General features: G+C 64.9%; 58 protein-coding genes (1 of these 58 only partly in view). 48 read left to right on the plus strand and 10 right to left on the minus strand.

Translation table 11 applies throughout. The features are described from left to right. The 26 genes from AC1D02_RS09690 to AC1D02_RS09815 all read left to right on the plus strand — a co-directional run. Window positions 1-559: the 3' portion of an ATP-binding protein gene (locus tag AC1D02_RS09690; RefSeq protein WP_477316143.1), read on the plus strand. 1,601 nt of this gene lie to the left of the window's left edge; only the last 559 of its 2,160 coding nucleotides appear in the window; its start codon lies off the left edge, out of view; the stop codon is at window positions 557-559. Between the two features lie 332 nt (window positions 560-891). Then, window positions 892-1,695 (plus strand): ABC transporter ATP-binding protein, encoded by an 804-nt coding sequence (locus tag AC1D02_RS09695; RefSeq protein WP_477316145.1) that lies wholly within the window; start codon window positions 892-894, stop codon window positions 1,693-1,695. Then, entirely contained in the window at window positions 1,692-2,474 is a 783-nt protein-coding gene (mlaE, locus tag AC1D02_RS09700) for a lipid asymmetry maintenance ABC transporter permease subunit MlaE (RefSeq protein WP_477316147.1), read from the plus strand. The genes AC1D02_RS09695 and mlaE overlap by 4 nt, the downstream gene beginning before the upstream one ends. A gap of 50 nt (window positions 2,475-2,524) precedes the next feature. After that, window positions 2,525-2,998, plus strand: a complete 474-nt coding sequence (mlaD, locus tag AC1D02_RS09705; protein WP_477316149.1) for an outer membrane lipid asymmetry maintenance protein MlaD — start codon at window positions 2,525-2,527, stop codon at window positions 2,996-2,998. Further along, window positions 2,995-3,942 (plus strand): MlaA family lipoprotein, encoded by a 948-nt coding sequence (locus AC1D02_RS09710; RefSeq protein ID WP_477316151.1) that lies wholly within the window; start codon window positions 2,995-2,997, stop codon window positions 3,940-3,942. Before mlaD ends, AC1D02_RS09710 begins: the two co-directional genes overlap by 4 nt. Before the next feature lie 70 nt (window positions 3,943-4,012). After that, window positions 4,013-4,648, plus strand: a complete 636-nt coding sequence (locus AC1D02_RS09715) for an MlaC/ttg2D family ABC transporter substrate-binding protein (RefSeq protein WP_477316153.1) — start codon at window positions 4,013-4,015, stop codon at window positions 4,646-4,648. A 1-nt stretch (window position 4,649) separates the two neighbouring features. Further along, complete coding sequence (locus AC1D02_RS09720) at window positions 4,650-4,946, plus strand: STAS domain-containing protein (protein ID WP_477316155.1); 297 nt, start codon at window positions 4,650-4,652, stop codon at window positions 4,944-4,946. A gap of 117 nt (window positions 4,947-5,063) precedes the next feature. Continuing rightward, window positions 5,064-5,978, plus strand: coding sequence for an ABC transporter ATP-binding protein (locus AC1D02_RS09725; RefSeq protein WP_477316157.1), 915 nt, complete (start codon window positions 5,064-5,066; stop codon window positions 5,976-5,978). Next, a complete protein-coding gene (locus AC1D02_RS09730; protein ID WP_477316159.1) occupies window positions 5,975-6,748 on the plus strand; it encodes an ABC transporter permease in 774 nt (257 codons plus the stop codon). The genes AC1D02_RS09725 and AC1D02_RS09730 overlap by 4 nt, the downstream gene beginning before the upstream one ends. Window positions 6,749-6,759: 11 nt before the next feature. After that, window positions 6,760-6,996 carry a BolA family protein gene (locus tag AC1D02_RS09735; protein ID WP_477316161.1) on the plus strand — a complete coding sequence of 79 codons (237 nt, stop codon included), beginning with the start codon at window positions 6,760-6,762 and terminating at the stop codon, window positions 6,994-6,996. Between the two features lie 4 nt (window positions 6,997-7,000). Then, a complete protein-coding gene (gene murA, locus AC1D02_RS09740) occupies window positions 7,001-8,251 on the plus strand; it encodes a UDP-N-acetylglucosamine 1-carboxyvinyltransferase (protein WP_477316163.1) in 1,251 nt (416 codons plus the stop codon). Between the two features lie 2 nt (window positions 8,252-8,253). After that, window positions 8,254-8,928 carry an ATP phosphoribosyltransferase gene (gene hisG, locus AC1D02_RS09745; RefSeq protein ID WP_477316165.1) on the plus strand — a complete coding sequence of 225 codons (675 nt, stop codon included), beginning with the start codon at window positions 8,254-8,256 and terminating at the stop codon, window positions 8,926-8,928. Window positions 8,929-8,934: 6 nt separating this feature from the next. Then, window positions 8,935-10,245, plus strand: coding sequence for a histidinol dehydrogenase (gene hisD, locus AC1D02_RS09750; protein ID WP_477316167.1), 1,311 nt, complete (start codon window positions 8,935-8,937; stop codon window positions 10,243-10,245). Then, window positions 10,242-11,057, plus strand: a complete 816-nt coding sequence (locus AC1D02_RS09755) for a DNA-methyltransferase (protein WP_477316169.1) — start codon at window positions 10,242-10,244, stop codon at window positions 11,055-11,057. The genes hisD and AC1D02_RS09755 overlap by 4 nt, the downstream gene beginning before the upstream one ends. Before the next feature lie 7 nt (window positions 11,058-11,064). Beyond that, window positions 11,065-12,156: a histidinol-phosphate transaminase gene (hisC, locus tag AC1D02_RS09760; protein ID WP_477316171.1), complete on the plus strand. Its 1,092-nt coding sequence runs from the start codon at window positions 11,065-11,067 to the stop codon at window positions 12,154-12,156. An 11-nt stretch (window positions 12,157-12,167) separates the two neighbouring features. Beyond that, window positions 12,168-12,758 carry an imidazoleglycerol-phosphate dehydratase HisB gene (gene hisB, locus AC1D02_RS09765; RefSeq protein ID WP_477316173.1) on the plus strand — a complete coding sequence of 197 codons (591 nt, stop codon included), beginning with the start codon at window positions 12,168-12,170 and terminating at the stop codon, window positions 12,756-12,758. A 7-nt stretch (window positions 12,759-12,765) separates the two neighbouring features. Continuing rightward, window positions 12,766-13,404 carry an imidazole glycerol phosphate synthase subunit HisH gene (hisH, locus tag AC1D02_RS09770; RefSeq protein WP_477316175.1) on the plus strand — a complete coding sequence of 213 codons (639 nt, stop codon included), beginning with the start codon at window positions 12,766-12,768 and terminating at the stop codon, window positions 13,402-13,404. A 38-nt stretch (window positions 13,405-13,442) separates the two neighbouring features. Further along, entirely contained in the window at window positions 13,443-14,219 is a 777-nt protein-coding gene (gene hisA, locus AC1D02_RS09775) for a 1-(5-phosphoribosyl)-5-[(5-phosphoribosylamino)methylideneamino]imidazole-4-carboxamide isomerase (RefSeq protein ID WP_477316177.1), read from the plus strand. A gap of 4 nt (window positions 14,220-14,223) precedes the next feature. Next, a complete protein-coding gene (gene hisF / locus AC1D02_RS09780) occupies window positions 14,224-14,985 on the plus strand; it encodes an imidazole glycerol phosphate synthase subunit HisF (RefSeq protein ID WP_477316179.1) in 762 nt (253 codons plus the stop codon). 10 nt (window positions 14,986-14,995) lie between these two features. Beyond that, window positions 14,996-15,436, plus strand: a complete 441-nt coding sequence (hisI, locus tag AC1D02_RS09785; protein ID WP_477316181.1) for a phosphoribosyl-AMP cyclohydrolase — start codon at window positions 14,996-14,998, stop codon at window positions 15,434-15,436. Then, window positions 15,433-15,780, plus strand: coding sequence for a phosphoribosyl-ATP diphosphatase (locus AC1D02_RS09790; RefSeq protein WP_477316183.1), 348 nt, complete (start codon window positions 15,433-15,435; stop codon window positions 15,778-15,780). The genes hisI and AC1D02_RS09790 overlap by 4 nt, the downstream gene beginning before the upstream one ends. A gap of 14 nt (window positions 15,781-15,794) precedes the next feature. Continuing rightward, on the plus strand, window positions 15,795-16,163 hold the full coding sequence (locus AC1D02_RS09795) for a histidine triad nucleotide-binding protein (RefSeq protein ID WP_477316185.1): 369 nt from the start codon (window positions 15,795-15,797) through the stop codon (window positions 16,161-16,163). An 87-nt stretch (window positions 16,164-16,250) separates the two neighbouring features. Beyond that, window positions 16,251-16,478 (plus strand): Sec-independent protein translocase subunit TatA, encoded by a 228-nt coding sequence (gene tatA / locus AC1D02_RS09800; protein ID WP_477316187.1) that lies wholly within the window; start codon window positions 16,251-16,253, stop codon window positions 16,476-16,478. 36 nt (window positions 16,479-16,514) lie between these two features. After that, the gene (gene tatB / locus AC1D02_RS09805; RefSeq protein ID WP_477316189.1) at window positions 16,515-17,003 is read left to right on the plus strand and encodes a Sec-independent protein translocase protein TatB; all 489 of its coding nucleotides are present in this window, start codon (window positions 16,515-16,517) and stop codon (window positions 17,001-17,003) included. Further along, window positions 17,003-17,758 (plus strand): twin-arginine translocase subunit TatC, encoded by a 756-nt coding sequence (gene tatC, locus AC1D02_RS09810; protein ID WP_477316191.1) that lies wholly within the window; start codon window positions 17,003-17,005, stop codon window positions 17,756-17,758. Before tatB ends, tatC begins: the two co-directional genes overlap by 1 nt. Window positions 17,759-18,056: 298 nt before the next feature. Beyond that, on the plus strand, window positions 18,057-18,608 hold the full coding sequence (locus tag AC1D02_RS09815; protein WP_477316193.1) for a fasciclin domain-containing protein: 552 nt from the start codon (window positions 18,057-18,059) through the stop codon (window positions 18,606-18,608). A gap of 3 nt (window positions 18,609-18,611) precedes the next feature. Here AC1D02_RS09815 and AC1D02_RS09820 read toward each other — a convergent pair whose 3' ends face one another. Continuing rightward, the gene (locus AC1D02_RS09820; RefSeq protein WP_477316195.1) at window positions 18,612-19,889 is read right to left on the minus strand and encodes an MFS transporter; all 1,278 of its coding nucleotides are present in this window, start codon (window positions 19,887-19,889) and stop codon (window positions 18,612-18,614) included. A gap of 177 nt (window positions 19,890-20,066) precedes the next feature. Here AC1D02_RS09820 and AC1D02_RS09825 point away from each other — a divergent pair, with 177 nt between their 5' ends. Together AC1D02_RS09825 and AC1D02_RS09830 are read left to right on the plus strand one after the other, a co-directional pair. After that, window positions 20,067-20,477, plus strand: a complete 411-nt coding sequence (locus AC1D02_RS09825; RefSeq protein ID WP_477316197.1) for a type II toxin-antitoxin system RelE/ParE family toxin — start codon at window positions 20,067-20,069, stop codon at window positions 20,475-20,477. Further along, window positions 20,461-20,853, plus strand: a complete 393-nt coding sequence (locus tag AC1D02_RS09830) for a helix-turn-helix domain-containing protein (RefSeq protein WP_477316199.1) — start codon at window positions 20,461-20,463, stop codon at window positions 20,851-20,853. The genes AC1D02_RS09825 and AC1D02_RS09830 overlap by 17 nt, the downstream gene beginning before the upstream one ends. A gap of 66 nt (window positions 20,854-20,919) precedes the next feature. On the opposite strand, the gene AC1D02_RS09835 is transcribed toward AC1D02_RS09830, so the two are convergent. The 5 genes from AC1D02_RS09835 to AC1D02_RS09855 are packed head-to-tail and all read right to left on the minus strand — an operon-like array spanning window position 20,920 to window position 29,869. Continuing rightward, window positions 20,920-22,818 (minus strand): DUF885 domain-containing protein, encoded by a 1,899-nt coding sequence (locus tag AC1D02_RS09835; RefSeq protein WP_477316201.1) that lies wholly within the window; start codon window positions 22,816-22,818, stop codon window positions 20,920-20,922. Window positions 22,819-22,864: 46 nt separating this feature from the next. Further along, entirely contained in the window at window positions 22,865-23,320 is a 456-nt protein-coding gene (locus AC1D02_RS09840; RefSeq protein ID WP_477316203.1) for a hypothetical protein, read from the minus strand. Further along, window positions 23,320-23,808, minus strand: a complete 489-nt coding sequence (locus tag AC1D02_RS09845; RefSeq protein WP_477316205.1) for a hypothetical protein — start codon at window positions 23,806-23,808, stop codon at window positions 23,320-23,322. Before AC1D02_RS09845 ends, AC1D02_RS09840 begins: the two co-directional genes overlap by 1 nt. Then, the gene (locus AC1D02_RS09850) at window positions 23,805-27,929 is read right to left on the minus strand and encodes a DEAD/DEAH box helicase (RefSeq protein ID WP_477316207.1); all 4,125 of its coding nucleotides are present in this window, start codon (window positions 27,927-27,929) and stop codon (window positions 23,805-23,807) included. The genes AC1D02_RS09845 and AC1D02_RS09850 overlap by 4 nt, the downstream gene beginning before the upstream one ends. After that, the gene (locus AC1D02_RS09855) at window positions 27,926-29,869 is read right to left on the minus strand and encodes a dipeptidyl-peptidase 5 (RefSeq protein WP_477316209.1); all 1,944 of its coding nucleotides are present in this window, start codon (window positions 29,867-29,869) and stop codon (window positions 27,926-27,928) included. Before AC1D02_RS09855 ends, AC1D02_RS09850 begins: the two co-directional genes overlap by 4 nt. 132 nt (window positions 29,870-30,001) lie before the next feature. On the opposite strand from AC1D02_RS09855, the gene hemE reads away from it, so the two are divergent. From hemE to AC1D02_RS09875, 4 genes are all read left to right on the plus strand, one after another. Then, window positions 30,002-31,084, plus strand: a complete 1,083-nt coding sequence (hemE, locus tag AC1D02_RS09860) for a uroporphyrinogen decarboxylase (RefSeq protein ID WP_477316211.1) — start codon at window positions 30,002-30,004, stop codon at window positions 31,082-31,084. A 729-nt stretch (window positions 31,085-31,813) separates the two neighbouring features. After that, a complete protein-coding gene (locus tag AC1D02_RS09865) occupies window positions 31,814-33,835 on the plus strand; it encodes a primosomal protein N' (RefSeq protein WP_477316213.1) in 2,022 nt (673 codons plus the stop codon). 78 nt (window positions 33,836-33,913) lie between these two features. Next, the gene (locus tag AC1D02_RS09870; protein WP_477316215.1) at window positions 33,914-34,735 is read left to right on the plus strand and encodes a hypothetical protein; all 822 of its coding nucleotides are present in this window, start codon (window positions 33,914-33,916) and stop codon (window positions 34,733-34,735) included. A gap of 160 nt (window positions 34,736-34,895) precedes the next feature. Beyond that, window positions 34,896-36,335, plus strand: coding sequence for a dihydrolipoyl dehydrogenase (locus AC1D02_RS09875; protein ID WP_477316217.1), 1,440 nt, complete (start codon window positions 34,896-34,898; stop codon window positions 36,333-36,335). Here the strand turns inward: AC1D02_RS09875 and AC1D02_RS09880 are convergent. Next, complete coding sequence (locus tag AC1D02_RS09880) at window positions 36,332-36,817, minus strand: AtaL-like protein (RefSeq protein ID WP_477316219.1); 486 nt, start codon at window positions 36,815-36,817, stop codon at window positions 36,332-36,334. The two genes, AC1D02_RS09875 and AC1D02_RS09880, sit on opposite strands and share 4 nt — an antisense overlap. 137 nt (window positions 36,818-36,954) lie before the next feature. Between AC1D02_RS09880 and AC1D02_RS09885 the strand changes: the two genes are divergently transcribed. Further along, entirely contained in the window at window positions 36,955-37,503 is a 549-nt protein-coding gene (locus AC1D02_RS09885; protein WP_477316221.1) for a DUF1003 domain-containing protein, read from the plus strand. Window positions 37,504-37,589: 86 nt separating this feature from the next. Beyond that, the gene (locus tag AC1D02_RS09890; protein ID WP_477316223.1) at window positions 37,590-39,650 is read left to right on the plus strand and encodes a UvrD-helicase domain-containing protein; all 2,061 of its coding nucleotides are present in this window, start codon (window positions 37,590-37,592) and stop codon (window positions 39,648-39,650) included. Between the two features lie 154 nt (window positions 39,651-39,804). On the opposite strand, the gene AC1D02_RS09895 is transcribed toward AC1D02_RS09890, so the two are convergent. Then, entirely contained in the window at window positions 39,805-40,056 is a 252-nt protein-coding gene (locus AC1D02_RS09895; RefSeq protein ID WP_477316225.1) for a hypothetical protein, read from the minus strand. A 95-nt stretch (window positions 40,057-40,151) separates the two neighbouring features. On the opposite strand from AC1D02_RS09895, the gene AC1D02_RS09900 reads away from it, so the two are divergent. Together AC1D02_RS09900 and AC1D02_RS09905 are read left to right on the plus strand one after the other, a co-directional pair. Beyond that, window positions 40,152-40,358 (plus strand): SlyX family protein, encoded by a 207-nt coding sequence (locus AC1D02_RS09900; RefSeq protein ID WP_477316227.1) that lies wholly within the window; start codon window positions 40,152-40,154, stop codon window positions 40,356-40,358. Continuing rightward, a complete protein-coding gene (locus tag AC1D02_RS09905; protein ID WP_477316229.1) occupies window positions 40,358-41,266 on the plus strand; it encodes a polysaccharide deacetylase family protein in 909 nt (302 codons plus the stop codon). The genes AC1D02_RS09900 and AC1D02_RS09905 overlap by 1 nt, the downstream gene beginning before the upstream one ends. Window positions 41,267-41,285: 19 nt before the next feature. Here AC1D02_RS09905 and AC1D02_RS09910 read toward each other — a convergent pair whose 3' ends face one another. Continuing rightward, entirely contained in the window at window positions 41,286-41,783 is a 498-nt protein-coding gene (locus AC1D02_RS09910) for a hypothetical protein (protein ID WP_477316231.1), read from the minus strand. Between the two features lie 132 nt (window positions 41,784-41,915). Here AC1D02_RS09910 and AC1D02_RS09915 point away from each other — a divergent pair, with 132 nt between their 5' ends. The 9 genes from AC1D02_RS09915 (at window position 41,916) to AC1D02_RS09955 (ending at window position 48,201) form a co-directional block, all read left to right on the plus strand. Then, on the plus strand, window positions 41,916-42,134 hold the full coding sequence (locus AC1D02_RS09915; protein ID WP_477316233.1) for a hypothetical protein: 219 nt from the start codon (window positions 41,916-41,918) through the stop codon (window positions 42,132-42,134). A gap of 130 nt (window positions 42,135-42,264) precedes the next feature. Next, on the plus strand, window positions 42,265-44,775 hold the full coding sequence (locus tag AC1D02_RS09920; RefSeq protein WP_477316235.1) for a putative bifunctional diguanylate cyclase/phosphodiesterase: 2,511 nt from the start codon (window positions 42,265-42,267) through the stop codon (window positions 44,773-44,775). Window positions 44,776-44,847: 72 nt separating this feature from the next. Then, the gene (locus AC1D02_RS09925) at window positions 44,848-45,054 is read left to right on the plus strand and encodes a DUF7661 family protein (RefSeq protein WP_477316237.1); all 207 of its coding nucleotides are present in this window, start codon (window positions 44,848-44,850) and stop codon (window positions 45,052-45,054) included. Between the two features lie 16 nt (window positions 45,055-45,070). After that, window positions 45,071-45,463: a VOC family protein gene (locus AC1D02_RS09930; protein ID WP_477316239.1), complete on the plus strand. Its 393-nt coding sequence runs from the start codon at window positions 45,071-45,073 to the stop codon at window positions 45,461-45,463. A gap of 73 nt (window positions 45,464-45,536) precedes the next feature. Then, window positions 45,537-46,136 carry a DUF7010 family protein gene (locus AC1D02_RS09935; RefSeq protein ID WP_477316267.1) on the plus strand — a complete coding sequence of 200 codons (600 nt, stop codon included), beginning with the start codon at window positions 45,537-45,539 and terminating at the stop codon, window positions 46,134-46,136. A gap of 278 nt (window positions 46,137-46,414) precedes the next feature. Further along, window positions 46,415-46,651, plus strand: a complete 237-nt coding sequence (locus AC1D02_RS09940; protein ID WP_477316241.1) for a type II toxin-antitoxin system Phd/YefM family antitoxin — start codon at window positions 46,415-46,417, stop codon at window positions 46,649-46,651. 27 nt (window positions 46,652-46,678) lie between these two features. Beyond that, window positions 46,679-47,095: a type II toxin-antitoxin system VapC family toxin gene (locus AC1D02_RS09945; protein WP_477316243.1), complete on the plus strand. Its 417-nt coding sequence runs from the start codon at window positions 46,679-46,681 to the stop codon at window positions 47,093-47,095. Window positions 47,096-47,224: 129 nt separating this feature from the next. Beyond that, window positions 47,225-47,629: a hypothetical protein gene (locus AC1D02_RS09950; RefSeq protein WP_477316245.1), complete on the plus strand. Its 405-nt coding sequence runs from the start codon at window positions 47,225-47,227 to the stop codon at window positions 47,627-47,629. Then, window positions 47,629-48,201 carry a TMEM175 family protein gene (locus AC1D02_RS09955; protein ID WP_477316247.1) on the plus strand — a complete coding sequence of 191 codons (573 nt, stop codon included), beginning with the start codon at window positions 47,629-47,631 and terminating at the stop codon, window positions 48,199-48,201. Before AC1D02_RS09950 ends, AC1D02_RS09955 begins: the two co-directional genes overlap by 1 nt. Window positions 48,202-48,314: 113 nt before the next feature. On the opposite strand, the gene AC1D02_RS09960 is transcribed toward AC1D02_RS09955, so the two are convergent. Beyond that, window positions 48,315-48,503: a hypothetical protein gene (locus AC1D02_RS09960; RefSeq protein WP_477316249.1), complete on the minus strand. Its 189-nt coding sequence runs from the start codon at window positions 48,501-48,503 to the stop codon at window positions 48,315-48,317. Between the two features lie 287 nt (window positions 48,504-48,790). On the opposite strand from AC1D02_RS09960, the gene AC1D02_RS09965 reads away from it, so the two are divergent. The 3 genes from AC1D02_RS09965 to AC1D02_RS09975 form a co-directional block, all read left to right on the plus strand. Continuing rightward, window positions 48,791-50,920: a M3 family metallopeptidase gene (locus tag AC1D02_RS09965; protein WP_477316251.1), complete on the plus strand. Its 2,130-nt coding sequence runs from the start codon at window positions 48,791-48,793 to the stop codon at window positions 50,918-50,920. Window positions 50,921-50,981: 61 nt separating this feature from the next. Beyond that, window positions 50,982-53,105 (plus strand): M3 family metallopeptidase, encoded by a 2,124-nt coding sequence (locus AC1D02_RS09970; protein ID WP_477316253.1) that lies wholly within the window; start codon window positions 50,982-50,984, stop codon window positions 53,103-53,105. An 83-nt stretch (window positions 53,106-53,188) separates the two neighbouring features. Next, the coding region (locus AC1D02_RS09975) for a transposase (protein ID WP_477316255.1) at window positions 53,189-53,412 on the plus strand (224 nt) is incomplete at its 3' end.

Below are 53,412 nucleotides of genomic sequence, written 5' to 3' on the forward strand. Positions count from 1 at the left end.
GCAAACCATCGGCCGGCGCATCCAGTCGTCCAGCAACCGCATGCAGCGCCTGATCGGGCACGTGCTCGACATGAGCCGCATCAACGGCGGCATCGGCCTGGGCATGCAGCTGGCGCAGACCGATCTGCGCGCGATGCTGGCCGACCTGGTCGAGGAGCTCGGCGCCGCCCACCCCGGCGCCAGTTTCAGGCTCGAGGCACCGGCGCCGGTCAGCGCGATGGTCGATCCCGACCGCCTGGTGCAGGTGATGACCAACTTGCTGTCGAATGCGCGCCATCACGGCGAGGCGGGCAAACCGGTCACGATTTCCTTGCGGGCTGAGGGCGCCGAGGCGGTGATCGGCGTGCGTAATTACGGCGCGCCGATTCCGGATGCGGTGGCCGACAAGCTGTTCGACCCGTTCAAGCATACGTCGCTGAACAATCCGCGCAACCGCAAGGGCGTCGGACTGGGGCTGTACATCGCGCACCAGATCGCGCGCGGGCACGGCGGCACCTTGGCCTACCACTACGACGAGCCGGAGATTGTCTTCACGCTGCGACTGCCGCTGGGGCATTGAGCAAAAATGGGTTCAGGTCCGCAGGACCAGACCCCGATGCTGCATGCCGGCGCGGGCATCAGCCGGGGACTGGTCCTGAGCGACCTGGCCCCATCTTCGCGTCACTCTGGTGCAATTTACATACACGTATGTATTTTAAATTTCTGGCTTGCATGCTGCGCTGCGGAAATAAATATGTGCGTAAAAACAGACACTTACGAACGCAATTATCTGACCCGTCGTTCATTAGTGTTGTATTCTAGGCCACATCGCGCGCGCCAGATCGGCCGTCCGCCAGCAGAGATTGACCTTTCTGCACTACAATACGGCATTCCCAAATACTGACTAAGCCTGTGTCCAATCTTGTCGAAATCCGCGATCTGCAGTTTGCATATGGAGAGCGCGTCATCCTGTCCAACCTGCGCATGGACTTCCCGCGCGGGAAGGTCATCGCCGTCATGGGCGGCTCCGGCTGCGGCAAGACCACGGTCCTGCGCCTTATCGGCGGCCAGATCCGCCCGCAAAAAGGCGAAGTCAAGGTCGGCGGCGAAGTGGTGCACCAGCTCGACACCGACGGCCTGTACCGCCTGCGCCGCAAGATGGGCATGCTGTTCCAGTTCGGCGCGCTGTTCACCGACCTGTCCGTGTTCGACAACGTCGCCTTCCCGCTGCGCGAGCACACCGACCTGCCGGAAGAGCTGATCCGCGACCTGGTGCTGCTCAAGCTCAACGCGGTCGGCCTGCGCAACGCGCACAAACTGAAGCCGTCCGAGATCTCGGGCGGCATGGCGCGCCGCGTCGCCGTCGCGCGCGCCATCGCGCTCGACCCGGAACTGATCATGTACGACGAGCCGTTCGCCGGCCTCGACCCGATCTCGATGGGCGTCACCGCCAACCTGATCCGCAAACTGAACGACGCGCTCGGCTCGACCTCGATCCTGGTCTCGCACGACGTGCACGAATGCTTCGCCATCGCCGACTACGTCTACTTCATGTCGGCCGGCAAGATCGTCGCGCAGGGGACGCCGGCCGACATGCGCGTGTCCGACGACCCGTACGTCAAACAGTTCGTCAACGCCGAAGCGGACGGCCCGGTGCCGTTCGACTATCCTGGCAGGGCGCTGGCCGACGACCTCGGCCTGGGAGTGGCGGCATGATCGGCACCCTGCTGGCCGGGATCGGCCGCCCGATTCGCGAAAGCCTGGCCCACGTCGGCTTCGCCACCCGCTCCTTCTTCGGCCTGATGGGCGTGACGCCAGGCGCGCTGCGCCGCCCCGCCCTGATTTCCGAGCAGATCCACTTCATCGGCAACTACTCGCTGGTGATCATCGTCGTCTCCGGCCTGTTCGTCGGCATGGTGCTCGGCCTGCAGGGCTACATCACCTTGACGCCCTACGGCGCGGAACAAAAGCTCGGCCAGGTTGTCGCACTGGCACTGGTGCGCGAATTGGGCCCGGTCGTGACCGCGCTGCTGTTCGCCGGGCGCGCCGGCACGTCGCTGACCGCGCAGATCGGCCTGATGAAGGCCGGCGAGCAATTGTCGGCAATGGAAATGATGGCGATCAACCCGATCCAGCGCGTGCTGGCGCCCCGCTTCTGGGCCGGCGTGATCGCAATGCCGATCCTGGCGACGATTTTCAGCGCCGTCGGCATCCTCGGCGGCTACCTGGTCGGCGTGCAGCTGATCGGCGTCGACGAGGGCGCGTTCTGGTCGCAGATGCAAGCCAACGTCGACGTGCGCGCCGACGTGCTGAACGGCGTGATCAAGAGCGTGGTGTTCGGCATCGCCGTCACGTTCACCGCGCTGTTCCAGGGCTACCATGCCGAGCCGACGCCGGAAGACGTCTCGCGCGCCACCACGCGCACCGTGGTGATCGCCTCGCTGATGGTGTGGGGCCTCGATTTCGTGCTGACCGCACTGATGTTTAACAAGTAATTGAATCCGGCAGCGTTGCCGAAGCGAATAACAAGTTTAGGAAATAAATTATGCACCGCAAAACGATCGACGTCTGGGTTGGCCTGTTTGTCCTGCTGGGCCTGGCCGCCCTGCTGTTCCTGGCCCTGAAGGCCGGCAACATGAGCACCCTGTCGTTCAGCAAGACCTACGCCGTCACCGGCAAGTTCGACAACATCGGCGGCCTCAAGCCGCAGGCGCCCGTCAAGAGCGCCGGCGTGGTGGTGGGCCGGGTCGGCGACATTCGCTTCGACGACAAGACTTACCAGGCAATGGTCACGCTGGACATGGACGCGGGCCACAAGTTCCCGAAAGACAGCTCGCTGAAGATCCTGACCGCCGGCCTGCTGGGCGAGCAGTACATCGGCATCGTGCCGGGCGGCGACACCGTCAACCTGGCGGCGGGCGACCGCATCAACAGTACCCAATCGGCCGCCGTGCTGGAAGACCTGATCAATCAGTTCATCTACAGCAAGGCCGCGGACGGAAAGGACAGCGCAAAATGATCAATTACCGATTCCGCTCGGCCGTGCTGGCGCTGGCCGCCTGCTCGACCCTGGCCGGCTGCGCGACGGGCCCCAACCCGCGCGACCCGTACGAGAAATTCAACCGCAAGATGTTCGCCTTCAACGACGCGGTCGACCGCGTGGCGCTGAAGCCGGCCGCCACCGCCTACAAGCAGGTGCTGCCGTCGTTCGTGCAGACCGGCGTGTCCAACTTCTTCGGCAACCTGTCCGACCTGTGGACCGGCGCCAACAACCTGATGCAGGGCAAGGGCGCCGACGGCTTCTCCGACTTGTCCCGCTTCGCGCTCAACTCGACCTTCGGCCTGTTCGGCCTGATCGACATCGGCTCGGAAGGCGGCTTGCAGAAGCACAACGAAGACTTCGGCCAGACCCTGGGCGCCTGGGGCGTGCCGTCCGGTCCCTACCTGATGCTGCCGCTGCTGGGCCCGTCGACGGTGCGCGACACCGCCGGCATCCCGCTCGACGTCGCCGCCGATCCGTGGGCCTACGTCTATCCGGTGCACACGCGCAACGTCGGCACCGCCGTGCGCGCCGTCGACCAGCGCGCCCAGGTACTCGACGCGTCGAACCTGATGGAAGAAGCCGCGCTCGACCGCTACGAATTCATCCGCGACGGCTTCCTGCAGCGCCGCGAAAGCCGCATCAAAGACGGCGGCGGCAAGGAAAAGCTGAAGCAGCTGCTGCAGAAAAACGATAAAAAGGACGACCAGCCGGCCGACGCCAAGAGCATCAAGGCCGCCTATCCGGACGATCCGGGCCCGACCGGCGGCGCGGCGCCTGCGCCAGCCCCGGCGCCGAAGTCGGACAAGCCGTCGTCCGAATCGAAGTCGATCAAGGACGCGTATCCTGACGATCCGGGCCCGACGCCGGAACCCGCCGAACAGAAAAAGCCGCCTGTGTCATCCAAACCGCCGGTCAAGTAGTTAACCCGTATTCCGTACCGCCATGTGAGCGGTATGCACCTGCAGTACCCGCAAACTTGAAAGAGGGCATATGAAACTGATCAAACAACTCATCGCATTAAGCGCCATCGCCATTTCGGCGTTCGCCACCGCCGCGCCAGGCGAAGCGCCGGACGCGCTCGTCAAGCGCATCAGCAACGACGTGATCGAAACCGCCAAGGCCGACAAGGACATTCAGAACGGCAACGTCAACAAGGTCACCGCGCTGGTCGACTCGAAGATCCTGCCGTACGTCGACTTCCAGCGCATGACCGCGCTGGCGGCCGGCCGTTACTGGCGCGAAGCCACCCCGGAGCAGAAGACCGCGCTGTCGAACGAGTTCCGCACCTTGCTGATCCACACCTACTCGGGCGCGCTGTCGCAGATCAAGAACGAAACCGTCGAATTCAAGCCGATGCGCGCCGATCCGGCCGATACCGAAGTCGAAGTGCGTTCGGTGGTCAACGTCGCCCGCGGCGAGCCGATCCAGCTGAACTACCGCCTGGCCAAGAGCCCGTCGGGCTGGAAGATTTTCGACATCAACGTGCTGGGCGCGTGGCTGGTGGAAACCTACCGCGGCACCTTCTCGACCGAGATCAGCAAGGGCGGCATCGACGGCCTGATCAAGAAGCTGGCCGAGCGCAACAAGGAACTGGCCAACAAGCCGATGAAGACCGTCAAGAAGTAACATGACCGAATCGACCTCTTCCGCGCCGCTCGAGTACCTGACGTTCGCCACCGCGCGCGCGGCGCTCGAGCGCGGCCTGGCCGCACTGCGCGCCGGTCAGACCGAGTTCGACCTGGCCATGCTCAAGTCGTCCGATTCGTCCGGCGTGGCGGTGCTGCTGGAGATGCAGCGCCAGGCCCGCAAGGCCGGCGTCACGCTGTCGTTCCGCAACCTGCCGGTCAGCCTGCAGAGCCTGCTGACCCTGTACGGCGTCGACTCCCTCCTGGCCGAATCGCCGGCCAACCTGCAGCACCATTGACCTTCCCTCCGGGGGCTGGCCGTTCCGGCCGGCCTTCATCCTGGGCCGCCCCGCGGCTCATCGGCAATTTCCCCTATAATTGACCGTTCCCCCCGCGAAATTCTTCAAAAGCAACGAATGACAGCAGCAATCCAGATCAACAACGTCGAGAAAAGCTACAAGTCGCTGAAAGCCTTGGGCGGCGTCTCCCTGACCATCGAGCAGGGCGAATTCTTCGGCCTGCTGGGCCCGAACGGCGCCGGCAAGACCACCCTGATTTCGACCATCGCCGGCCTGATCCGCCCCGACGCCGGCAGCGTCTCCATCCACGGCCACGACGTGGTCACCGATTTCCGCGCCGCGCGCAAGAACCTCGGCGTGGTGCCGCAGGAGCTGGTGTTCGACCCCTTCTTCACGGTGCGCGAGACCTTGCGCCTGCAGTCGGGCTACTTCGGCCTGAAGAACAACGACAAGTGGATCGACGAGGTGATGGAGAACCTCGACCTGACCGCCAAGGCCGACGTCAACATGCGCGCGCTGTCGGGCGGCATGAAGCGCCGCGTGCTGGTGGCGCAGGCGCTGGTGCACAAGCCGCCCGTGATCGTGCTCGACGAGCCGACCGCCGGCGTCGACGTCGAGCTGCGCCAGGGCCTGTGGAAGTTCATCTCGCGCCTGAACCGCGAAGGCCACACCGTCGTGCTGACCACCCACTACCTGGAAGAAGCGCAGGCGATGTGCCAGCGCGTGGCGATGCTGCGCGCCGGTAAAGTGGTCGCGCTCGACACGATGAAGTCGCTGATCCGCCGCATCTCCGGATCGCAGCTGATCGTGCACGTCGCCAGCGGCACCTTCCCCGAAGACCTGCGCCATCTGGTCTCGCACGACGAGAACAACCACGGCAAAAAATACAGCCTGCGCGTGAACGAATACGCCGAAGTCGAGCAGATTCTCGCGCGCCTGCGCGAAGCCGGCGTGGTGATCGACGAAATGCAGTTGCAACAAGCCGACCTGGAAGATATCTTCTTGCAGATCATGGATGGAGGTTCGCTGTGAACGTGTTTTCCGTAGGATTCCAGACCCTGCTCTACAAGGAGACGCTGCGCTTCTGGAAGGTTGCTACGCAAACCGTAGCAGCGCCGATCCTGACCGCCATGCTGTACCTGCTGATCTTCGGCCATGTGCTCGACGGCCGCATCGAGGTCTATCCCGGCTCCGGCGTGTCGTACACCGCCTTCCTGATCCCGGGCCTGGTGATGATGAGCGTGCTGCAGAACGCCTTCGCCAACTCCTCGTCCTCGCTGATCCAGTCCAAGATCACCGGCAACCTGGTGTTCATCCTGCTGCCGCCGCTGTCGCACTGGGAGATCATTTCTGCCTACGTGCTGGCGTCCGTGGTGCGCGGCCTGGTGGTCGGCACCGGCGTGTTCGTCATCACCGCCTGGTTCGCCCACCTGTCCTTCGTCGCGCCGCTGTGGATCATCGTGTTCGCGCTGCTGGGCGCCGCGATCCTCGGCACGATGGGCGTGATCGCTGGCGTCTGGGCCGAGAAATTCGACCAGCTGGCCGCATTCCAGAACTTCCTGATCATGCCGCTGACCTTCCTTGCCGGCGTGTTCTACTCGATCAAGTCGCTGCCGCCGTTCTGGCTCGCGGTGTCGCACTTCAATCCGTTTTTCTACATGATCGACGGCTTCCGTTACGGCTTCTTCGGCCAGTCCGACATCTCGCCGTGGACCAGCCTCGCCATCGTCAGCGCCTTCTTCGTGGTGCTCGCGTCGATCGCCGTCAATTTGCTCAAGCGCGGCTACAATCTGCGCCATTAAAAGGAACCACCATGGCTACTACTCCAGAAGCGATCCACAGCTACATCAGCAACGGCATGGAATGCACCCACCTCGAAGTCGAGGGCGACGGCCAGCACTTCACCGCGCTGATCGTCTCGCCGCAATTCGCCGGCAAGCGCCCGATCCAGCGCCACCAGCTGGTGTACGCCGCGCTGGGCGACCGCATGCGCGAAGAAATCCACGCGCTGTCGATGAAGACCCTCACCCCTGACGAATACCAAGGATAAGACCATGGACAAGCTCCAGATTGTCGGCGGCAAGCGCCTCAACGGCGACATCACCATTTCGGGCGCCAAGAATGCCGCTTTGCCGATCCTGTGCGCCGGCCTGCTCACCGCGGGCGACCTCGAACTGACGAACGTGCCGCGCCTGCACGACGTCAAGACCATGCTCACGCTGCTCGAGCAGACCGGCCTGTCCGTCCAGCGCGACGACGAAAGCGTCACGCTGAACGGCAGCGCGATCGACAAGCTCGAAGCGCCGTACGAACTGGTGAAAACCATGCGCGCGTCGATCCTGGTGCTCGGTCCCCTGCTGGCGCGCTTCGGTTCGGCCAAGGTGTCGCTGCCGGGCGGCTGCGCGATCGGCTCGCGCCCGGTCGACCAGCACATCAAGGGCCTGGAAGCGCTGGGCGCCGAGATCACCATCGAAGGCGGCTACATTTACGCCAAGTGCGCCAAGCTGAAAGGCGCCAGCATCCGCACCGAGATGATCACCGTGACCGGCACCGAGAACCTGCTGATGGCGGCGACCCTGGCCGAAGGCGAGACCATCCTCGAGAACGCGGCGCAGGAACCGGAAGTGACCGACCTGGCCAACCTCTTGGTGAAGATGGGCGCGAAGATCGAAGGCATCGGCACCGGCCGCCTGGTGATCCAGGGCGTGCCGTCGCTGCACGGCGCGAAGCATGCCGTGATCTCCGATCGCATCGAAGCGGTGACCTTCCTGTGCGCCGTCGCGGCCACCGGCGGCGACATCGTCATCAAGAACACCCGCACCGACATCATGGACGCCGCGCTCGACAAGCTGCGCGAGCTTGGCCTGGTGATGGACATCGGCGCCGACTCGATCCGCGCGCGCATGGATGCGCGTCCGCTGCCGGTGAGTTTCGTGACCACCGAGTACCCGGGCTTCCCGACCGACATGCAGGCCCAGTTCATGGCGGTCAACACGATCGCCGACGGCGCCAGCCAGGTCACCGAGACCATCTTCGAGAACCGCTTCATGCACGTGCAGGAGATGAACCGCCTGGGCGCGTCGATCCGCACCGACGGCAACGTGGCCAACATCAGCGGCGTGTTCCGGCTGCGCGGCGCGCCGGTGATGGCGACCGACCTGCGCGCTTCGGCCTCGCTGGTGATCGCCGGCATGGCCGCCGAAGGCACCACCCTGGTCGACCGCATCTACCACCTCGACCGCGGCTACGACAGGATGGAAGTCAAACTGTCCGCCGTCGGCGCCGACATCGTGCGGATCAGGTAACCATGAATCCATTCGCGCCACAGGCGAGCGGCCAGCTGATCCTCGCGCTGTCGAAAGGCCGCATCTTCGACGACACGCTGCCGCTGCTGGCGGCGGCCGGCATCGAGGTGACCGAGAATCCGGAAACCTCGCGCAAGCTGATCCTCGCCACCAACGACCCGAACGTGCGCGTCATCATCGTGCGCGCGTCCGACGTGCCGACCTACGTGCAGTACGGCGCGGCCGATTTCGGCGTGGCCGGCAAGGACGTGCTCAACGAGCATGGCGGCGAGGGCCTGTACCAGCCGATCGACCTGAAGATCGCGGCTTGCCGCATGTCGGTCGCGGTCAATGCCGGCTTCGACTACGAGACCGCGGTGCGCCAGGGCGCGCGCCTGCGCGTGGCCACCAAGTTCGTCCAGACCGCGCGCGAACACTTCGCCGCCAAGGGCGTGCACGTCGACCTGATCAAGCTGTACGGCTCGATGGAGCTGGCGCCGCTGGTCGGCCTGTCCGATGCCATCGTCGACGTCGTTTCCACCGGCAGCACGCTGCGCGCCAACAACCTGGTCGAAGTCGAGACCATCATGGAGATCTCGTCGCGCCTGGTGGTCAACCAGGCCGCACTGAAGCTCAAGCGCGCGCGGCTCCAACCCATTCTCGACGCGTTCGAACGCGCATCCAAGTTGCAAGGCTGATTTCCCATGACGATCCAGATCCGCAAACTCGATTCCACTGAAGCGGGCTTCCGCAAGAAGCTCGACACGCTGCTCGCGTTCGAGGAATCGGCCGACGACGCGATCGAGTCCGCAGTGGCGAAGATCCTGGCCGACGTCAAGGCCCGCGGCGACGACGCGGTGCTGGAATACACCAACCGCTTCGACCGCATCAGCGCCGCTTCGATGGCGGAATTCGACATCGGCCAGGCCGAACTGGACGCGGCGCTGGCATCGCTGCCGGAAGCCCAGCGCGCCGCGCTGCAGACGGCGGCCGACCGCATCCGCGTATTCCACGAGCGCCAGAAGCAGGAACTGCAAGACTTCAGCTACACCGAGCCTGACGGCACGGTGCTGGGCCAGCGCATCACGCCGCTGGACCGGGTCGGCATCTACGTCCCGGGCGGCAAGGCCGCATATCCGTCGTCGGTGCTGATGAACGCGATTCCCGCCAAGGTGGCCGGCGTGGCGGAGATCATCATGGTGGTGCCGACTCCGGACGGCGTGAAGAACCAGATGGTGCTGGCCGCCGCGGCGATCGCCGGCGTCACGCGCGTGATCACCATCGGCGGCGCGCAGGCGGTCGGCGCGCTGGCTTACGGCACCGCGACCATTCAACCCGTCGACAAGATCGTCGGCCCTGGCAACGCCTACGTGGCGTCGGCCAAGCGCCGCGTGTTCGGCACGGTCGGCATCGACATGATCGCCGGCCCGTCGGAGATCCTGGTCCTGTGCGACGGTACGACCGATCCGGACTGGGTGGCGATGGACCTGTTCTCGCAAGCCGAGCACGACGAGCTGGCGCAAGCCATCATGCTGTGCCCGGACGCCGGCTACATTGCCCGCGTCGAGGCCAGCATCCACAAGCTGCTGCCGACCATGCCGCGCCAGGACACGATCCGCACGTCGATGACCGATCGCGGCGCGCTGGTCAAGGTGCGCGACATGGACGAGGCGTGCGAGATCGCCAACGCCATCGCCGCCGAGCACCTCGAGATTTCCGCCGAAGACCCGCAGCAGTGGGCCGACAAGATCCGCCACGCCGGCGCGATGTTCCTGGGCCGCTTCTCGTCCGAGTCGCTGGGCGACTACTGCTGCGGCCCGAACCACGTGCTGCCGACCTCGCGCACGGCGCGCTTCTCGTCGCCGCTGGGCGTGTACGACTTCCAGAAGCGCTCGTCGATCCTGTTCGTGTCCGAAGCCGGCGCGCAGACGCTCGGCAAGGTCGCGGCCGAACTGGCCTACGGCGAAGGCCTGCAGGCGCACGCCCGCTCCGCCGAACTGCGGCTGAAACCATGAGCGACTGGCTCAACCGGGTCTTCTGCGAAGACGCGCTGGCGGGACTGGCGCGCATCCCCGATGGATCGGTCGACCTGATCCTGACCGACCCGCCCTACAACCTGGGCAAGGACTACGGCAATGCCTCCGACCAGCAAAGCGTGGCCGACTACCTGGCGTGGACCGAGCAGTGGGTCGACGCCGCGCTGCCCAAGCTGAAAGCCAACGGCAGCCTGTACATCTTCCTGACCTGGCGCTTTTCGCCGGAGATCTTCGTCATGCTCAAGAAGCGCATGACGATGATGAACGAGATCATCTGGGACCGCCGCGTGCCGTCGATGGGCGGCAGCGTGCGCAGCTTTACCTCAGTGCACGACACCATCGGTTTTTTCGTCAACCGCAAGGACTACTACTTCGACCTCGACGCAGTGCGCATCGCTTACGACGCCGAAACCAAGAAGGCCCGTTCGCGCTCGATTTTTGTCGGCGCAAAGTGGCTGGAGATCGGCTACAACCCGAAGGACCTGTGGAGCGTGTCGCGCCTGCACAAGGAGCATCCCGAGCGCGCCGACCACCCGACCCAGAAGCCGCTCGAGATCATCGAGCGCATGGTCAAGGCCTCGTGTCCGCCGGGCGGCGTGGTGCTCGACCCGTTCATGGGCAGCGGCACCACCGCGCTGGCGGCCAAGCGCTGCGGGCGCGATTTCGTCGGCTTCGAGCTGAATCAGGATTATTGCGACATCATCGAGGCGCGCCTCGCGGCGCCCGAACCGCAGGCAGCGCCAAAGCGCAAGACCGCAAAGAAACCCATTGCCGCCGAAACGGCCAGCTGAGGAAACCATGTCCTTTATCGACACCCTGATCGCCAACACCATCCGCCCCGACGTGCGCAAGGCGAGCAGCTACAACGTCCCGGATTCGAGCGGCTACATCAAGCTCGACGCGATGGAGAATCCCTACCAGCTGCCGGAAAAGCTGCGCGCGGAACTGGGCAAGCGCCTGGCCGACGCCGCGCTGAACCGCTATCCGGTGCCGTCCTACGCCTCGCTGAAAGACGCCATCTGCGAGAAGCTCGGCGTGCCGGACGGGTATGACGTCATCCTCGGCAACGGCTCGGATGAACTGATCTCGATCATCGCCATGGCGACCGCGCGCCAGGACCGCCGCGCCGTAATCCTCGCGCCGGTGCCGGCCTTCGTCATGTACGAGCGCTCGGCGCAGTTTGCCGGCATGGACTTCGTCGGCGTGCCGCTCAAGCCCGACTTCTCGCTCGACATGCCGGCCCTGCTGGCCGCCATCGCCGAGCACAAGCCGTCGGTGCTGTTCCTGGCCTACCCGAACAACCCGACCGGCAACCTGTACGACGCGGCCGACATGGCCGAACTGATCGACGCACTGGGCGACACCGGCATCGCCGTCGTCGACGAGGCTTACGAGCCGTTCGCGCGCACCAGCTTCATGGGCCACCTCGAAGAATTCGAGAACCTGGTGGTGATGCGCACGCTGTCCAAGCTTGGCCTGGCCGGCATCCGCCTCGGCTACATGTCTGCCGCGCCTGCGCTGCTGGACCAGTTCGAGAAGGTGCGCCCGCCCTACAACGTCAATGTGCTCACCCAGGCCGCCGCCGAATTCGCGCTCGAGCACCTCGACGTGCTGAACCACCAGGCGGCGCTGCTGAACGCCGCGCGCACCAGCCTGGCCGAGGAACTTGCCAGGCTGCCGGGCGTCGAAGTGTTTCCCTCCTCCGCCAACTTCCTGACCATCCGCGTGCCCGATTCCGATGATGCTTGCGCGAAACTCACCGGCGCCAGGGTGCTCGTCAAAAATCTCGGTAAAATGGGCGAACTGCTGGCCAATTGCATCCGCGTGACGGTCAGTACGCCCGAAGAAAACGCCGCATTCCTGACTGCCCTCAAGGCAGCACTGAAATAAAGATCCTGTCCATGACCCGCACCGCCGAAATCATCCGCAACACCAACGAGACGCAGATCCGCGTCGCGATCAACCTTGACGGCACGGGCGTGCAGAAGCTGAATACCGGCGTGCCCTTCCTCGACCACATGCTCGACCAGATCGCGCGCCACGGCCTGATCGACCTCGACATAGAGTGCGTGGGCGACCTGCACATCGACGCCCACCACACGGTCGAAGACACCGGCATCACGCTGGGCATGGCGGTGGCCAAGGCGATCGGCGACAAGAAGGGCATCCGCCGCTACGGCCACGCCTACGTGCCGCTTGACGAGGCCCTGTCGCGCGTGGTGATCGACTTCTCCGGCCGTCCTGGCCTGGAAATGCACGTGCCGTGGAAGCGCGCGATGATCGGCGCCTTCGACGTCGACCTGGCGCACGAATTCTTCCAGGGCTTCGTCAACCACGCGCTGGTGTCGCTGCACATCGATAACCTGCGCGGCGAGAACGCGCACCACCAGTGCGAGACCGTGTTCAAGGCATTCGGCCGCGCGCTGCGCATGGCGTCCGAACTCGACGCGCGTTCGGCCGGCGTGATCCCGTCCACCAAAGGCAGCCTGTAAATCCGCCATGAACAAAATCGTCGTGGTCGATTACGGCATGGGCAACCTCCGCTCGGTGGCGCAGGCGCTGCGCGCGGTGGCGCCCGACGCCAATGTGCTCATTTCCGGCGAAGCCGCGGACATCGACAGCGCCGACCGCATCGTGCTGCCGGGCCAGGGCGCGATGCGCGACTGCATGCTCAGCCTGCGCGAATCGGGCGTCGAGGATGCGCTACTGCGCGCCTCGAAAACCAAGCCGCTGATGGGCGTGTGCGTGGGCGAGCAGATGCTGTTCGACCGCAGCGAGGAAGGCGATACCGCCGGCCTCGGCCTGTTGCCGGGCCGCGTGGTGCGCTTCCGCCTCGACGGCATGATCCAGGCCGACGGCTCGCGCTTCAAGGTGCCGCAGATGGGCTGGAACCGCGTGCGCCAGGTGCGCGCGCATCCGATCTGGGAAGGCATCGGCGACGAAGCTTACTTCTATTTCGTCCACAGCTTCTACGCCCAGCCGGTCGACCCGCGGGACTCGATCGGCGAGTCCGATTACGGCGGCCAGTTCTGCTGCGCGGTCGCGCGCGAGAACATCGTCGCGACCCAGTTCCACCCCGAGAAAAGCGCGGCCGCCGGCCTGCGCCTGTACCAGAATTTCGTTCACTGGAATCCGTGATTCCCCCGTTTTCACCCACCTAACTGACACTGCCCACCATGCTGCTCATTCCTGCCATCGACCTCAAAGACGGTCACTGCGTTCGCCTCAAACAGGGCGATATGGAACTCGCCACCGTGTTTTCCGAAGACCCGGCCGACATGGCGCTGCACTGGCTGACGAAAGGCGCGCGGCGCCTGCACCTGGTCGACCTGAACGGCGCATTCGCCGGCAAGCCGAAGAACGAAGCGGCGGTCAAGGCCATCCTCAAAGTGGTGCAGGAATTCGCGGTCGAAAACGAGATCGACGAGATCCCCGTTCAGCTGGGCGGCGGCATCCGCGACCTCGACACCATCGAGCGCTACCTCGATAACGGCATCACCTACATCATCGTCGGCACCGCCGCGGTGAAGAATCCCGGCTTCCTGCACGACGCCTGCGGCGCCTTCCCGGGCAATATCATCGTCGGCCTGGACGCCAAGGACGGCAAGGTCGCCACCGACGGCTGGAGCAAGATGAGCGGCCACGAAGTGATCGACCTGGCCAAGAAGTTCGAAGCCTACGGCGTCGAATCGATCATCTACACCGACATCGGCCGCGACGGCATGATGGGCGGCGTGAACATCGAAGCGACCGTCAAGCTGGCGCAGTCGGTGCGCATCCCGATCATCGCGTCCGGCGGCGTGCACAACCTGAAGGATGTCGAGGACCTGTGCGCGGTGCAGGACGAGGGCATCGAAGGTGTGATCTGCGGCCGCTCGATCTACGAAGGCACGCTGGACCTGACGTCGGCCCAAGTGCGCGCCGACGAGCTGACGGGAGACGCGCAAGCGTAAGCCCATGCTCGCAAAACGCATCATCCCCTGCCTGGACGTGACCGACGGCCGCGTCGTCAAAGGCGTCAACTTCACCGAGCTGCGCGATGCCGGCGACCCGGTGGAAATCGCGCGCCGCTACGACGGCCAGGGCGCCGATGAAATCACCTTCCTCGACATCACCGCGTCCTCCGACGGGCGCGACCTGATCCTGCACATCATCGAAGCGGTGGCCTCGACCGTGTTCATTCCGCTGACGGTCGGCGGCGGCGTGCGCAAGGTCGAGGACGTGCGCAGGCTGCTGAACGCGGGCGCCGACAAGGTGAGCATGAACACCTCGGCGGTGACCAATCCCGAGCTGGTGTTCGAGGCGTCGCAGAAGCATGGCTCGCAGTGCATCGTGGTGGCGATCGACGCCAAGCAGGTCGCGCCGGGCAAGTGGGAGGTCTTCACCCACGGCGGGCGCAAGGCCACCGGCCTGGACGCGATCGAGTGGGCCCAGAACATGGAGCGCCTCGGCGCCGGCGAGATCCTGCTGACCAGCATGGACCGCGACGGCACCAGGTCGGGCTTCGACCTGGGCCTGACGCGCGGCGTGTCCGACGCGGTGAACATCCCGGTGATCGCCTCGGGCGGCGTCGGCGGCCTGCAGGACTTGGCCGACGGCATCAAGCTCGGTCGCGCCGACGCGGTGCTGGCCGCCAGCATCTTCCACTATGGCCAGCACACGGTCCAGGAAGCCAAGCGCTTCATGGCCGCGCAGGGCATTCCGATGCGCCTGGATTGAGGAACGCCGCATGAGCACCATCGCCATCCCCGCCAACAACGCCAAGTGGCTCAAGAAGGTCCGCTGGGACGAACACGGCCTGGTGCCGGTGATCGCCCAGGAAGCGTCCACCGGCGACGTGCTGATGTTCGCGTGGATGAACCGCGACGCGCTGCACAAGACAGTGGAACTGGGCGAGGCGGTGTACTGGAGCCGCTCGCGCAAGAAGCTGTGGCACAAGGGCGAGGAGTCCGGCCATGTGCAGAAGGTGCTGGAGATCCGCCTCGACTGCGACGAAGACGTGGTGCTGCTGAAGATCGAGCAGGCCGGCGGCATCGCCTGCCACACCGGCCGCCATTCCTGCTTCTTCCAGAAGTTCGACGGCGACGCCGAACACGGCGACTGGCAGACGGCGGAGCCGGTGCTGAAGGATCCGGACACGATTTACACCAATCCGAAAAAGAAGAAATGAGCGAAACCCTGAAGCGCCTGGCCGCCGTGATCGAATCGCGCAAGCTGGAAAACGGCGGCGATCCCGCGACCTCGTATGTGTCGCGCCTGTTCTCCAAGGGCGACGACGCGATCCTGAAAAAAATCGGCGAGGAAGCCACCGAGACCGTGATGGCGGCGAAGGATGCGCGCCACGGCGGCGACGCCTCGAAGGTGCTGTACGAGTGCGCCGACCTGTGGTTCCATTCGATGGTGCTGCTGGCCCAGTTCAACCTGACGCCGCAGCAGGTGCTCGACGAACTGGCGCGCCGCGAAGGCGTGTCCGGCATCGACGAGAAGGCCGCGCGGGCGCCCGACAATCAATAACAAGGAGCGTTATTTTGGACAACTGCCTGTTTTGCAAGATAGCCGCCAAGCAAATCCCCGCGTCGGTGGTGTACGAGGACGATGAGTTGCTCGCGTTTAAGGACATCCGCCCGCATGCGCCGGTGCACCTCCTGGTGATTCCGAAAATTCACGTGGCGACCCTGTCCGACTGCGACGCCAGCCATACCGAACTGCTGGGCAAGATGCTGGCGCTGGCGCCGCGCCTTGCCAAGGAGCACGGCTGCGAAGTCACCTGGCAGGATGGCAAGCCCGCCGGCGGCTACAAGACGCTGGTGAATAGCGGCCCCGACGGTGGCCAGGAGGTGTACCATCTCCATCTTCACATGTTCGGCGGGCCGCACCCCTGGCGAGTTGAACGGTAATCCGGAACACAAAGCCGTCGCATCGCTTATACTGGCGCCGTACGTTTCCAAGAATTGATGGCGTTCGCGCCGCGCAAGGAGAATATGATGGGTTCAATGAGTATCTGGCACTGGCTGATCGTGCTGCTGGTCGTGGTCCTGCTGTTCGGCACCAAGAAGCTGGGCAACATCGGTTCGGACGTGGGCAAGGCCGTCAAGGGCTTCAAGGATGGCGTCAAGGGCGACGAAGACAAGAGCGGCACGCCGGTGCCGCCGTCGCAAGTGTCCGACAAATCCACCATCGACGTCGAGACGAAAGAAAAATCGAAGTTCTGATGGCGGGTAGCTGCCGCCGCATGACTTTGTCCCTCCATGATTGACCTCGGACTTTCCAAACTCGCCATCATTGGTGTCGTCGCGCTGATCGTCATCGGTCCCGAAAAGCTGCCCAAGGTGGCCCGGATGGCCGGGACTTTGTATGGGCGGGCGCAGCGCTATCTGCACCAGGTGAAGTCTGAAGTGAGCAAGGAAATCGAGCTCGAAGAACTGCGCAACCTGCACAAGGAAGTGACCGAGACGGCGCACTCGATCAAGTCCGAGGTTGAAAATACCATCGGCAGGAACATCGACGATGTCGAAGCGGCGTGGCGCGGCCATCCCGCCGTGGAGGCCGCGTCGCCGGCCACGGTGTCCGACCTCGAACGCAAGGCGCGCGACTTTCGGCGCAAAAAGCTGAACCGCAATTCGGCGGTGCCGGGCTGGTACAAGCAGCGCCACGGCGGCCGGACCCACGTGGTGTCGGGCGCGGCCCGCGTCAAGAAATTCCGCCCGCGCGCGTCCACCCCAACCTCATTCTTCTAATGACAGAACAAGCCCCGGTCGAAGAAACCTTCATCTCGCACCTGTTCGAGCTGCGCGACCGCCTGGTCAAGGCGACCATCGGCATTGCGCTGGTGTGCGCCGGCCTGATGTTCTGGCCCGGTCCGTCGAAGATCTACAACTTCATCGCCCAGCCGATGATCGCCGCGCTGCCGGCCGGCTCGAAGATGATCGCCACCGGCGTCATCTCGCCGTTCCTGGTGCCGATGAAGGTGACCCTGGTGATCGCGCTGATCCTGGCGCTGCCCTGGGTGTTCTACCAGTTCTGGGCCTTCATCGCGCCCGGCCTGTACGCCCACGAAAAGAAGCTGGTGCTGCCGCTGGTGATCTCGTCGTCGCTGCTGTTCATCGGCGGCGTCGCGTTCTGCTATTTCTTCGTGTTCGGCCGCGTGTTCGCGTTCATCGGCGACTTCGCGCCGACCTCGATCGCGGTCATGCCCGACATCGAAAACTACCTCGACTTCGTTATGTCGATGTGCCTGGCGTTCGGCGCCACCTTCGAGGTGCCGGTGGTGGTGGTGATCCTGGTCCGCATGGGCATCGTCAGCGTCGCCAAGCTGAAGGAAATCAGGCCGTACTGCATCGTCGGCGCCTTCGTCATTGCCGCCATCGTGACGCCGCCCGACGTCGTCAGCCAGCTGTCGCTGGCCATTCCGATGTGGATGCTGTTCGAGCTCGGACTGCTGGTGGCGCCGATCTTCGTGCGTGCCACCCAGGCCCCCGAAGAGCCGGCTTAAGCCTGCCGGCCCGTCGGAAAACGTTACAGCGACTTCTTCGCCGCCGGCGCCTCCTCTCAATTACGCGTTCCGCGCGCCGGCCAAAATAATCGGGCCGGTTCGCCGACGCCGCGGCGAGCGCCGTTGCCAAGTCCGCCTTCGCAAAATCTCCCAATCGTAGCGCAGCTGCTGCTGCCCCGATTCATCGCGTACCAAAGGCGATTTCGCGCGCTACCCGATTAAGTTGAATCCGGCGCGCGGTCCTGAGCGTAGAAGATTGGGCTTCGAACACTTCTTAAACGTTTCCAAGGACCTCATCATGAACCATTTCGTAAAAACCCTGATCGCCGGCGCCTGCATCGCCATTTCTTCCACCGCGTTTGCTGCCGATGTGATGGTGGGCGGCCAGTCGATGATGCCGTCGCGCGACATCGTCGACAACGCCGTCAACTCGGCCGACCACACGACGCTGGTGGCGGCGGTCAAAGCGGCCGGCCTGGTCGACACGCTCAAGGGCAAGGGGCCGTTCACCGTGTTCGCTCCGACCAATGCGGCGTTCGGCAAGCTGCCGGCCGGCACCGTCGACACGCTGGTCAAGCCGGAAAGCAAGGCTACCCTGACCAAGATCCTCACCTATCACGTTGTGCCCGGCAAGTACGACTTCATGGCGCTGTCGCATGCGATCAAGAAGGGTAACGGCAAGGCCGAACTGGCCACCGCCAGCGGCGGCAAGCTCATGTTCATGATGAACGGCATGCACAACATCATGATCATGGACGAAGCGGGCGGCCACGCCAGCATCAGCACCTACGATGTGTATCAGTCGAACGGCGTGATCAACGTGATCGACACGGTGCTGATGCCGAAGTAAGGATTACGCCGCGGCGGTGCGCCTGGTCATCAACAGCGCGGCCAGGCTGATCGCGGCGGCGGCGCTCAGGTAGTAGCCGACGTAGGTCAGGCCGTAGTTGGTGGCCAGCCAGGTGGCCGCGTACGGCGCCAGCGAGGCGCCCAGGATGCCGGCCAGGTTGAAGGTCAGCGAGGCGCCGGTATAGCGCACTTCGGCCGGGAACATCTCCGACAGCAGGGTGCCGAGTGGCCCGTAAGTCATCCCCATCAGCCCGAGGCCGATCGCCAGGAAGGCCACAACCATGGGCGTGCTGCTGGAGCCGAACAGCGGCGCCAGCGCCAGGCCGAATGCGGCGATCGCCACCGAGACCCAGATCATCGTCTCGCGCCGGCCGTGGCGGTCGGCCAGCACCGCCGACAGCGGAATCGTCAGGCCGAAGAACAGCACGGCGAACAGCTGCATGATCAGGAACTGGGTGCGCGTGAATCCGAGGTGGCTGGTGCCCCAGCCCAGCGTGAACACCGTCATCAGGTAGAACAGCACGAAGGTGGCCATCGCGATCAGGGTGCCGAGCACCAGTTCGCGGGTGTGGTCGCGCAGCACGGTGAGCGCGGGGATCTTGACGGTCTCTTTTTTGGCCAGCACTTCCTTGAACGCCGGGGTCTCGGTCAGCGACAGCCGCACGTACATGCCGACGATGACCAGCAGCGCGCTGGCCAGGAACGGAATGCGCCAGCCGTAGCTGAAGAACTCCGCTTCCGTGAGTGTCTGCGCCAGCAGCAGGAAGGTGCCCCCGGAGAGGAAGAAGCCGAGCGGGGCGCCGAGCTGCGGGAACATGCCGTACCAGGCGCGCTTGCCCGGGGGCGCGTTCTCGGTGGCCAGCAGCACCGCGCCGCCCCATTCGCCGCCCAGGCCGAGGCCCTGGCCGAAGCGGCACAGCGCCAGCAGAGCCGGCGCCAGTGTGCCGATCGTCGCGTAGGTCGGCAGCATGCCGATGATGACGGTGGACAGGCCCATCGTCAGCAGCGCCGCGACCAGCGTGACCTTGCGGCCGACCCGGTCGCCGAAGTGGCCGAACACCGCGGAGCCGATCGGGCGCGCCAGGAAGGCCAGCGCGAAGGTCGCGAGCGACTGCAAGGTGGCGGCTGCCGCATCGCTGGCGGGGAAGAACAGTTTGGGGAAGACCAGCACCGCGGCGGTGGCGTAAATATAGAAGTCGAAGAACTCGATGGTGGTGCCGATCAGGCTCGCGAACAGGACGGTCCCGGCGGAATTGGGCTTGCCGGGGGAGGGCTGGGTCATGCAAGAATCCTTGGAAAGCGGAGGCGGAAAGTTTCAAACCATTCTAGCAGCCGGGCTTGTCCTTTGCTTGAGGCGGGGTCGACATGGGCCTGCTTACATTTTGAAAGCGAACCCCGTTATGAGACGTCGCAAGCATTTGAGGGCCAACCAATGTAGTATTGAATGCTACAGTGACGTATGTCCCCGAAAAAGCCAACCGTAAGGCCCGCAGCCGCGGCACCGCCGCGCCAACGCGTGTTCAAGTCCGCATGGTTTTCGAAGGCGGCTGCGAAGCGGGGCATTGCTGACCCTGAGCTGTGTGAGGCGATAAGGCAGGTGATGTTGGGGCAGGCAGTCGATCTGGGCGGTGGCGTTTGGAAAAAAAGGCTGAACGACAACATGGACCGGTCGATCATCGCCGCGAAAGGCTCCGTAAATTGGGTCTTCTTGTTTCTCTTTCAGAAAAGCGAGCGCGAAAACATCGACCAGGCAGAGTTGGCCGCTTTCAAAAGGCTGGCGCGCGGATACGCGGAGGCGACAGAAGCCGACATCACTCAACTTTTGACAGCCAAATTACTGGTGGAGATTTGCAATGATGGACAAAGCTAGAAAGCCAACGTCGAGAAAGACCGCGTCAGATGGCACCGGCACTGAACGCACTCGAAAAAAAGTTACGGCCTTCAAGAGCGACGCTTTCGAAGCGATTCATAGCGCGGCGGCGGGCCTGCACTCCGTAGGCGTATTCGATAAGAAGACAATGCGCGAGTTCGATGAAACCTGCTTAACTGCGCCTAACTTTAATGCTTCGGACGTACAGCGGATTCGCGCGAAATATCACGTGAGCCAGGAAGTCCTGGCGCGATATATGGGTATTACAAAGTCGACTGTTGTGAAGTGGGAGTCTTCGGCGAACACGCCGAGCCCATTGGCACAGCGACTCCTTAAAGTGATCGACGATCACGGGTTGGACATCATCTCACAATGAGTTGATGCAAGGATGCGGTCAGGGTCTGACCCGGCGGGTCAGACCCCGGTTTAGCGGCCTTCCAAATTACTGCATCAGTTCCTTGATCACTTTGACCGGCGCGCTGCCGTAGCTGAGGAACTGCTCGTGGAAGTCCTTCAGGACGAAGCGCGGACCGAGCGCCTGTTTGCGCTGCTCGCGCAGTTCCATGATGTCCGCATAGCCGCTGAAGTAGCTGGTCAGCTGCACCGACGTCAGCTGCACGCGGCGCCACTTCTCGCTGGCCTCGGCCGGCGTCTGGAACGCCTGGCGCACCAAAAGGTCCATCGCCTGCGCCTGCGTCATGCCGTTCACGTGCACGCTGTAGTCGAGGATCGTGTTGGTCACGCTGCGCAGGTTCCACTTGCAGTACATCAGCCACATCTCCGGCGCGTTGTCGCCGTAGCCCGATTCGAGCATCATGCGCTCGGCGTACACCGCCCAGCCCTCGACCATCGCGCCATTCCCGAACAGCGACTTCACCAGCGATGGCGACTTGTTGGCGTACACCAGCTGCGCGTAGTGGCCCGGGATCGCTTCGTGGATATTCAGGATCTGCAGGATCCACTGGTTGTACTCGCGCAGGCTGCTCTCGGCTTCCTGCGGCGACATCGAGTCCATCGGCGTCACGTTGTACCAGGTGCGGTCCTGCGGCCGGTACGGGCCCGGCGCGTCGATGCTGGCGCCGGCCACGCCGCGCTTGTACATCGGCGTCTCGCGCACTTCCAGCGGGCGCTTCGGATCGAGCGTGAGCAGGTTGTGGCTCACCACCCAGTCCTGCAGCAGCGGGATCTGGCGCCGGATCTCGAGGAAGAAGTTTTCGCGTGCGACGTGGTTGGCCGACAGCTTGTCGATCACCATGCCGATCTTGCGGAAGCGGTCCTCCGGCCTGGCGACGCCGCCCATCACCTTCGGCCACAGTTCGTCAGCCAGGCCGTTCATGCGCACCAGCAGCTCCTCCTTCGCCGCCAGCGCCTTGCGGTAAGTCTGCTCCGCGCTGTTGGCCGACTGGATGTCGTAGCCGAACTTCGCTTCGTACAGATCCTTGCCGATCCTGAACGAGCGCGCGCTGCGGCTTTCCTGCTGTTTCTTGTCGAGCGCCGCCAGGAAGTCGACGTAGCCAAGCAGCGCAGTGCCGGCGTTGGCGATGCGCTGCGCGAAGATGGCTTTTTCCTGCGGCGACAGGATCGATTCCTGCGCGGCCTTGCCCAGGTCGGCCAGCACCACCATCGTGCCCGGCGCCTGCGAGATCGCCAGCTGGGTGTGTTCGTGGGTCGGATTGACGATGCTCGCCTGCGCCGCCGCGTAGTAGGCCGGCACGTTGGCGATGCGCCGCATCAGCGTGCGCAGGCGCTGCGGCTTGGCCGCGTATTCGGTCGACAGGATCAGGTCGATCGGCTCGGCGATGTTGTACAGCGCCGGATTCCATTCGTATTCGCGCAGGGTGGTCAGGTACCAGCGGTCCGACTTCACCTTGTTCACCAGCAGTGCCAGGTCGGTGCGCTGCTTCGGCGAGAGCTGGCTCGCGTTCATCTTGGCGAAGCGGGCCAGCCACTCGTCGGCAAACGCCAGCTGGTGCGAGCGCGTCGCCGCGTTCGGGATAGTCAGGTTGGCCGCGCCGTCGTACTTGCCGGCCGCGATCGCGCTCTCCGGATCGAGCTTCCACTGCGCGTTGAGGAACTGCTGCGCCGTGCTGTTCATCCAGCGGTCCGACTTGCCTTCGCCCGGCGGCGCCGCCACCGCTGCCGCTACCGGCGCCTCGGCCTTGGGTTCTCGTTCCGGGGAACTGACCGCGTTTTTCTTGCCAGCCTTCGCTTTGCCGGGAGCGGCCTTGACGACCTTGCCCGCATGCGCCTTGGCCGCAGCCTTCTTCGGCTTGGCCGCGCCAGCCGGCGCCAGTGCGAACGCCGTCAACAGAACCGCCAGCGTCAATTTCGTTTTTATCATCGTGTAGCCTCGTAAATGGGATGCAAACGCGCGCGACAGGTTAGCATCAATCGCCCGCCTTGCGCTCCACGGTAACATTTGGATGCAGCGCGGCCAGCGCGTCGTCAATACGGATGCCGCGCGCCGCCTCCGCGACGTCGGCCGGCAGCCAGTCCTCGAACGGGGTTTCGATATTCCGATGGCGCCCGCCGGCGGTGTGCACCTGCGTGACCTGGCACAGGCGCGAGGCCGGCAGCCGCGGCGCCGCCGCCGCGAGCGCGGGCCACAGGCGCCGGTGCACCAGCGTCAGCTTGTCGCCGACCAGGCGGCACACCAGCACGTCCGGGTCGTCCGTGACTTGCTCCAGCACCAGGAAGATCTGCTTGCCCTTCGGGTGGCCCCACCAGCTGCCCTTGATCTTCTCGCCGGCGATCGCTTCGGTCAGCTTCGGCGCCGGCCCGCTGGCCGACACCAGCACCACGCCGTGTTCGCGCACGAACTCCATTGCCTGCGCGTGGTCCATCAGCTGATCCGGTTGGTGCGCAGCAGCTCCTGCTGGTACGCGTTCAGGGTCGCCACGGCCTGCTTGCCGCGCGCGATATTCGTCAGCACGATCTCGCTGGCTTTGGTGAAGCGGTGGCCGATGCGCACCGTGTACGAGCCGGTGACCCAGCTCCAGAAGCCCGGCTCGAAAGTCGCCTCGTCCATGTCGCGCCACTTCACGCCCGACACGCCTTTCTTCCACGGCAGGATGCCCGAATAGGCCCAGACGCCGACCTCGTCGTAGTACAGCTGCACGCTGCGCAGCAGAAGCAGGCGGTAGCCGATCACGATGGCCGAGCCGATGAAGACCACGCCGGCGGCGATCTCGTTCCACATGAACGCCAGCGGCAGCAGGCCGAAAAACAGCAGCGCGGCAAGCAGGAACGTGCCGAAATAGGCAATCCATGATTTGACGCCGACCACGATCGCGGTCGCCGGCACCTGGGTTGCAGTGTCCTGATCCATCATTTGGCCAATCCCTCCTCTAGCATTTTCATCATGTCCGCCGGCGACATGCGCGCCGACAGGTCGGATCCTTCCAGCAGGCTGTCGGCCAGGTCGCGCTTGTGCTTGTGCAGTTCGACGATGCCTTCCTCGATCGTGTGGCGCGCCACCAGGCGGTAGATCGTCACGGGCCGCTGCTGGCCCATGCGGTGCGCGCGGTCCGAGGCCTGGTCCTCGACCGCCGGATTCCACCACGGATCCATGTGGATCACGTAGTCGGCCGCGGTCAGGTTGATGCCGACGCCGCCAGCCTTCAGGCTGATGAGGAAGACGTCGCCCTCGCCGGCCTGGAAGGCGTCGACGCGCCGCTTGCGTTCGGCCATCGGAGTCGACCCGTCGAGATACTGGTACTTAATGCCGCGCGCGTCGAGGTGCTGGCGGATCAGGGTCAGGTGGTCGACGAACTGGCTGAACACCAGCACCTTGTGGCGGTTCTCCAGAAGCTCGTCGAGCAGGCGCGCGAACACCGTCAGCTTGCTGCTGGCCAGTCCCAGTTCGGGCGCCACCAGCGACGGATTGCAGCAGGCGCGCCGCAGCCGCATCATCTCGGCCAGGATCTGGATCGACTTCTGGCTTTGCGGCGCCTCCAGCGACGCCAGCTTCTCCAGCGCATCGCGGCGCAGCGATTCGTACAACGCGGTCTCTTCCTGGGTCAGGTCGACCGGCAGCACGATCTCGGTGCGCGGCGGCAGTTCGGCCAGCACCTGTGCCTTGGTCCGGCGCAGGATGAAGGGCTGGATCAGGCGCCGCAGCCGCGTGCGCGCGCCTTGCTCCGCGCGCTTGTCCTGGGCCTTCTCGATCGGGCCGGCAAAGCGCAGGCTGAACTGGTCGGCGGTGCCGAGCAGCCCCGGATTGATGAAGCGGAACAGGTTCCACAGTTCGCCGAGGTGGTTTTCAAGCGGCGTGCCGGTGGCCACCATGCGGAAGTCGCCCTGCAGCGCCATCACGGCCTGCGAGCGTTTGGTCGCGGTGTTCTTGATCGCCTGCGCCTCGTCGAGCACGATGCTGTGCCATTGGACCTTGGCGAAGGCCGCCGCCTCGAGCTGCAGCAGGCCGTAGCTGGCGATCACCAGGTCGAACGGCTCGGCGCCGTCGAGCATTGCGGTGCGGTCGCCGGCGCCGAACAGTTTCACTTTCAGCGTCGGCGCGAACTTCTCCGCTTCGGCCATCCAGTTCATGCACACCGAGGTCGGCGCGATCACCAGCGCCGGCCCTTGCGGGGCGCGCGACAGCAGCAGCGCCAGCGCCTGCACGGTTTTACCGAGGCCCATGTCGTCGGCCAGGCAGGCGCCGACGCCCCAGTGCGCGAGGCGCGCCAGCCACTCGAAGCCTTCCAGCTGGTAGTCGCGCAGTTCGGCCTGCAGGGTGCTTGGCAGCTGCGGCGTGAAGTTGCTGGTCGCGGCCATCCGCTTGAGGTGGTCCTTCCACATCTTGTCGGCCTTGACGCCCCCCGCGTCCAGCGCCAGTTCTTCCAGCGCGAAGCTGGCCAGCGGATGCACGCGCACCGTGTCGCCGGCCATCTCGCCGTAGGAGGCCAGGTCCATCAGGCGCCGGTGCAGCTCGAACGAGAGGGCCAGGAACTGGTTGTCGCCCAGTTCGACGAAGCGGCCTTTGCTCGACTTGAGCATGTCGAGCAGCGCGCGCAGGTCGACGATTCGGTCTTCGTCGATCTGCACTTCGCCGCTGGCGGCGAACCAGTCCTTGTCGCGCCTGATGTTCACGCGCACCGATTTCGAATCGACCTTCTTGCCGACCCTGAACGACTCGCCCTCGGGCCACGCCACCAGCACCTTGGCCGGATCGAGCTCCTGCAGTTCCGTCAGCAGTTCGAGGCAGGGCACCGGCTGGCCGAGCAGCCATTCGCCGTGCTCGGATTCGGCCTGCTCCAAGGCGTGGCAGGATGTCACCAGGTCGCGCTCGGCCTCGCGCTCGGCGTTCAGGTTGCGGCGCGCCTCCACCCGCGCGCCATTCAGGTCGGCGATCACGCTTTCGGCGCCGCTTCCGGGCGGGTAATAGGCGCCGGCGCCGGGCAGCGGCCGCACCAGCACCTGCATCTTCAGGCCCTGCTGGTAAGGCAGCAGGTGCACGTGCAGGCGCGGGTCCGCTTCGACCCGTTCGATGTCGGCCGCGCTGCTGCCGATGTCCGACTGCACCGTGACGATCGACGATATCGCGCTGATCGCCTTCAGCACCTGCTTCTCGGCGTGCAGCGGCACCACCAGGCCCTCGCCGATGATGGTGCCGACGCGCCGGTGCTCGGGCGTGATGCGGATCACGCGCAGCCGGGTCGGGGTTTCCCTGGTCACGCACAGGTCGTCCGCGCCGACCGTGGACGGGCGCATGGTGATCAGCACTTCGCCGGCGCGCGCCTTGACCAGCAGCTCCGGCTCGCCCGGAAGCAGCTCGACCCGGGTGCCGGGCGCATCGATCCAGAACAGCAGCGGATGGCCGATCAGCGCGGAAACCGCCTTGTCGTTATCCAGTTCGTAGCGCGAACCGCTGCTGCTGTAGTACTTGAACGCTTGCACGAAGCCGATCACGTTCAGGTCCTGGCCGGTGAGGAAATCGAGTTCGCCGGCGTCTTCGGACAGGCGCTTGAGCGAGATCGAGCGGCCCTTGGACCAGCCGCCCTGGGCGTCGCGCTTCTGTTCGCGCGGCTCGATGGTGGAAATTCCCCAGCTCGGCTCGAATCCGATCAGCCACACCAGGCGCGACTCCTTCACCACCTCGGTGTTCGTTGCGGGCTGCAGGTTGATCAGCGCGTTGAGCTGGCGCTGCCAGGCTTCCTCGCGCTCGAACCACAGGGTCAGGTCGGTCAGGCGGTGGCGCTGGCGCAGCGCGATGGCCTGCTGCTCGCGGCTTACCGCGCCCATGCTGCCCAGGATCTGGCCGAGCGGCGCGGCCAGCAGGTCGAAGCCGGCGGACAGCGCCACCTCGAACTCCTGTTCCATCGCCTCGCGCTTGTTCGACAGCTGCGGGGCGCCCAGCCAGTAATGCATCAGCGCGCGGAACACGAAGGGCTGCATCGCCTGCTCCCAGTTCCGCGTCGGCAGCACCTCGGCGTCGACCACGCCGGCGCGGATCTGGCGCAGCATCGACAGCTGCTGGTAGACGGCGGTGTCCTGGTTCTGCACCGCGCGCGTGGCGATGTCGAGGTACGCCTCGGCCAGCTTGTCGTGTTTCGCATCGCCGCTGCGGATCAGCGCCAGCACATACAGGTGGCCGCCGATGCCGCCGAAAACCGCCTTGCGCTTGCCGGTCTCCTTGCGCAGCGATTTCAGCGCCTGCTCGAACATCGGCAGCGCCTCGTCCGGCTGGTCGCGCAGCAGCAGGATCACGGCGCGGAAGAACTGCGCCTGCGACAGGTCGAGGTCCTGAAGCATGCGCGCCGCGTCGTCGAGGCGCCCGCACAGGATCAGGTGCTCGGCCAGCGCGGTGCGCAGGAACATCGACGCGCCAGGATTGGCCGCGTGGCGCTCGGCGTACTCGCGCAGCAGCGGGGCGCCCAACGGGTCGCGCTGCGCCTCCACCACCAGCACGGCCAGCACGTCGTCCTGCATGGCCGGCTGGATCAGTTCGAACATGGCCGGCTCGAACGGGCGGCCGAAGATGTCCACCAGCGGGTGCAGGTAAGCGGCTTCGTGGCAGGCCAGGCAGGCGTCCAGCAGGGAGGCGACGGTGCGCGCGTCCTCGCCGCCGATCAGCGCCATGCGCAGCAGCGCCACGCCCTGGCGGTAGCTGCGCAGCACCACCGCGCCTTCCCAGTTGCGTCGCAGCGGCGTCACTTTTTCGTAGACGCGGCACAGCGGCCCGAACATGTCCCCGGCAAACGCGACGCGGATCGCCGGCCACACCGCCTCGGGCGCGATCGCGAAGCCGCGGCCGATCGATTCGGTCACGATGCCCATCGCGCGGAACAGCTTCATGTCGGCGTCCAGCGTGTCGGCGGGGACGACGATGCCCATCTCCGCCAGGTGCAGCACGATGCGGCTCTTGCCCATCGGCTCCCCCGCCAGCGCGAGCAGCGCGGCGATCAGCTTCTGGGTGTCGGTGAACGCGTCGAACTGCTGGTGCAGACTGGTCATGCGGCGTCCGGCAGGTTCTCGATCTGCACCGGCGCCGGCGCGTCAGCCGGCGCGATGCCGAAGATGCGCTGATAGAAGTACAGCTCCGCCTCCAGCGTGCGCACGATGCTCTCGGCCTTGCGGAAGCCATGGCCTTCGCCTTCGAGCGTGATGTACGCCACCGGCACGCCGGCTTTGCGCAGCGCCTCGACCATCACTTCGGACTGCTGCGGCGGCACCACCTTGTCGTCGAGGCCCTGGAAGAAGATCATCGGGCGCTTCAGCTGCTCGGCGTGGTTGATCGGGGAGCGCAGCAGGTACAGCATCTGCGCTTCCGGCTGCGGCGCGATCAGGTATTCGTTGTAGTGCGATTCGAACTTGTGCGAGTCGTCGTCCAGGCCCTTCAGGTCCGACACGCCGTAATAGCTGGCGCCGGCCTTGAAGACGTCGTGGAAGGTCAGCGCGCACAGCGTGGTCAGGCCGCCGGCGCTGCCGCCGCGGATCACCAGCCGCTCCGGGTCGACCATGCCGCGCGCGGCCAGGTGGCGCGCGCCGGCCACGCAGTCGTCGACGTCGATCACGCCCCACTGGCCCTTGAGGGCGTCGCGGTAGTCGCGCCCGAAGCCGCTGCTGCCGCCGTAGTTCACGTCCAGCACCGCGAAGCCGCGGCTGGTCCAGAACTGGGTCGCGAGCTTCAGCGTATTCGTCGCCATGCCGGTCGGGCCGCCATGGCCGATCACCATCAGCGGCGGCTTGCTGCCCGGCGCCGGCTCGTACTTCGCGTTGCAGGGCGGATAGTAGAAGGCATGCGCCAGCCGGCCGCCGCTGGTCGGATAGCTGATGCTCTCCGGGACCGACAGCTCGCTCACGTCGGGCAGCTCGGCGATCGAGCGCGCCAGCACCTTGCGCGCGCCGGTCGACAGGTCGATGCGCGCCAGTTCGAGCGGGATCGTCGGCGCGCCACCCAGCAGGGCGACGATGTCGCCGGCCACGCGCAGCTCGCGGATCTCTTCGTACGGATTGGCGATCGGCTGCAGCTTGCCGGTCGCGGTGGACAGCTGCGCCAGCCGGCTGACGCCGTTCTCGATGTAGGTGCAGACGATTTCCTTATCCGAGCGGAAGCCGTACATCGAGCCGCCGAAGGTCCAGTGCGGCGCGCCGAATTCGGCGGCGCGGTCGCACAGCGGCTGCACCGCGGCGCCGTCGAAGCGGTACAGGTTCCACCAGCCGCTGCGGTCGGAGACGAAATGCAGCACGCCGGATGGCGACCACTCGGGCTGGCAGATCGATTCGTCCGCGCCGCCCGCCACCAGCCGGACGTTGGCCAGCGCGCCGCCGGCGTCGACCTCGGCCAGCCACAGTTCGGTGCCCTGCCACGGCATGCGCGGATGCATCCACGACAGCCAGGCGAGCTGGCCGCCGTCGGGCGACAGGCGCGGCGCGGCGTAGAAGTCGCTGCCTTCGGCCAGCACGGTCTCGGCGCCGTCGAGGCCCACCGCGCACAGCATGTTGACCGGATGATGGCCGTCGCCGGCGTGGTCCTCGCACACCGCGACCAGGCGCCGGTGCCGGCGATCGAGCACGAAATCGGCATAGCGGCGCGTGCCCTCCGCGGACAGCGCGACAGGTTCGGCGCCGTCGCGCGCGACGTACAGCCGGTTATCGGCGAAGTTCGAAAAATAGGCTTCGCCGTCGACCGCCAGCATCGCACCGCCGCCGTATTCGTGGACGCGCGAACGCACGTTGAACGGCGCCGGCGTCAGTTCCTCGGCGCGGCCGCCGCGCTGGCGCAGCAAGGTGTTGCGGCCTCCCTCGCTGGCGCGCCCGGCCAGCCACAGGACTTCGGCGCCGTCGATGGCCACCTGCGACAGCGGCGAGGCGCCGGCGGCGACCATGTCCGCGCCGATCGGGGAGGGCCAGGCGCCGCACACGGCGGCTTGTTTGCTGTTCGATATGGTCATGGGGAGGTGCGCTCGGGTTGAGGGGGTATGGCATGATAGATAATCCCGCGCCAAACTGCCAGCCCGTCACGGTCGGCGCGCGCCCATACAGTGCGATAATAGCGCCTTTCTTCAAGCACCCACTTGTCTCCGATGCCACAATTCGCCCCGCTCCAGAACGACACATTCCTGCGCGCGCTGCTGCGCCAACCCACCGAGTACACGCCGGTATGGCTGATGCGCCAGGCGGGCCGCTACCTGCCGGAGTACCGCACCACGCGCGAGCGCGCCGGATCGTTCCTGGGCCTGGCGAAAAATCCGGACTACGCCACCGAAGTGACGCTGCAGCCGATCGACCGCTACCCGCTGGACGCGTCGATCCTGTTCTCGGACATCCTGACCGTGCCCGACGCGATGGGCCTGGGCCTGTATTTCGTCGACGGCGAGGGCCCCAAGTTCGAGCGCCCGCTGCGCACCGAGGCCGACGTGATGGCGCTGCGCGCGCCGGACATGGAGTCGCTCGATTACGTGTTCAAGGCCGTCACCCAGATCCGCGGCGCCCTGAACGGCCGCGTGCCGCTGATCGGCTTCTCCGGCAGCCCGTGGACGCTGGCCTGCTACATGGTCGAAGGCGGCGGCTCGAAGGAGTTCCACACTATTAAGAAGATGGCCTACAACCGGCCGGACCTGATGCACCACATCCTGGCGACCAACGCCGCGGCGGTGGCGCAGTACCTGAACGCGCAGATCGACGCCGGCGCGCAGGCCGTGATGATCTTCGACTCGTGGGGCGGCGCGCTGGCCGACGGCGCCTATCAGGAGTTCTCGCTGGCGTACATGCAGCAGGTGATGGGCCAGCTCAAACGCGACAAGGACGGCGTGCGCATCCCCGCCGTGGTGTTCACCAAGGGCGGCGGCCTGTGGCTCGACCAGATCGCCGACATCGGCGCCGACGCGGTGGGCCTGGACTGGACCGTCAACCTGGGCAAGGCGCGCGCGCTGGTGGGCCACAAGGTGGCGCTGCAGGGCAACCTCGATCCGGCCATCCTGTTCGCCAACCCGGAGCAAATCCGCGCCGAAGTGGAGCGCTCGCTGATGTCGTACGGCACGCCGACGCCGGGTTCGGGCCACGTGTTCAACCTCGGTCACGGCATCTCCCAGTTCACGCCGCCGGAATCGGTGACGGCGATGGTCGAGGCAGTGCACCGTTTCAGCCGCGCGCAACGGGCCGGCTGATGTAGTTTGGGTACGCGCGGCGGCGGCCCGCGCCATTTCGGGGCGCGTCGCCGGGTGAGATTGCCGATACAAAATCACACTTATACACAAGTTTCAAATAAGCAAGACTGAGAAATGCATATTCGGTCGCATTTTTCATCGCTCCGCCAAGTCACTGATTCTTAACGAATTAAAAAATCTTGCGGTGCAGCACGACAGCCGCAATCGTGGCGCGGTGCAGAGTGAAACGATGGTTTGACGAAGATTGTCCACAAAGTTACCCACAGCTTGTGGGGATAAAAACAGAAAACCCTTGGTTTACCGTGACTTAGCGAATTTCCGCAAGTAACACATGAGCTGTGTGTTGCACTGCATGATATTTTGGTATTGAATTTCCTAGACTAGAAATTCGTGCTGCATAAATATCTAGTGCGCTCCGGCTTGGTGCACCGCAACGGCCGAAAGTGGTTTTTCGCACAAGCTCGCGACTACAGAAATTCCATCGGATCGCCCAGTTATGCACAATCGGGCGGTTACAGGAACGGTGGCTGGCCTCCTAGGGAGCGATTTGCAACTCATTGATTATGAAGATATTTTTTTGATTGATTTTTGGTAGTTCGGCGACTCTCTTGATTAACAACAAACTATTCGACACTGCCCCGATGCCATTGTCCACAAAGTTGTCCACATGCCCGTGCGACCTGTTTGGCGCCCCTGGGCGGCGCCGCGCACACGGCTGAATCGGCCCCGATGACCTTCTGCATCCTGACCGTTGCACTCGACACGCCGCTCAACAGCTGCTTCGACTACCGCTGGCCGTGCGCGCCGGGCGCCGAGCCCTTGCCGGGCCAGCTGGCGCAGGTCAGTTTCGGCCATCGCGAAGTAGTCGGGCTCATTGTGGCCGTCGGGCACAGCACCGATGTCCCGGCCGACAAGCTCAAAGACGCGCTCGCGGTGCGCGCCCAGCTGGCGCCGCTGTCGCCCGAATGGCTGGCGCTGGCGGCCTTCGCCGCCGATTACTACCAGCGCCCGCTGGGCGAAGTGGCGCTGCCCGGCCTGCCGAAGAACCTGCGCGTGCAAACCACGGTAGCGCTGGATCGCGCGATCAAGAAGCTGGCCAAGTTCGACGGCGCGACCGACGCCACGCCGCTCGACATGCCGCGCCTGAATCCGGCGCAGCAGGACGCGGCCGACGCGATCGGCGGCGCGGCCGGCTTCACCCCGATCCTGCTGTACGGCGTGACCGGCAGCGGCAAGACCGAGGTGTACCTGCAGGCCTGCGCGCAAGTGCTGGCGCGCGACGCGCAGGCGCAGATCCTGATCCTGGTCCCCGAGATCAACCTCACGCCGCAGTTGGAGGGCAACATCCGCGCGCGCTTCCCCGGCCTGATGCTGGCCACGCTGCACAGCAGCCTGTCGGAGGGCGAACGCATGCTGCACTGGCTGGCGGCGCACCAGGGCCAGGCCCGCATCATCCTCGGCACCCGGCTGGCGGTGCTGGCTTCGCTGCCGAACCTGAAGATGATCGTCATCGACGAGGAGCACGATCCCTCGTACAAGCAGCAGGAAGGCCTGCGCTACTCGGCGCGCGACCTGGCGGTGTGGCGCGCGCGCCAGCTGGCGATCCCGATCGTGCTCGGTTCCGCCACCCCGTCGCTGGAGAGCTGGCACCACGCGGGCTCGGGGCGCTACCGCAAGCTGGAGCTGCGCGAGCGCGCGGTGAAGGACGCCGTGCTGCCGCGCGTGAAGCTGCTGGACATGGAGAAGGACCGCCCGAAAGACGGCCTGACCTCGCACCTGGTGGCGGCGCTGCGCCAGCGCATGGAGCGCGGCGAGCAATCGCTGCTGTTCCTGAACCGGCGAGGCTACTCGCCGGTGATCACCTGCGAGTCGTGCGGCTGGATCAGCGAATGCACGCGCTGCACCTCGTTCATGGTGCTGCACAAGCCCGAGCACCGGCTGCGCTGCCACCACTGCAGCCTGGAGCTGCGCATCCCGCGCCACTGCCCGACTTGCGGCAACGTCGACCTGCAGCCTCTGGGGCGCGGCACGCAGCGCGTCGAGGAGGGCCTGCAGCAGCTGTTTCCCGAGGCGCGCATCCTGCGCATCGACGCCGACTCGACGCGCAAGAAGGGCAGCGCGCAGGCGGCGTTCGACACCGTGCACCGCGGCGAGGTCGACATCCTGATCGGCACCCAGATGGTCGCCAAGGGCCACGACTTCAAGAAGCTGACGCTGGTGGGCATCCTCAATCCGGACACCGCGCTGTTCTCGCAGGACTACCGCGCCAGCGAGCGCCTGTTCGCGCAGCTGATGCAGGTGGCCGGGCGCGCCGGACGCGCCGCGCGCAATGAGGGCGGGAGCGTGAGCGAAGTGCTGGTGCAGACACGCTATGCCACGCACCCGCTGTATGGGGCGGTGATGAACCACGACTACGACCGCTTCGCCGACGGCCTGCTGGTGGAGCGCCGCCAGGCCATGCTGCCGCCGTTCATGTACCAGGCCTTGCTGCGCGCCGAGGCGCGCGAACTGGCCACGGCGATCGAGTTCCTCGAGCAGGCGCGCGACTGCCTGCACGTCGAAGGCATCACCATCAACGATCCGATTCCGATGACGATGACGCGCGTGCACAACGTCGACCGCGCGCAGCTGCTGGTGGAGTCGAGCTCGCGGCCGGCGCTGCAGGCCTTCCTCAAGGAGTGGCTCGGGATGCTGCGCGACATGAAGAGCCGCGTGAAGTGGGGACTGGAAGTCGATCCGCTGGACATTTAGCGGCGAATAGTTTCCGCTCGACATCTCCGAAACGTCACGGTAAGCTTGGGCAACCTTACCCTTTGGGCAATAAATCAAATGCACACGCTCGCTCGCCTGGCTGCGCTCACCGTCCTGATCACGCTTGCCATCCCGGCCACCGCAAGGCGCATCACCGCAGGCGACGAGGTGGTCCGTAAAGTGGCATTGTATGTGGAGGCGCGCGACTGCGCCTCAGCCGTCGCCCGCCTCACCGAGGGTTTGGCAAAGAACTATCCGGAAGTACACCTGCTGGCGGGCGCCATGTTCGACCACGGCGTCTGCGTCAAACCCGACTGGGACCGCGCCGTGGGGTTCTATTCGAACGCGTTCGACGGCGGCCAGAAGGCGGCGATGTACAGCCTGATGGCCGGCTTTGCCGCGCCCGAACATGGTCCGGACATGGCGGCTTCGCTGTGGTGGGCGAACCGGCCGAAAAATGAATTCGGCACCGGTGTTTGCAAAGTCAGCGCGGCGAACCGGGACGACCCGGACCGTTTCGTCGCGGAGCTTCAGACTTGGCCGAAACCGCGTCTGGCGCAATGCAATTATGTGATCGGCGTGATGGCGACCATGACCGGCGAAGTCCGTTATCCCGTAAAGGCGGACAGGATGAGCCTGGGCGGCAGCGTGAAGTTGCGCTTCGAACCGGCCGTGCCGCGGATCGACATTAACACCGAGGAAACCCAGGAGGTCGCCGTAGGGGGATGGCTGGACGGCAACGCAATGGAGGACCGAAGATCGCGAAGCGTCAAGGGTTCCTTCGAGGCTTCCATGCGGCCGATTGCGGACCGCGCGCTCAAGCGCTATCCGCAGCCGGAGGGTATTGCGCCGGACACGGTGATTGAAACCAAGTTCAAATTCGGATTCGAGTACCAATAAGGGATTCTGTCCGGGCGGCGCATGATTTGCCAGACACTCGAAGCCGGCGCCGCCGACCATAATGGGGTCAGGTCCGCCGGACCTGGCCCCGGGTTTGACGCCGACGCTATCGTTTGCCGAGGCAGCGTATCATTGGCTGGCATCCACTTATGCCATCTCCATGAAAACAATCGAAGTTGACGTTGCAGTCATCGGCGCGGGCACCGCCGGCCTGTCGGCGTACCGCGCCGCCACATCGCAAGGCCAGCGCACCGTGCTGATCGAAGGCGGCCCGTACGGCACCACCTGCGCGCGCGTCGGTTGCATGCCGAGCAAGCTGCTGATCGCCGCCAGCGAAGCGGCCCATATGCTGCAGGCGGCGCCCGGCTTCGGCGTGCACGCCGGCGATATCCGCATCGACGGCAAGGCGGTCATGGAGCGCGTGCGGCGCGAGCGCGACCGCTTCGTCGGCTTCGTGCTCGAAGGCGTCGACGAGATCCCCGCGGCCGACAAGCTCCGCGGCCACGCGCGCTTCACCGGCCCGCAGGCCTTGCAGGTGGGCGACCACTCCGTCGTCAACGCCAAACGCATCGTTATCGCCACCGGCTCGACCCCGACCCGGCTGCCGCAGTTGGCCCAAGCCGGCCCGCGCGCGATCACCAGCGACGACATCTTCGAGCTGGCCGACCTGCCGTCATCGCTGGCGGTGATCGGCACCGGCGTGATCGGCCTCGAACTGGGCCAGGCGATGCACCGCCTCGGCGTGCGCGTGAGCTTCTTCGCGCGCGGCGGCAGCGTCGCGCAGGTGACCGATCCGCTGGTGCTGCATGCGGCCACCAGGACGCTGTGCCAAGAACTCGACCTGCGCTTCCAGCACCAGGTCGTGGACGCCAAGCCCGATGGCGATGCGGTGATGCTGACCACGCGCGACGCCTCCGGCGCCGAGCGCAGCGAACGCTTCGACTACGTGCTCACCGCGGCCGGCCGCACGCCGAACGTGGGCGCCATCGGCATCGAGCACACCGGGCTGGCGCTGGATGGCAGGGGCATTCCGCTGTTCGACCGCTGCACCATGCAGTGCGGGACCAGCCACATTTTCATCGCCGGCGACGCCGACGACGAGCGCCCGGTGCTGCCGGAAGCGGCCGACCAGGGCCGCATCGCCGGCGACAACGCCGGGCGCTATCCCGACGTGCGTCCCGGCCTGCGCCGCACCGCGCTGACCATCGCGTTCACCGAGCCGCAGATCGCCACGCTGGGCGCGACCTATCGCGAGCTGTGCGCCGACGGCATGCCGAAGTTCGCGATCGGCTCGGTGTCGTTCGAGAACCAGGGCCGCAGCCGCGTGATGCTGCAGAACCGCGGCATGCTGCGCGTGTATGGGGAATATGGGAGCGGGCGTTTCCTCGGCGCCGAGATGATCGGCCCGCGCGCCGAACACCTGGGGCACTTGCTGGCGTGGGCCTGCCAGTCGCGCATGACGGTCGACCAGATGCTGGCGATGCCGTTCTACCATCCGGTGATCGAGGAGGGCGTGCGCACGGCGCTGCGCGCGCTGCACGCGGAACTGGCCAAGGGCGCAACCGACATCGGCGGCGCCTGCGACGGGCCGGGCGTCTAGTTCAGGTAGCTGGCGTCGAGCCGGCCCTCGGCCGCCAGTTCGCGCAGGATGCGGATGGCGTCGATGTCCGCTTCCTGGTAGGCGGACTTCTTGAATTCGTCGTACATCGCGTTGGCCGCGTCGGTGGCGGCGTCGTGGCCGTCGTCGTAGCGGAAGCGCACGAACAGGCGGCCTTCGGACGGCGCCTCGATCGTCACCGACAGGCTCGACGCGCTGATGTCGCCCTGCTCGTGCACTTCGTAGCGCACTTCCTGCAGCGGCGTGAGGATCACGCGGTCGTCGATCGACAGTTCGCCGAAGCGGCGGCGGCGCCGGAAGCCTTCGCCGGTGCGGTCGCTGATGGTGCACTCGTCCAGGTGCGGCACGAACAGCTTGGGCGAGTCGGCGTGCAGCACCAGGCCGCGCCAGAGCTGCTCGCGCGACAGCTCGTCCATCAGCGGGTTGAGCGGGTCGTTGATTTCGATGAGGTGTTCAAATTTCATGATGGTGGTCTCGCAAAGTACGGCGCACGCGCGCGGCGCGTTTAAAGCAAGATGGTAACGCATGCGGGCCGCAAGACATATTCATCCGGTGCGCCCGGCGCCGATTCGATTACACTGCCGCTTTCGGAGGTGCACCCATGAAACATAAGCGCAACGGATACCAGGCCACGTACCAGGCGCTGCAAAAGCGCAGCCACGAGCGGGTCGCAGAGCACATCGCGGCGCGCCTGCCGATCACCCGCACTTTGCTCGAAGCCCCGGAACCGCCGTCGTTCGGCCAGCGCGCCGCCGACGCGGTGGCGCGCTTCGGCGGCTCGTGGACCTTCATCATGCTGTTCGCGATCGTGTTATGCGGCTGGGTTCTGCTCAACTCCTGGCTGCTGGCGCGCAACGGCGGCAAGGGCTTCGATCCCTACCCCTATATCCTGCTCAACCTTTTCCTGTCGATGTTGGCGTCGATCCAGGCGCCGGTGATCCTGATGTCGCAGAATCGCCAGGGCGAGAAGGACCGGATGGATGCGCGCAACGACTACGAGATCAACCTCAAGGCCGAACTGGAAATCATGGCGCTGCACGAAAAAATCGATGCGCTGAAGGTCAAGCAATGGGAAGAGTTGATTGCGCTGCAACAGGAGCAGATCCGTATGCTGTCGACCTTGTGCGGGGTGAACGCGCGGCCGGCCTGACCGGTCCCGTTTCGTCGCCGGGATGCTCGCCGGCGCGTGTGACGCGGTACAATGGCCGGCTGTAATCCTGCAAAGTCCCCTTCCCGATGTCCAACGCCCCCAAGTTCGGCCTGAACGTTCCCCAGAGCGAGGCCGTGATCTACCTCGACGGCCCCTGCCTTGTGCTGGCCGGCGCCGGCTCGGGCAAGACGCGCGTGATCACGCAGAAGATCGCGCACCTGATCGAGGACCGCGGCTACGATCCGCGCACCATCGCCGCGCTGACCTTCACCAACAAGGCGGCGCTCGAGATGCAGGAGCGGATCGCCAAGCTGCTCAAGCAGCCGCGCCAGGCCAAGCAGCTGACCGTGTCGACCTTCCACTCGCTGGGCGTGAAGATCCTGCGCCAGGAGGCCGCCGGCGTGGGCCTGAAGGACCGCTTCTCGATCATGGACAGCGACGACTGCTTCGGCCTGGTGCAGGATCTGGCGATCACCACCGACAAGCAGCTGATCCGCAGCATCCAGAATGCGATCTCGCTGTGGAAGAACGGCCTGGTCGACCCGGAGGACGCGATCCGCGACGCCGCCGACGAGGACGAGGCGCAGGCCGCGCGCGTCTACCGCAGCTACGTGGCGACCTTGTCGGCCTACCAGGCGGTCGACTTCGATGACCTGATCCGCCTGCCGGTGGAGCTGTTCCGCAACAACGATCCGATCCGCGACAAGTGGCAGCGGCGCCTGCGCTATCTGCTGATGGACGAGTACCAGGACACCAACACCTGCCAGTACGAGCTGGTCAAGCTGCTGGTCACCGGCATCGGCAAGAAGCCGATGTTCACTGCCGTGGGCGACGACGACCAGGCGATCTACGCGTGGCGCGGCGCCTCGGTCGAGAACCTGAAGACGCTGGGCGTCGACTTTCCCGACCTGAAGGTGATCAAGCTCGAACAGAACTACCGCTCGACCACGCGCATCCTGCAGGCGGCCAACGCGGTCATCGGCAACAACCCGAAGCTGTTCGACAAGAAGCTGTGGTCCGAACACGGGCTGGGCGAGCCGCTCAAGGTGCTGGGCATGCAGAACGACGACCAGGAAGCCGAGCAGGTAGCCATCATGATTTCGGCCGACCGCTTCCAGCGCAAGAACAAGTGGTCCGACTACGCGATCCTCTATCGCGGCAACCACCAGGCGCGCGTGATCGAGCAGGCGCTGCGCAAGGAGCGCATTCCGTACACGATCTCGGGCGGCCAGAGCTTCTTCGACAAGGCCGAGATCAAGGACATCATCAGCTACCTGCGCCTGATCGCCAACGACGGCGACGACCCGGCCTTCATCCGCGCCGTGACCACGCCGAAACGCGGCGTCGGCATGGCCACGCTGGAGGTGCTGGGCGCGTTTTCGAAGCAGTGGAACTGTTCGCTGTTCGAGGCCGCGCTCAAGGGCGGCATCGAGGCCAAGCTGGCCGACCGCCAGCTGATTCCGCTGCGCGAGTTCTGCAACTTCATCAACAACCTCGAGTCGCGCGCGAGCCGGCCGGGGCCGTCGGGCAGCGGCGAGAATGCCGCGGCGGTGCTCGACGACATGATGAAGGAAATTAATTACGAGTCCTACCTGTACGACACCTTCGAGGACCGCGCGGCGCAGAGCAAGTGGCAGAACGTGCTGGAGTTCACCAACTGGCTCAAGGAGCGCGGCTGCGGCGGCAAGGACAAGTCGGGCGAGGAAAAGAACCTGCTCGAGCTGACCCAGATGGTCGCGCTGATGAGCATGCTCGAAGGCCAGGACGAGGAGCCCGACGCGGTGCGCATGTCGACCCTGCATGCGTCCAAGGGGCTGGAGTTCCCGCACGTGTTCCTGGTCGGCTGCGAGGAGGGGATTTTGCCGCACAAGGGCGATCCGGACGCCTCGGTCGAGACGATCGGCGCGCGCGTGCAGGAAGAGCGGCGCCTGATGTACGTCGGCATCACGCGGGCGCAGCGCACCTTGCAGATTACCTGGTGCAAGCAGCGCAAGCGTGCGGGCGAGCAGGTGCATTGCGACCCGTCGCGCTTCATCAAGGAGATGGCGCTGGACGTGGGCACGGCCGCGCCGATGGAATCGGAAATTATTTCGCCGAAGGACAGGCTGGCGAGTCTGAAAGCCTTGCTGGCGACGCCGAAGCCGTAGATTATGCGAAATTTCGCATAATTTGCGAATGGCCGGGGGTCAGGTCCGTTGGACCTGACCCCGGTTTGGTCGCCGCGGCGAGATCAACTGCGACCTATTTTCCGGCGCCGGCGTTCAACATCGGGGTCAGGTCCACCGGACCTGACCCAACCCATCAGCAGCGAATCCCGAACTTGTCATGCAGCCCGCGCCGCTGCTCCGGCTGGTACAGCACGCGGTGCGCGACCTGCGGGTCGATCGCGTTGCTTTCCATGTATTCCGCAGCCGCAGGCGTGCCCAGCATCGCCTGCAGGATGATGCCGACCTCGACTTTTTGCGCGGTCAACAGGTCCGGCCGTCCGGCCAGACGCAAGGACGTCGCGGCCGGCGCCGCGCAGTCGATGAAGTGGTCTGAAAGAGTTTCCATGCGCACATGTTGCTCCGGAATTGACGAGTGTTCCGTGCGTTAGCGCGCATATGCGCACATCGCGCATAATGGCGGTTTTGCATCGGAAGCCCGCCGTGAGTGACGAAGACCGTTTTATCGATATCGAAATCAAGCTGGCGCACCAGGAAGACCTGGTCGAGTCGCTCAACGACGTGGTGTACCAGCAAAGCCGGCGCATCGACCAGCTCGAAGCGATGGTCGCGCAGCTGCTGGAACACGTGCGCAACGCCGCGCAGTCGGGGCCGAATGCCCCGTCCAACGAACCGCCGCCGCATTACTGATGCTGAAGCGACTCCTATTGCTGGCCGCGCTGGCGCTGGCATCTTCCGCGCAGGCCCAATCGGTCGCGTTCACTTTCGATGACGGCCCCAAGCTGGGCGCCACGCCGCTGATGACGCCGCCGCAGCGCAACCAGGCGCTGCTCGACACGCTGGCGCGCAACAAGGTGCAGGCCGCGCTGTTCGTCACCGCCAACAACGGCGCCGACCGGCCCGAAGGCTACGCGCTGGCGCGCGCGTGGGGCCAGGCCGGCCACGCGATCGGCAACCACACGGTTACCCATCCCGACCTCAACAGCGCCCAGCTGAGCCTGGCGCAGTACCAGCAGGAAGTGCTCGATTGCGATGCCGTGATCCGCGACTTGCCCGGCTACCAGAAGTGGTTTCGCTTCACCTTCCTGCGCGAGGGGAACACGCCGGAAAAGCGCGACGGCATGCGCGACTTCCTGCGCCGGCAGGGCTACCGCAACGCCTACGTCAGCCTCGACACCAGCGACTGGCGCTTCGACGACAAGCTGCGCGAGATCCTCCAGAAAAATCCGCAGGCCGACCTGGCCCCGCTGAAGGCGCTGTACCTGTCGCACATCCGGCAGCGCGCGCTGGCCTACCGCGCACTGTCGCAACAGTTGCAGGGACGCGACATCGCGCAGGTGATCCTGCTGCACCACAACCTGATCAACGCGCTGTGGCTGAACGACGTGATCGCGCAGTTTCGCGCGATGGGTTGGAGCATCACCACGCCGGCGGCCGCGTTTGCCGATCCCGTGTACCAGCTGATGCCGGATCGCGCCGCGGCGGGGCAGAGCCTGCTGCTGTCGATGGCGCGCACGCTCGGCCTGGGCAAATTCAACGGCTGGGAGCGCCTGGTCGACGACGGCGACTACGAAATGGCGCTGTTAAAAGCCCTGTGATCGATCGCCGCCGCGGGGGTTACTTATCCTCGAACGTGATCTGCCCCGACAGTTGGAGCTGCCCCTGGCCGGTGACCATGTCCGAGCCGCCCGCCAGCGTGCCGCCACCCGTCGCCTTGGCGTAGCGCCCGTTGCCGCCGGTGACCTGGAAGGTGGCGCCGCTGAACACGTAATTGGCGCCCGCGCCGGTCGGCACGAACTGGCCGCTGTAGTTGGCGAAAATCTGCTCGCCGGTGACGGTGACGATGACGATGCGCCCCTCGCTGAAATTGTACAACGGCCCCGACGGCGTGATGCAGTCGGAGGCGATGAAGACGACTTTGCCGGTCAGGGCGCCGTCGCCGTGTCCCATGATGGTGCCGCCGAAGTTGCTCGGGCAGCGCGCCGACGGCCCGACGACTTCCTGGAACACGCCCGCGATCGCGAGATTCCTGGTGGTGGCAGGGTTCGCCATGGCGGCGGCCGAAGCCAGCAGCAGGAGGGTGCTCGTCGCGACGCGCAGGGTGGTTTTCAGCATGATTGCTCCATTCGATTGATGATGAGTTAATGATATATTTTGTTCAAGACAATGCGCGCACGGCTGAACAACCGATGACACAATTCAACGACGCCCAGGTCATCTGTTCCTGGTCGAAAAACGCATCCGCTGATGGCCTGCGGCGACGCCCCCTACGCCGATGGCTGGCGCGAAGGATCGTGGGCGGTATTTTCCGTCGGCTTCTTCGATCCGCCGCCGTGGTATTTCCGCGCACTGGAAAGCTGGGTGCGCCTGTTTCATGACGCCGGACTGCGCCTGGCCGAGCTGCGCGAGCCGCTCCACCCCGTCACTGGCGAGCCGGCGTCGCTGATTCTTGTCGGCACGGTGTGAATCTGTTGCATTATTTAAAATTAAGTCTTTCTCAAGATTGCGTTAAATTCGGTTCCATGACAGCATGCGATGTCTATGGCAGTCATTCACGTATGGTCGATCGATACCTGCGGCCGTTCAGAAACACTTCATGCATTTCCTTGTCCCTCATACCGGCGCGGCGCCGACCTCCCTGATGCGATTGCTGACGCGCATGATGGCGTTCGTCGTGCTCGGCCTGTTCGCGACGGCCCTGCGCGCGGAACCGGTGGCGGTGGACTACCTGTGCAATCGCGCCGACCTGTTCGACCGGGGCGCGGTGCCGGCCGATGGCTGGCGCCATGCGGCCGACGGCAAGGTGATGTTGCCGCAGGGCGCAAGCTGCTGGGTCCGCGCCGGCGCCGCGATCCCGGCGGGGCAATCGCTGGCTTTCGCGGCCTCGTACGCGGACGTCGAGGTGTTCGACGCGAAGGGCCGCCTGATCGCCGCCGGGCGGCACGCAGGCACACGCTCGAACGCGCTGCTGACCAGCCGCCACGTGTTCTTTCCGGATATGGACGACGCCAAATGGCGCTACGCCCGCCTGTCGTATTTTTCCACCTTCAACCGCACCGAGCCGGTAACGGTGGAGCGGGTCGACCTGGCGAGCGTGTTCGAGGCCGACCAGCGCTTCGACCACGACAACCTGGCCATCCTGGTCGGCCTGGTCGCCATCGCGGTGTTTTGCGCGCTGTTCGGCGTGGCGCTGCGCGACCGCGATTACGCGCTGCTGGTGGCATGGCTGAGCTGCTACGCCGCCTACAAGTGGGGCTACGGCGGCTTTTCCTACGTGCTGTCGAACGCGCCCTACGCCAGCCTCTACGCGGTGTTCCCGGTCGTCACGCTGGCCTGCGTGACGCGCCAGCTGGTGGTCGCGCGGGTCGGCAAGTTCCACCAGCATTCGCCGCTGCTGAACCGCCTGAGCTGGGTGACGGTGGTCCTGTTCTTCCTGCAGATCCCGATCTTCTACTGGCGTCCGGACGTGATGGCGAAGGCCAACGCGTGGATCCTGCTGCTGGCCTCGTTCCCGCTGCTGCTGGCGGGCACCTGGCGCGGCTGGCGCGCCGGCGACAAGCTGTGCGCGATGCTATTTTTCGGCAACCTGCCGCTGGCGCTGTACTACTCGCCCATCTTGCTGGCTTTTCTCACCGGCAACCCGCAGTGGGCGCGCTTTTCGGTGCACGGATCGTGGCTCAACTACGCCGCCGACCTGTTGCTGCCCTTGCTGTTCTGCGCCGGCCTGGCCGTGCGCTCGCGCAACCTGCGGCGCGAGGCGCTGCATCTTGCCACCCACGACACGCTGACCGGCCTGCCGAACCGCGAACTGATGCTGCAGTCGGGCGAGCAGCTGGCCGGCCAGCAGCCGCTGGCGGTGCTGGTGCTCAACATCGAGCGCTTCAAGGCGATCAACGAGACGCTCGGTCCGCAAATCGGCGACCGGCTGCTGGTCGAAACCGCGTCGCGCCTGTCGGCGCTGGAGGTCGGCCAGGTGAGCCGGCTGCATGCCGACCAGTTCTGCCTGCTGGTCGACGACGCCGGCCGCCTGGACGCGGTGCGGCGCCAGATCGAACAGGCGTTCGCGGCGCCGATTGAAGTCAACGGCCAGACCGTCGACCTGTCGCTCGCGGTGGGCGTGGCGCGTGCCGGCGCCGGCGCCGGCACGCAGAGCGGCGGTCCCGGCATGACGGAGCTGCTGCGCAATGCCGAGATGGCGCTCGACCATGCGCGCGCGCATCGCCAGGGCTGGGCCGAGTACAGCAGCGCGCTCGAATCGCAGCAGCGCGCCGACCTGGGCCTGCTGTCCGAACTGGGCCGCGCGGTCGAGCAGGGCGAGCTGCGCATGTTCCTGCAGCCCAAGGTGCGCCTCGCCGACGGCGCCGTCATCAGCGCCGAAGCGCTGATCCGCTGGCAGCATCCGGAGCGCGGCCTGGTGCCGCCGGCCGAGTTCATCCCGTTCGCCGAGCAGACCGGCCGCATCGGCCAGTTGACGCGCTGGATCCTGCGCCAGGCGATGACGCAGACGGTGCAGTGGCGGCGCGCCGGGCGACCGCTGCAGATTTCCGTCAACCTGTCGAGCTGCGACCTCGACGAAGCCGGCTTCCCCGAGCGGCTGGCGGCGATGCTGGCCGAGACCGGCGCCGATCCGGCCGACATCCAGCTCGAGATCACCGAGAGCGGCGCGATGACCGACGCCGGCGCCGCGCTGACCGTGATGGCGGCGCTGCGGGCGATCGGCTTCACCTTGTCGATCGACGATTTCGGCACCGGCTACTCGTCGCTGATCTACCTGCAAAAGATGCCGGTGTCGGAACTCAAGATCGACCGCGCGTTCGTCAATGGCATCACCGAGAAGGGCGACGGCTCGGCGCTGCTCGAGTCGATCATCCAGCTGGGCCATCAGCTGGGCCTGTGCGTGGTGGCCGAGGGCGCCGAGAGCGCCGCCGAATGGCGCCTGCTGGGCGAGCTCGGCTGCGATTACGTGCAGGGCTGGTTCGCCGCCAGGCCGATGCCGGCCGAGGCCTTCGAGCGCTGGTGCGAGCAGCACACGCCGTTCCTGCCGGCGGCGCAGCCCCACGCCGCCGCGCACCCGCAAGCGCAGCCGTGCAGCGCCAACGAGGCGTGAACCCGCGCCCGGGGTCTGGTCCTGCGGACCCGACCCCATTCGCGATTGAGGCGGCTGCGCTAAACTGACCCCATGAAATTCAACATCTACGGTCGGTTCCAGTTGGAGGTGCGGCGGGAGAACGATGCCTGGCACGTGTATCGCCTGGAAGACGGCAAACGCGCCAGCATCCACGATGTCGTTATTCCGCCGACCTTCGCCGCGGAGGAAATCGCGACCTATCTCGACGACATCTATCACGAGCTGTCCGGTCCCGGCCAACGGGTCGAACCGCTATGAGCAGCAGAGGCCGCCAGTGATATCACACGTGTTCATCGGTACAAACGATTTCGACCGGGCGTTCGGATTCTATTCGAGGCTGATGAATGAGCTCGGCCTGTTCCTCAAATTTTGCGACCCCGAAAAACCATGGGCCGGCTGGCATGCAGCGCAATCGCCGCGCCCGTTGCTTATTCTTGGCGCCCCCTTCGATCATCATCAGGCGGCGCCGGGGAACGGCAACATGATCGCCTTGCTGGCGTCGTCGCCGGAGATGGTCGATCGCAGCCATGCGATCGCTCTCGCGGAAGGCGGACGGTGCGAAGGCGCCCCGGGACTGCGGCCTCACTATCACGCCCACTACTACGGCGCCTATTTTCGCGACGTGGACGGCAACAAGATCTGCGTCTGCTCCCACGGCGAGCCGTAAACCGATCGCTGGCTGAACAATCAGATTGTTGTCTTTGAGGCAATTTCGTGGGAGTATTGCTCACTTGCGCGACGTGATCGCGGCTCCTTGTTTTCAGTCTCAGTCGATCCCAGGAAAAACGATGCAACTATCCGTGTCCGAAGAGCAGCAAGATGAGATGCGCCACGCCCACTTCGACGGCGCCCCCGGCATTCTGGTATCCGGACTCGTGTGGCTTACCGCCGCGCTGGTGTGCCAGCTGCTCGGGATGCAGCGGGCCGTATGGACGCTGCTCATCGGCGGCGCGCTGATTTACCCCATCAGCGCCATTCTGACGAAGGCGCTCGGGCGACCCGCGAAGACCAGCAAAGCCAACGCCCTGAACCAGCTCGGGATGGCGTCGACAATCTGGCTGATACTTTGCTGCGCAATGGCGTACGGGCTTTTCCTCTTCAAGCCCGTGCTGTTTTTTCCAGCCATGATGGTAACGATAGGAAGCCGCTACCTGGTCTTTGCCAGTATGTTTGGACGAGCCATTTTCTGGGTGATGGGCATGAGCCTGATTGTCGCCGGAAATGTCGCCCTGTTCGCAGCGGTCTCGCCCGTCACGTCCGCGGCAATTGGTGGCTTGATTGAGGTGCTATTTGCGTGCGTGGTGTTCTCAAAAGCGACCCGGCCGGCAGTCTTGCAATGAAATCACGCCGCCTAGGTGGACGATTTGAGTCAGTATGCGGTCTGACGTTCACGTGAGATCCCGGTTGCTGAGTTCATGTTCGGATGACAGAGCGGACACAAGATAAAAACGAGAGCGATATGCCTGCCATTCCGACACAGGTTGAACGATTGATGCCGTAGCCACGAAAATCCGGGTCGTAGCGAGTGCAGCAGGCCGGTTCCCGATGTTCAGTTGTATGTGATCTATTGACGCCGCATGCTACTATCAGATGACCATCTGAATAGTTGGGAGGAGTGATGTCAACTTTTACGCTTGCCGAGGCCAAGACGCAATTGAGTCGGCTGATCAGCATGGTGGAAGCGGGCGAGGAAATCACTATCACCAAACGTGGCCGCGCTGTGGTGAAGCTCGTCGCGAGCGATCCGCCGCGTCAGAAAATTCCCAGTCTTGCCGAACACCGCGCCAAGATGACGCCACAGAAAGAGTCCGCGCGTGAGTTTATTCGCAAGCTGCGTGAAGCCGACCGGTATTGATGCGCTACGTTGACACGAGCGTCCTGCTTGCTTTCCTGGTTCCGGAGGCGGGGCAGTGAAGCGGCTGAAGCGTTGATGACCAGCTATCGGGATCCGCTCGTCATGAGTTCCTGGTCCGAAGTCGAGCTTGTGTCGGCTCTGGGTGTCAAACTTCGCACAAGGCAAATTACAGAGCGGGAAGCCGATAAGGCAATTGACGCCTATACATGGCTTGTGGCACCGTCCCTTCGCAAAATTCGGGTGGACGATGCGGCTTTTCGGCATGCAGTGATCTTGTTGGACAAATGGCGCACCGCACTGCGTGTTGGCAATGCTCTTCACCTCGCCATTGCAGCCGCGCACAGGGCCACAATTTTCACCTTCGATCAGGGGATGGCAAAAGCGGGCGCGATGCTCGGCGTCGCCGTGAAGTTAGTGGAGCCCAGGAACAGTGAATCACAATGATTATGAACGCGTAGATGAGGTCATTGCAAATGGGTGGCTTCGCACAAATTCACTCTCTTACACTGAGTGTGGCGGCTTGGAGCGCCGAGCTCATCATGGGTAGCATCAGTTAAAAAGTGAAGCGAAAAGATGAGTTGTATTTTGAGAATTTCTGGTGAGTGGCTCGATGTTGATACCCTGTTGAGCCAGCATCCGCTGCCTGTCGATCAAGTCTGGAGGAAGGGCGAACCGCGACTTCTCAAGGGAAAATACTATAGCGAATCTGGAGCTAGCTTTGTCGCTAGTGACGCAAAGCTTGACGAGTTTGCCGAGCAGGCGGCGGAGGCGACGGAGTTCCTAAATTTGCACCTGGGAACAATTACGAACCTTGTTGTGTATCCGGGTGTGCAAAATGCAATACTAGATTTCGGTGTCGCTCTTGTTCAGGGCTACGTCTCACAATGCTCATACTTGCCGCCCAAACTGATACAACTAGCGGCAAAGGCAGGTGTCAGCATCGCGATTACTAACTACGCTTGTAGCGACGAAAATTAATGGGCAAGAATCGACTCGAAGCATTCAGCGATGGCGTAATCGCCATCATCATCACCATCATGGTGCTCGAACTGAAGGTGCCACATGGCGCGTCGTTCGACGACCTGATCCCTGTGCTGCCCGTCCTCGGCAGCTATGTCCTCAGCTTCATCTACGTCGGGATTTACTGGAACAACCATCACCATATGCTTCACGTCGTCCAGCAGATCAGCGGCGGCGTGCTGTGGGCGAATCTGCACCTGCTGTTCTGGCTGTCGCTGACGCCGTTCGTCACCGCCTGGATGGGCGAGAACCATTTCCAAACCGCTCCGGTCGCGGCTTACGGCTTCGTGCTGCTGATGTGCGCGATTGCGTACACCATACTGGCCCGCGCGCTGACCGCGCACCATCGCGAGAACCAGGCGCTGGCCGACGCCATCGGCAAGGACACCAAGGGCTGGATCTCGATCGCCATGTACGTCGCCGGCATCTCGCTGTCGCTGTGGTATCCGTGGGTCGGCTTCGCCATGTACATCTGCGTGGCGATCATCTGGCTGGTGCCGGATACGCGGATCGAAAAACGATTGGCGTGACTTAAGGCTCGGGAGATTTGCCTGTCGTTCCTGCGAAGGCAGGAACCCATGCTGAGCGCCGAACTGGTGAGAGCAAGCTCAGCATGGATACCAGCCTTCGCTGATACAACCGGCTAGATCGTCGGGACGTGCAGCCGGCCGTCGTCGCCGAGGACCAGGCCTTGCCAGGTCGCCGGTTTGCCGGTCAGTTCGTGCGCCAGAATTTGCTGCGGCGTGCGGCCCATGCCGCCACAGACGGCAGCCATTTTTTCCTGCCCCAGGTCTTCAGCAATCGGCAGGTCCTTGATGGTCAATGTTTCCATTTCAGTTCTCCTTGAATAAATACGCTTCGGGTTGATCGCTCCAAGCCTGCGAGCTCAATGCATTCAGATGCAGGGAGCGTGCCAGCAAGCGGCACGGGGCGCAGTGCCGCGCTCCGGTGGCCGGCGCCCAACACCACCTCCTGCGGGTGTCGGCTTCCATCCAACACTGCGTCGCCGTATTGACACATGCATACATCGACGGACGGAAACCGCCCTGCTATGATCGTGTGCTCATGTGCTGCCGCTTATCCAGCCGCAGCTTCTCCCAAGCGCCCGTGAAAGATGCCATGACCCGTCCCCACCTGCTGATGATCGCCGCCAGCCTCGCCCTGATCCATCCGGCCATCGCCGCTCCCGCCGCCGCGGCGCTGGAAGCGTCGAACCCGTTCGCCAAGGTCAGCACGCTGCCGTTCCACTATCCCGCCTTCGACAAGATCAAGGACGAGCATTTCCTGCCCGCTTTTGCGGCCGGCATGCGCGAGCAGCTGCGCGAGATCGACGGCATCGCCAACAATCCGAAGGCGCCGACCTTCGACAACACCATCGTGGCGATGGAGCGCTCCGGCCAGCTGCTCACGCGCGTGAGCACCACCTTCTCCAACCTGCAATCGGCGAACACCAACGACAAGCTCGATGCGATCGACACCGAGATGTCGCCGAAGCTGGCCGCGCACAGCGACGCCATCTACCTGAACGACAAGCTGTACCGGCGCGTCAAGACCCTGTACGACAAGCGCGCCAAGCTGGGCCTCGATAAGGAATCGCTGTTCCTGCTCGAGCGCTACAACAAGGACTTCGAGCTGGCCGGCGCCAGGCTGTCGGCCGCCGACAAGGACAAGCTGAAAGCGCAGAACGCCGAAATCGCGACCCTGCAGACGCAGTTCTCGCAGAACGTGCTGAAGGAAGTCGCCGCTTCCGCCCTGGTGGTCGACACCCGCGCCGAACTGGCCGGCATGTCGGACGCCGCGATCGACGCCGCCGCCGCCGAAGCGAAGAAGCGCGGCATGGCCGGCAAATTCGTCATCGTCCTCGGTAACACCACCGGCCAGGCGCCGCTGACCGTGCTGACCAGCCGCGCGGTGCGCGAGCGCCTGATGGCCGCATCGCTGGCGCGCGGCAGCCACGGCGGCGAATTCGATAACCGCAACCTGGTGCTGCGCCTGACCAAGCTGCGCGCCGAACGCGCCGCGCTGCTCGGCTTCCCGAACTTCGCGGCCTACTCGCTGGCCGACCAGACCGCGAAGACCACCACCGCCGTCAACAACCTGCTGGCCGAACTGGCCAAGCCCGCCGTCGCCAACGCGCGAAAGGAAGCGGCTGAAATCCAGAAGGTGATCGATGCCGGCAAGGGCGGCTTCCAGGCTTCCGCGGCCGACTGGGACTTCTACACCGACAAGGTGCGCGCGGCGAAGTACAGCTTCGACGAGAACCAGCTCAAGCCCTACTTCGAATTGAACAGCGTGCTGACCAACGGCGTGTTCTTCGCCGCCGGCAAGCTGTATGGCCTGAGCTTCAAGGAGCGCAAGGACCTGCCGGTGTACGATCCGGACGTGCGCGTGTTCGACGTGTTCGACGCCAATGGCAAGCAGCTGGCCATCTTCATCGCCGACATGTACGCGCGCGGGAACAAGAAGGGCGGCGCCTGGATGAACGAATACTTGTCGCAGTCCGGCCTGATGGGCACCCACCCGGTCACCGCCAACCACCTGAATATTCCGAAGCCGCCGGCCGGCGAGCCGACCCTGCTCACCTACGACGAAGTGAAGACGGCGTTCCACGAATTCGGCCACGCGCTGCACGGCATGTTCTCGAACGTGAAGTACCCGCGCTTCGCCGGCACCAGCGTGCCGCGCGATTTCGTCGAGTATCCGTCGCAGGTCAACGAGATGTGGGCGGTATGGCCTGAAGTGCTGGCCAACTACGCCAAGCACTACAAGACCGGCGCGCCGATTCCGAAGGACCTGCTGGACAAGGTGCTGGCTGCGAAGAAGTTCAACCAGGGCTTCATCACCAGCGAATACCTGGCCGCGTCGCTGCTCGACCAGCGCTGGCACCAATTGACGCCGGCGCAGATCCCGACCGACGTGCTGGCGTTCGAAGCGAGCGCGCTGAAGGCAGGCGGCGTCGACTTCCCGCTGGTGCCGCCGCGCTACCGCACGACCTACTTCTCGCATACTTTCTCGGGCGGCTATTCGGCGGGTTATTACGGCTACCTGTGGGCTGAAAAGCTCGACGCCGATACCGTCGAATGGTTCAAGGAAAACGGCGGCCTGCAGCGCAAGAACGGCGACACCTTCCGCAAGGCGCTGCTGTCGCGCGGCGGCACGGTGGACGCGATGGACATGTTCCACAATTTCCGCGGCCGCGACCCGATCATCAAGCCGCTGCTCGAACGCCGCGGCCTGACCGCGGAGTAATGCATGTTGGGGTCTGGTCCTGCGGACCTGGCCCCATTTTTGAATTCAACGACCGAACAAAATGACCCGACCACACATTCTCCTGATCGCCTCCGCAATGGCCCTCTCATCGATCGCCCATGCCGCCCCGAGCGCGCTCGATCCCGCCAACCCCTTCGCCCGCGAAAGCGCGCTCCCGTTCCACTACCCTGCTTTCGACAAGATCCACGACGCCGACTACGCGCCGGCCTTCGCCGAAGGCATGCGCCAGCAGATGGCCGAAATCGACGCCATCGCCAACAACCCGAAGCCAGCCACGTTCGAGAACACGATCGTTGCGATGGAGCGCTCGGGCCAGCTGCTGAACCGCGTGAGCAGCGTGTTCGGCAACCTGTCCGGCGCCAACACCAACGACACCATGAAGGCGCTCGACCGCGACCTGGCGCCGAAGCTGGCCGCGCACAGCGACGCGATCCGCCTCAACGCCAAGCTGTACGCGCGCATCAAGTCGCTGTACGACAAGCGCGCGTCGCTGCACCTCGATTCCGAATCGGCGTGGCTGCTCGAGCGCTACAACACCGACTTCGTGCGCGCCGGCGCGCGCCTGTCGCCTGAAGACCAGGCCAAGCTGAAATCGCTGAACGCCGAACTGGCGAGCCTGCAGACCAGCTTCGGCCAGAACGTGCTGAATGAAGCCAACGCTTCCGCGCTGGTGGTCGACACGCGCGCCGAACTGGCGGGCATGTCGGACAAGGCGATCGACGCGGCCGCGGCCGAAGCGAAGAAGCGCGGCCTGGAAGGCAAGTTCGTGATCCCGGTCGTGAACACCACCGGCCAGGCATCGCTGTCGGTGCTGACCAACCGCGCCACGCGCCAGCGCCTGCTCGAAGCGTCGCTGAACCGCGGCAGCCATGGCGGCCAGTTCGACAACCGCGACATCGTCGTCAAGACCGCAACGCTGCGCGCCGAACGCGCAAAGCTGCTCGGCTACCCGAGCCACGCCGCCTACATCCTGGAAGACCAGACCGCGCACGACACCGGCGCCGTCAACAAGCTGCTGGCCGAACTGGCCAAGCCGGCGGTTGCCAACGCGCGCAAGGAGGCGGCCGAGATCCAGAAGGTGATCGACGCGGAGAAGGGCGGCTTCCAGGTGTCGGCCGCCGACTGGGACTTCTACTCGGACAAGGTGCGCGCCGCGCGCTTCAACTTCGACCAGCAGGAACTGCGTCCTTACTTCGAGCTGAACAATGTGCTGAACAACGGCCTGTTCTTCGCCGCCGGGAAGCTGTACGGCCTGTCGTTCAAGGAGCGCAAGGACCTGCCGGTCTACAACCCGGACGTGCGCGTGTTCGACGTGATGGACGCCAATGGCAAGCAGCTGGCGATCTTCATCGCCGACTTCTACGCACGCGGCAACAAGCGCGGCGGCGCCTGGATGAACGCCTACGTCGGCCAGTCGAAGCTGATGGGTACCCACCCGGTCATCGCCAACCACCTGAACATTCCGAAGCCGGCGGCCGGCGAGCCGACCTTGCTGACCTACGACGAACTGCGCACGCTGTTCCATGAGTTCGGCCACGCGCTGCACGGCATGTTCTCGGACGTGAAGTACCCGCGCTTTTCCGGCACCCGCGTGCCGCGCGACTTCGTCGAGTTCCCGTCGCAGGTCAACGAGATGTGGTCGGTGTGGCCTGAAGTGCTGAAGAACTATGCGAAGCACTACCAGACCGGCGCGCCGATGCCGCAGGAGCTGCTCGACAAGGTGATCGCGTCGAAGAAGTTCAATGAAGGCTATCGCACCACCGAGTACCTGGCCGCGTCGATCCTCGACCAGCGCTGGCACCAGCTGGCGGCAGGGCAGGTGCCGACCGACGTGCTGCAGTTCGAAGCCGGCGCCCTGAAGGACGCGGGCATCGACTTCGCGCCGGTGCCGACGCGCTACCGCACGACCTACTTCTCGCACGTGTTCTCGGGCGGGTACTCGTCGGGCTACTACGGCTACCTATGGGCCGAGCGCCTGGATGCCGACACGGTCGAGTGGTTCAAGGAGAACGGCGGGCTGACGCGCAAGAACGGCGACTACTTCCGCAAGATGCTGCTGTCGCGCGGCGGCACGATGGACGCGATGAAGATGTTCAAGGCCTTCCGCGGCCGCGATCCGGTGATCGAGCCGCTGCTCGAGCGCCGCGGCCTGACGGCGCAGTAATCGACGGATCACGCGGCGCCGACAAGGTCGGGGTCAGGTCTGAAGTGCCACCTAAAAGTTGGACGCCAACTTTTAGGTGGTTTATGACAAAGTATGACGAGCAATTCAAGCTGGCCGTCGTCCGTCAGTATCTTGATGGCGATATAGGCTACAAGCAGCTGGCCAGGCAGCGCGGGCTTGCGCATTCGATGGTCCATCGTTGGATTAGCTGGTTCCAGGCTCATGGCACGTTCATCGCGGGCAATCAGGTCGGCCCGTATAGCGCCGACTTCAAGCTGTCGGTCCTGCGGCTCATTTGGGACTATTC

It is taken from the genome of Massilia sp. P1_C10 (assembly GCF_056406475.1).

Excerpts from the sequence above, each read along its gene's own strand:
- AC1D02_RS09955 (WP_477316247.1), top strand. The coding sequence starts at position 47,629 with ATGGGCAAGAATCGACTCGAAGCATTCAGCGATGGCGTAATCGCCATC.
- AC1D02_RS09845 (WP_477316205.1), bottom strand. The coding sequence starts at position 23,808 with ATGATGGATCAGGACACTGCAACCCAGGTGCCGGCGACCGCGATCGTG.
- AC1D02_RS09850 (WP_477316207.1), bottom strand. The coding sequence starts at position 27,929 with ATGACCAGTCTGCACCAGCAGTTCGACGCGTTCACCGACACCCAGAAG.
- AC1D02_RS09840 (WP_477316203.1), bottom strand. The coding sequence starts at position 23,320 with ATGGACCACGCGCAGGCAATGGAGTTCGTGCGCGAACACGGCGTGGTG.
- hemE (WP_477316211.1), top strand. The coding sequence starts at position 30,002 with ATGCCACAATTCGCCCCGCTCCAGAACGACACATTCCTGCGCGCGCTG.
- AC1D02_RS09820 (WP_477316195.1), bottom strand. The coding sequence starts at position 19,889 with ATGACCCAGCCCTCCCCCGGCAAGCCCAATTCCGCCGGGACCGTCCTG.
- AC1D02_RS09880 (WP_477316219.1), bottom strand. The coding sequence starts at position 36,817 with ATGAAATTTGAACACCTCATCGAAATCAACGACCCGCTCAACCCGCTG.
- AC1D02_RS09940 (WP_477316241.1), top strand. The coding sequence starts at position 46,415 with ATGTCAACTTTTACGCTTGCCGAGGCCAAGACGCAATTGAGTCGGCTG.
- AC1D02_RS09720 (WP_477316155.1), top strand. The coding sequence starts at position 4,650 with ATGACCGAATCGACCTCTTCCGCGCCGCTCGAGTACCTGACGTTCGCC.
- mlaD (WP_477316149.1), top strand. The coding sequence starts at position 2,525 with ATGCACCGCAAAACGATCGACGTCTGGGTTGGCCTGTTTGTCCTGCTG.
- hisH (WP_477316175.1), top strand. The coding sequence starts at position 12,766 with ATGAACAAAATCGTCGTGGTCGATTACGGCATGGGCAACCTCCGCTCG.
- hisI (WP_477316181.1), top strand. The coding sequence starts at position 14,996 with ATGAGCACCATCGCCATCCCCGCCAACAACGCCAAGTGGCTCAAGAAG.
- AC1D02_RS09715 (WP_477316153.1), top strand. The coding sequence starts at position 4,013 with ATGAAACTGATCAAACAACTCATCGCATTAAGCGCCATCGCCATTTCG.
- AC1D02_RS09830 (WP_477316199.1), top strand. The coding sequence starts at position 20,461 with ATGATGGACAAAGCTAGAAAGCCAACGTCGAGAAAGACCGCGTCAGAT.
- AC1D02_RS09755 (WP_477316169.1), top strand. The coding sequence starts at position 10,242 with ATGAGCGACTGGCTCAACCGGGTCTTCTGCGAAGACGCGCTGGCGGGA.
- tatA (WP_477316187.1), top strand. The coding sequence starts at position 16,251 with ATGGGTTCAATGAGTATCTGGCACTGGCTGATCGTGCTGCTGGTCGTG.
- AC1D02_RS09950 (WP_477316245.1), top strand. The coding sequence starts at position 47,225 with ATGAGTTGTATTTTGAGAATTTCTGGTGAGTGGCTCGATGTTGATACC.
- AC1D02_RS09910 (WP_477316231.1), bottom strand. The coding sequence starts at position 41,783 with ATGCTGAAAACCACCCTGCGCGTCGCGACGAGCACCCTCCTGCTGCTG.
- AC1D02_RS09965 (WP_477316251.1), top strand. The coding sequence starts at position 48,791 with ATGACCCGTCCCCACCTGCTGATGATCGCCGCCAGCCTCGCCCTGATC.
- AC1D02_RS09875 (WP_477316217.1), top strand. The coding sequence starts at position 34,896 with ATGAAAACAATCGAAGTTGACGTTGCAGTCATCGGCGCGGGCACCGCC.
- tatC (WP_477316191.1), top strand. The coding sequence starts at position 17,003 with ATGACAGAACAAGCCCCGGTCGAAGAAACCTTCATCTCGCACCTGTTC.
- AC1D02_RS09815 (WP_477316193.1), top strand. The coding sequence starts at position 18,057 with ATGAACCATTTCGTAAAAACCCTGATCGCCGGCGCCTGCATCGCCATT.
- AC1D02_RS09825 (WP_477316197.1), top strand. The coding sequence starts at position 20,067 with ATGTCCCCGAAAAAGCCAACCGTAAGGCCCGCAGCCGCGGCACCGCCG.
- AC1D02_RS09920 (WP_477316235.1), top strand. The coding sequence starts at position 42,265 with ATGCATTTCCTTGTCCCTCATACCGGCGCGGCGCCGACCTCCCTGATG.
- AC1D02_RS09725 (WP_477316157.1), top strand. The coding sequence starts at position 5,064 with ATGACAGCAGCAATCCAGATCAACAACGTCGAGAAAAGCTACAAGTCG.
- AC1D02_RS09970 (WP_477316253.1), top strand. The coding sequence starts at position 50,982 with ATGACCCGACCACACATTCTCCTGATCGCCTCCGCAATGGCCCTCTCA.
- hisG (WP_477316165.1), top strand. The coding sequence starts at position 8,254 with ATGAATCCATTCGCGCCACAGGCGAGCGGCCAGCTGATCCTCGCGCTG.
- hisF (WP_477316179.1), top strand. The coding sequence starts at position 14,224 with ATGCTCGCAAAACGCATCATCCCCTGCCTGGACGTGACCGACGGCCGC.
- AC1D02_RS09835 (WP_477316201.1), bottom strand. The coding sequence starts at position 22,818 with ATGATAAAAACGAAATTGACGCTGGCGGTTCTGTTGACGGCGTTCGCA.
- AC1D02_RS09855 (WP_477316209.1), bottom strand. The coding sequence starts at position 29,869 with ATGACCATATCGAACAGCAAACAAGCCGCCGTGTGCGGCGCCTGGCCC.
- AC1D02_RS09890 (WP_477316223.1), top strand. The coding sequence starts at position 37,590 with ATGTCCAACGCCCCCAAGTTCGGCCTGAACGTTCCCCAGAGCGAGGCC.
- AC1D02_RS09960 (WP_477316249.1), bottom strand. The coding sequence starts at position 48,503 with ATGGAAACATTGACCATCAAGGACCTGCCGATTGCTGAAGACCTGGGG.
- AC1D02_RS09735 (WP_477316161.1), top strand. The coding sequence starts at position 6,760 with ATGGCTACTACTCCAGAAGCGATCCACAGCTACATCAGCAACGGCATG.
- hisD (WP_477316167.1), top strand. The coding sequence starts at position 8,935 with ATGACGATCCAGATCCGCAAACTCGATTCCACTGAAGCGGGCTTCCGC.
- AC1D02_RS09790 (WP_477316183.1), top strand. The coding sequence starts at position 15,433 with ATGAGCGAAACCCTGAAGCGCCTGGCCGCCGTGATCGAATCGCGCAAG.
- AC1D02_RS09885 (WP_477316221.1), top strand. The coding sequence starts at position 36,955 with ATGAAACATAAGCGCAACGGATACCAGGCCACGTACCAGGCGCTGCAA.
- AC1D02_RS09915 (WP_477316233.1), top strand. The coding sequence starts at position 41,916 with ATGGCCTGCGGCGACGCCCCCTACGCCGATGGCTGGCGCGAAGGATCG.
- murA (WP_477316163.1), top strand. The coding sequence starts at position 7,001 with ATGGACAAGCTCCAGATTGTCGGCGGCAAGCGCCTCAACGGCGACATC.
- AC1D02_RS09710 (WP_477316151.1), top strand. The coding sequence starts at position 2,995 with ATGATCAATTACCGATTCCGCTCGGCCGTGCTGGCGCTGGCCGCCTGC.
- AC1D02_RS09870 (WP_477316215.1), top strand. The coding sequence starts at position 33,914 with ATGCACACGCTCGCTCGCCTGGCTGCGCTCACCGTCCTGATCACGCTT.
- hisA (WP_477316177.1), top strand. The coding sequence starts at position 13,443 with ATGCTGCTCATTCCTGCCATCGACCTCAAAGACGGTCACTGCGTTCGC.
- hisB (WP_477316173.1), top strand. The coding sequence starts at position 12,168 with ATGACCCGCACCGCCGAAATCATCCGCAACACCAACGAGACGCAGATC.
- hisC (WP_477316171.1), top strand. The coding sequence starts at position 11,065 with ATGTCCTTTATCGACACCCTGATCGCCAACACCATCCGCCCCGACGTG.
- AC1D02_RS09895 (WP_477316225.1), bottom strand. The coding sequence starts at position 40,056 with ATGGAAACTCTTTCAGACCACTTCATCGACTGCGCGGCGCCGGCCGCG.
- AC1D02_RS09905 (WP_477316229.1), top strand. The coding sequence starts at position 40,358 with ATGCTGAAGCGACTCCTATTGCTGGCCGCGCTGGCGCTGGCATCTTCC.
- tatB (WP_477316189.1), top strand. The coding sequence starts at position 16,515 with ATGATTGACCTCGGACTTTCCAAACTCGCCATCATTGGTGTCGTCGCG.
- AC1D02_RS09865 (WP_477316213.1), top strand. The coding sequence starts at position 31,814 with ATGACCTTCTGCATCCTGACCGTTGCACTCGACACGCCGCTCAACAGC.
- AC1D02_RS09925 (WP_477316237.1), top strand. The coding sequence starts at position 44,848 with ATGAAATTCAACATCTACGGTCGGTTCCAGTTGGAGGTGCGGCGGGAG.
- mlaE (WP_477316147.1), top strand. The coding sequence starts at position 1,692 with ATGATCGGCACCCTGCTGGCCGGGATCGGCCGCCCGATTCGCGAAAGC.